This window comes from Kitasatospora sp. NPDC101235 (assembly GCF_044767505.1).
Lineage (GTDB): Bacteria > Actinomycetota > Actinomycetes > Streptomycetales > Streptomycetaceae > Kitasatospora.
The window spans coordinates 331,781-387,376 of the sequence record NZ_JBIWNZ010000004.1 but is presented as its reverse complement, the minus strand read 5'-3'; the positions used below and the strand labels follow the sequence as shown (position 1 = coordinate 387,376).

At 73.3% G+C, this 55,596-nt stretch carries 49 protein-coding genes, 3 pseudogenes and 1 riboswitch (2 of these 53 only partly in view); of the genes and pseudogenes, 25 read left to right on the top strand and 27 right to left on the bottom strand.

Features of this window, described 5'->3' with window-relative positions; all coding sequences use genetic code 11:
* The 3 genes in view from ACIRRH_RS10530 to ACIRRH_RS10520 are tightly spaced (each overlapping or abutting the next) and all read left to right on the top strand, a layout consistent with a single transcriptional unit that may run on beyond the window.
* Positions 1 to 526, top strand: the 3' end of a protein-coding gene (locus tag ACIRRH_RS10530) for a dipeptide/oligopeptide/nickel ABC transporter permease/ATP-binding protein (RefSeq protein WP_403064737.1). 1,325 nt of this gene lie to the left of the window's left edge; 526 of the gene's 1,851 nt are visible here — the last part of the coding sequence; its start codon lies beyond the left edge, outside the window; it ends in the stop codon at positions 524 to 526.
* Entirely contained in the window at positions 523 to 1,314 is a 792-nt protein-coding gene (locus tag ACIRRH_RS10525) for an ABC transporter ATP-binding protein (protein WP_403064656.1), read from the top strand. The genes ACIRRH_RS10530 and ACIRRH_RS10525 overlap by 4 nt, the downstream gene beginning before the upstream one ends.
* A complete protein-coding gene (locus tag ACIRRH_RS10520; protein WP_403064653.1) occupies positions 1,311 to 2,615 on the top strand; it encodes an NAD(P)/FAD-dependent oxidoreductase in 1,305 nt (434 codons plus the stop codon). The genes ACIRRH_RS10525 and ACIRRH_RS10520 overlap by 4 nt, the downstream gene beginning before the upstream one ends.
* Here the strand turns inward: ACIRRH_RS10520 and ACIRRH_RS10515 are convergent.
* Positions 2,605 to 3,669: an alpha/beta fold hydrolase gene (locus ACIRRH_RS10515; protein WP_403064651.1), complete on the bottom strand. Its 1,065-nt coding sequence runs from the start codon at positions 3,667 to 3,669 to the stop codon at positions 2,605 to 2,607. The genes ACIRRH_RS10520 and ACIRRH_RS10515 overlap by 11 nt on opposite strands.
* A gap of 265 nt (positions 3,670 to 3,934) precedes the next feature.
* On the opposite strand from ACIRRH_RS10515, the gene ACIRRH_RS10510 reads away from it, so the two are divergent.
* The gene (locus ACIRRH_RS10510; protein WP_403064648.1) at positions 3,935 to 5,275 is read left to right on the top strand and encodes a glutamine synthetase; all 1,341 of its coding nucleotides are present in this window, start codon (positions 3,935 to 3,937) and stop codon (positions 5,273 to 5,275) included.
* A 230-nt stretch (positions 5,276 to 5,505) separates the two neighbouring features.
* Here ACIRRH_RS10510 and ACIRRH_RS10505 read toward each other — a convergent pair whose 3' ends face one another.
* The gene (locus ACIRRH_RS10505) at positions 5,506 to 6,063 is read right to left on the bottom strand and encodes a GNAT family N-acetyltransferase (protein WP_403064645.1); all 558 of its coding nucleotides are present in this window, start codon (positions 6,061 to 6,063) and stop codon (positions 5,506 to 5,508) included.
* Positions 6,060 to 7,340 carry a type III PLP-dependent enzyme gene (locus ACIRRH_RS10500; protein ID WP_403064642.1) on the bottom strand — a complete coding sequence of 427 codons (1,281 nt, stop codon included), beginning with the start codon at positions 7,338 to 7,340 and terminating at the stop codon, positions 6,060 to 6,062. Before ACIRRH_RS10500 ends, ACIRRH_RS10505 begins: the two co-directional genes overlap by 4 nt.
* A gap of 656 nt (positions 7,341 to 7,996) precedes the next feature.
* On the opposite strand from ACIRRH_RS10500, the gene ACIRRH_RS10495 reads away from it, so the two are divergent.
* Positions 7,997 to 9,280, top strand: a complete 1,284-nt coding sequence (locus ACIRRH_RS10495) for an amidohydrolase family protein (RefSeq protein ID WP_403064639.1) — start codon at positions 7,997 to 7,999, stop codon at positions 9,278 to 9,280.
* Positions 9,281 to 9,413: 133 nt separating this feature from the next.
* Here ACIRRH_RS10495 and metE read toward each other — a convergent pair.
* Positions 9,414 to 10,448 (bottom strand): annotated as a pseudogene (metE, locus tag ACIRRH_RS10490) (5-methyltetrahydropteroyltriglutamate--homocysteine S-methyltransferase); the annotation flags it as partial.
* Entirely contained in the window at positions 10,343 to 10,630 is a 288-nt protein-coding gene (locus ACIRRH_RS10485) for a hypothetical protein (RefSeq protein ID WP_403064734.1), read from the bottom strand. The pseudogene metE and the gene ACIRRH_RS10485, both read right to left, overlap by 106 nt.
* 223 nt (positions 10,631 to 10,853) lie before the next feature.
* A riboswitch (cobalamin riboswitch) is annotated at positions 10,854 to 11,012 on the bottom strand.
* Between the two features lie 455 nt (positions 11,013 to 11,467).
* Here ACIRRH_RS10485 and ACIRRH_RS10480 point away from each other — a divergent pair.
* Both ACIRRH_RS10480 and ACIRRH_RS10475 read left to right on the top strand, forming a co-directional pair.
* On the top strand, positions 11,468 to 12,145 hold the full coding sequence (locus ACIRRH_RS10480) for a GAP family protein (RefSeq protein ID WP_403064636.1): 678 nt from the start codon (positions 11,468 to 11,470) through the stop codon (positions 12,143 to 12,145).
* 291 nt (positions 12,146 to 12,436) lie between these two features.
* The gene (locus ACIRRH_RS10475; protein ID WP_403064633.1) at positions 12,437 to 13,561 is read left to right on the top strand and encodes a site-2 protease family protein; all 1,125 of its coding nucleotides are present in this window, start codon (positions 12,437 to 12,439) and stop codon (positions 13,559 to 13,561) included.
* Positions 13,562 to 13,613: 52 nt separating this feature from the next.
* Here the strand turns inward: ACIRRH_RS10475 and ACIRRH_RS10470 are convergent, their stop codons facing one another.
* Positions 13,614 to 14,597, bottom strand: coding sequence for a CapA family protein (locus tag ACIRRH_RS10470; RefSeq protein ID WP_403064630.1), 984 nt, complete (start codon positions 14,595 to 14,597; stop codon positions 13,614 to 13,616).
* Positions 14,598 to 14,870: 273 nt separating this feature from the next.
* Here ACIRRH_RS10470 and ACIRRH_RS10465 point away from each other — a divergent pair, with 273 nt between their 5' ends.
* Positions 14,871 to 15,365 carry a universal stress protein gene (locus tag ACIRRH_RS10465; protein WP_403064627.1) on the top strand — a complete coding sequence of 165 codons (495 nt, stop codon included), beginning with the start codon at positions 14,871 to 14,873 and terminating at the stop codon, positions 15,363 to 15,365.
* A 156-nt stretch (positions 15,366 to 15,521) separates the two neighbouring features.
* Here ACIRRH_RS10465 and ACIRRH_RS10460 read toward each other — a convergent pair whose 3' ends face one another.
* On the bottom strand, positions 15,522 to 17,702 hold the full coding sequence (locus tag ACIRRH_RS10460) for a collagenase (protein ID WP_403064624.1): 2,181 nt from the start codon (positions 17,700 to 17,702) through the stop codon (positions 15,522 to 15,524).
* Between ACIRRH_RS10460 and ACIRRH_RS10455 the strand changes: the two genes are divergently transcribed.
* Positions 17,689 to 17,976 carry a hypothetical protein gene (locus tag ACIRRH_RS10455; protein ID WP_403064621.1) on the top strand — a complete coding sequence of 96 codons (288 nt, stop codon included), beginning with the start codon at positions 17,689 to 17,691 and terminating at the stop codon, positions 17,974 to 17,976. The two genes, ACIRRH_RS10460 and ACIRRH_RS10455, sit on opposite strands and share 14 nt — an antisense overlap.
* 408 nt (positions 17,977 to 18,384) lie before the next feature.
* Here the strand turns inward: ACIRRH_RS10455 and ACIRRH_RS10450 are convergent, their stop codons facing one another.
* The 4 genes from ACIRRH_RS10450 to ACIRRH_RS10435 form a co-directional block, all read right to left on the bottom strand.
* A complete protein-coding gene (locus ACIRRH_RS10450; protein WP_403064618.1) occupies positions 18,385 to 22,203 on the bottom strand; it encodes a hypothetical protein in 3,819 nt (1,272 codons plus the stop codon).
* Positions 22,204 to 22,649: 446 nt separating this feature from the next.
* Complete coding sequence (locus ACIRRH_RS10445) at positions 22,650 to 23,687, bottom strand: cation diffusion facilitator family transporter (RefSeq protein ID WP_403064615.1); 1,038 nt, start codon at positions 23,685 to 23,687, stop codon at positions 22,650 to 22,652.
* Positions 23,688 to 23,774: 87 nt separating this feature from the next.
* On the bottom strand, positions 23,775 to 25,040 hold the full coding sequence (locus tag ACIRRH_RS10440; protein ID WP_403064612.1) for an MFS transporter: 1,266 nt from the start codon (positions 25,038 to 25,040) through the stop codon (positions 23,775 to 23,777).
* A 126-nt stretch (positions 25,041 to 25,166) separates the two neighbouring features.
* A complete protein-coding gene (locus tag ACIRRH_RS10435) occupies positions 25,167 to 25,523 on the bottom strand; it encodes an ArsR/SmtB family transcription factor (protein ID WP_403064609.1) in 357 nt (118 codons plus the stop codon).
* A gap of 236 nt (positions 25,524 to 25,759) precedes the next feature.
* On the opposite strand from ACIRRH_RS10435, the gene hcp reads away from it, so the two are divergent.
* Complete coding sequence (gene hcp / locus ACIRRH_RS10430) at positions 25,760 to 27,430, top strand: hydroxylamine reductase (protein ID WP_403064606.1); 1,671 nt, start codon at positions 25,760 to 25,762, stop codon at positions 27,428 to 27,430.
* Positions 27,427 to 28,476, top strand: a complete 1,050-nt coding sequence (locus ACIRRH_RS10425; protein WP_403064603.1) for a 2Fe-2S iron-sulfur cluster-binding protein — start codon at positions 27,427 to 27,429, stop codon at positions 28,474 to 28,476. Before hcp ends, ACIRRH_RS10425 begins: the two co-directional genes overlap by 4 nt.
* A gap of 52 nt (positions 28,477 to 28,528) precedes the next feature.
* Here the strand turns inward: ACIRRH_RS10425 and ACIRRH_RS10420 are convergent, their stop codons facing one another.
* A complete protein-coding gene (locus ACIRRH_RS10420; protein ID WP_403064600.1) occupies positions 28,529 to 30,031 on the bottom strand; it encodes a PTS transporter subunit EIIC in 1,503 nt (500 codons plus the stop codon).
* Between the two features lie 31 nt (positions 30,032 to 30,062).
* Positions 30,063 to 30,653 (bottom strand): MarR family winged helix-turn-helix transcriptional regulator, encoded by a 591-nt coding sequence (locus ACIRRH_RS10415; protein ID WP_403064597.1) that lies wholly within the window; start codon positions 30,651 to 30,653, stop codon positions 30,063 to 30,065.
* 186 nt (positions 30,654 to 30,839) lie between these two features.
* On the opposite strand from ACIRRH_RS10415, the gene ACIRRH_RS10410 reads away from it, so the two are divergent.
* From ACIRRH_RS10410 to ACIRRH_RS10400, 3 genes are all read left to right on the top strand, one after another.
* Positions 30,840 to 32,039, top strand: coding sequence for a cytochrome P450 (locus tag ACIRRH_RS10410; protein WP_403064594.1), 1,200 nt, complete (start codon positions 30,840 to 30,842; stop codon positions 32,037 to 32,039).
* Positions 32,040 to 32,133: 94 nt separating this feature from the next.
* The gene (locus ACIRRH_RS10405) at positions 32,134 to 32,331 is read left to right on the top strand and encodes a ferredoxin (protein WP_403064591.1); all 198 of its coding nucleotides are present in this window, start codon (positions 32,134 to 32,136) and stop codon (positions 32,329 to 32,331) included.
* Positions 32,328 to 33,527: an NAD(P)/FAD-dependent oxidoreductase gene (locus ACIRRH_RS10400; RefSeq protein ID WP_403064588.1), complete on the top strand. Its 1,200-nt coding sequence runs from the start codon at positions 32,328 to 32,330 to the stop codon at positions 33,525 to 33,527. The genes ACIRRH_RS10405 and ACIRRH_RS10400 overlap by 4 nt, the downstream gene beginning before the upstream one ends.
* Before the next feature lie 162 nt (positions 33,528 to 33,689).
* Here the strand turns inward: ACIRRH_RS10400 and ACIRRH_RS10395 are convergent, their stop codons facing one another.
* The 3 genes from ACIRRH_RS10395 to ACIRRH_RS10385 all read right to left on the bottom strand — a co-directional run bounded on the left by ACIRRH_RS10395 (position 33,690) and on the right by ACIRRH_RS10385 (position 36,304).
* A complete protein-coding gene (locus ACIRRH_RS10395) occupies positions 33,690 to 34,889 on the bottom strand; it encodes an enoyl-[acyl-carrier-protein] reductase FabV (protein WP_403064585.1) in 1,200 nt (399 codons plus the stop codon).
* 169 nt (positions 34,890 to 35,058) lie between these two features.
* Complete coding sequence (locus ACIRRH_RS10390; RefSeq protein WP_403064582.1) at positions 35,059 to 35,625, bottom strand: GNAT family N-acetyltransferase; 567 nt, start codon at positions 35,623 to 35,625, stop codon at positions 35,059 to 35,061.
* Between the two features lie 94 nt (positions 35,626 to 35,719).
* A complete protein-coding gene (locus ACIRRH_RS10385) occupies positions 35,720 to 36,304 on the bottom strand; it encodes a hypothetical protein (protein ID WP_403064579.1) in 585 nt (194 codons plus the stop codon).
* A 254-nt stretch (positions 36,305 to 36,558) separates the two neighbouring features.
* Here ACIRRH_RS10385 and ACIRRH_RS10380 point away from each other — a divergent pair, with 254 nt between their 5' ends.
* Both ACIRRH_RS10380 and ACIRRH_RS10375 read left to right on the top strand, forming a co-directional pair.
* A complete protein-coding gene (locus ACIRRH_RS10380; RefSeq protein ID WP_403064577.1) occupies positions 36,559 to 36,981 on the top strand; it encodes an SsgA family sporulation/cell division regulator in 423 nt (140 codons plus the stop codon).
* Positions 36,982 to 37,107: 126 nt separating this feature from the next.
* Entirely contained in the window at positions 37,108 to 38,817 is a 1,710-nt protein-coding gene (locus ACIRRH_RS10375; protein WP_403064574.1) for a cytochrome bc complex cytochrome b subunit, read from the top strand.
* Here the strand turns inward: ACIRRH_RS10375 and ACIRRH_RS10370 are convergent.
* The 3 genes from ACIRRH_RS10370 to ACIRRH_RS10360 form a co-directional block, all read right to left on the bottom strand.
* Positions 38,783 to 39,178, bottom strand: a complete 396-nt coding sequence (locus tag ACIRRH_RS10370; RefSeq protein WP_403064571.1) for a cytochrome c oxidase subunit 4 — start codon at positions 39,176 to 39,178, stop codon at positions 38,783 to 38,785. The genes ACIRRH_RS10375 and ACIRRH_RS10370 overlap by 35 nt on opposite strands.
* Positions 39,175 to 40,887, bottom strand: coding sequence for a cytochrome c oxidase subunit I (gene ctaD / locus ACIRRH_RS10365; protein ID WP_403064568.1), 1,713 nt, complete (start codon positions 40,885 to 40,887; stop codon positions 39,175 to 39,177). The genes ACIRRH_RS10370 and ctaD overlap by 4 nt, the downstream gene beginning before the upstream one ends.
* A gap of 175 nt (positions 40,888 to 41,062) precedes the next feature.
* Positions 41,063 to 41,704 (bottom strand): L-threonylcarbamoyladenylate synthase, encoded by a 642-nt coding sequence (locus ACIRRH_RS10360; protein WP_363383679.1) that lies wholly within the window; start codon positions 41,702 to 41,704, stop codon positions 41,063 to 41,065.
* A gap of 242 nt (positions 41,705 to 41,946) precedes the next feature.
* Here ACIRRH_RS10360 and ACIRRH_RS10355 point away from each other — a divergent pair, with 242 nt between their 5' ends.
* Entirely contained in the window at positions 41,947 to 42,300 is a 354-nt protein-coding gene (locus tag ACIRRH_RS10355) for a hypothetical protein (protein WP_403064565.1), read from the top strand.
* A gap of 82 nt (positions 42,301 to 42,382) precedes the next feature.
* Here the strand turns inward: ACIRRH_RS10355 and ACIRRH_RS10350 are convergent, their stop codons facing one another.
* Both ACIRRH_RS10350 and ACIRRH_RS10345 read right to left on the bottom strand, forming a co-directional pair.
* Complete coding sequence (locus tag ACIRRH_RS10350; protein WP_403064562.1) at positions 42,383 to 42,538, bottom strand: DUF6131 family protein; 156 nt, start codon at positions 42,536 to 42,538, stop codon at positions 42,383 to 42,385.
* Between the two features lie 164 nt (positions 42,539 to 42,702).
* Entirely contained in the window at positions 42,703 to 44,226 is a 1,524-nt protein-coding gene (locus tag ACIRRH_RS10345) for a threonine/serine exporter ThrE family protein (RefSeq protein WP_403064559.1), read from the bottom strand.
* A 283-nt stretch (positions 44,227 to 44,509) separates the two neighbouring features.
* Between ACIRRH_RS10345 and ACIRRH_RS10340 the strand changes: the two genes are divergently transcribed.
* Positions 44,510 to 44,833, top strand: a complete 324-nt coding sequence (locus tag ACIRRH_RS10340; RefSeq protein ID WP_403064556.1) for a plasmid stabilization protein — start codon at positions 44,510 to 44,512, stop codon at positions 44,831 to 44,833.
* 256 nt (positions 44,834 to 45,089) lie between these two features.
* On the opposite strand, the gene ACIRRH_RS10335 is transcribed toward ACIRRH_RS10340, so the two are convergent.
* A complete protein-coding gene (locus tag ACIRRH_RS10335) occupies positions 45,090 to 45,752 on the bottom strand; it encodes a TetR/AcrR family transcriptional regulator (protein WP_403064553.1) in 663 nt (220 codons plus the stop codon).
* Between the two features lie 172 nt (positions 45,753 to 45,924).
* Here ACIRRH_RS10335 and ACIRRH_RS10330 point away from each other — a divergent pair.
* Positions 45,925 to 46,545 (top strand): annotated as a pseudogene (locus ACIRRH_RS10330) (SRPBCC family protein); the annotation flags it as partial.
* 15 nt (positions 46,546 to 46,560) lie between these two features.
* Here ACIRRH_RS10330 and ACIRRH_RS10325 read toward each other — a convergent pair.
* Positions 46,561 to 47,907: pseudogene (locus ACIRRH_RS10325) on the bottom strand (FAD-dependent monooxygenase); the annotation flags it as partial.
* On the opposite strand from ACIRRH_RS10325, the gene ACIRRH_RS10320 reads away from it, so the two are divergent.
* Positions 47,906 to 48,589, top strand: coding sequence for a TetR/AcrR family transcriptional regulator C-terminal domain-containing protein (locus ACIRRH_RS10320; protein ID WP_403064550.1), 684 nt, complete (start codon positions 47,906 to 47,908; stop codon positions 48,587 to 48,589). The pseudogene ACIRRH_RS10325 and the gene ACIRRH_RS10320 sit on opposite strands and share 2 nt — an antisense overlap.
* Positions 48,590 to 48,697: 108 nt before the next feature.
* Here ACIRRH_RS10320 and ACIRRH_RS10315 read toward each other — a convergent pair whose 3' ends face one another.
* On the bottom strand, positions 48,698 to 49,276 hold the full coding sequence (locus ACIRRH_RS10315; protein WP_403064547.1) for a LamG-like jellyroll fold domain-containing protein: 579 nt from the start codon (positions 49,274 to 49,276) through the stop codon (positions 48,698 to 48,700).
* Positions 49,277 to 49,513: 237 nt separating this feature from the next.
* Between ACIRRH_RS10315 and ACIRRH_RS10310 the strand changes: the two genes are divergently transcribed.
* From ACIRRH_RS10310 to ACIRRH_RS10300, 3 genes are all read left to right on the top strand, one after another.
* Positions 49,514 to 49,966 (top strand): hypothetical protein, encoded by a 453-nt coding sequence (locus ACIRRH_RS10310; RefSeq protein WP_403064544.1) that lies wholly within the window; start codon positions 49,514 to 49,516, stop codon positions 49,964 to 49,966.
* 83 nt (positions 49,967 to 50,049) lie between these two features.
* Positions 50,050 to 50,511 (top strand): DUF6343 family protein, encoded by a 462-nt coding sequence (locus ACIRRH_RS10305; protein ID WP_403064541.1) that lies wholly within the window; start codon positions 50,050 to 50,052, stop codon positions 50,509 to 50,511.
* Between the two features lie 213 nt (positions 50,512 to 50,724).
* A complete protein-coding gene (locus ACIRRH_RS10300) occupies positions 50,725 to 50,949 on the top strand; it encodes a hypothetical protein (protein WP_403064538.1) in 225 nt (74 codons plus the stop codon).
* 77 nt (positions 50,950 to 51,026) lie between these two features.
* Here the strand turns inward: ACIRRH_RS10300 and ACIRRH_RS10295 are convergent, their stop codons facing one another.
* Positions 51,027 to 51,263: a DUF6296 family protein gene (locus tag ACIRRH_RS10295; protein ID WP_403064535.1), complete on the bottom strand. Its 237-nt coding sequence runs from the start codon at positions 51,261 to 51,263 to the stop codon at positions 51,027 to 51,029.
* A gap of 256 nt (positions 51,264 to 51,519) precedes the next feature.
* On the opposite strand from ACIRRH_RS10295, the gene ACIRRH_RS10290 reads away from it, so the two are divergent.
* Positions 51,520 to 52,779, top strand: coding sequence for an AI-2E family transporter (locus tag ACIRRH_RS10290; protein ID WP_403064532.1), 1,260 nt, complete (start codon positions 51,520 to 51,522; stop codon positions 52,777 to 52,779).
* 178 nt (positions 52,780 to 52,957) lie between these two features.
* A complete protein-coding gene (locus ACIRRH_RS10285) occupies positions 52,958 to 53,692 on the top strand; it encodes a sigma 54 modulation/S30EA ribosomal C-terminal domain-containing protein (RefSeq protein ID WP_403064529.1) in 735 nt (244 codons plus the stop codon).
* 87 nt (positions 53,693 to 53,779) lie between these two features.
* Here the strand turns inward: ACIRRH_RS10285 and lpdA are convergent, their stop codons facing one another.
* Together lpdA and ACIRRH_RS10275 are read right to left on the bottom strand one after the other, a co-directional pair.
* Positions 53,780 to 55,186 (bottom strand): dihydrolipoyl dehydrogenase, encoded by a 1,407-nt coding sequence (lpdA, locus tag ACIRRH_RS10280; protein WP_403064526.1) that lies wholly within the window; start codon positions 55,184 to 55,186, stop codon positions 53,780 to 53,782.
* Positions 55,187 to 55,453: 267 nt separating this feature from the next.
* On the bottom strand, positions 55,454 to 55,596 hold the 3' portion of the coding sequence (locus tag ACIRRH_RS10275; RefSeq protein ID WP_403064524.1) for a M28 family peptidase. It continues 1,489 nt past the right edge of the window; only the last 143 of its 1,632 coding nucleotides appear in the window; the start codon falls outside the window, past its right edge; it ends in the stop codon at positions 55,454 to 55,456.

The window sequence follows — 55,596 nt, the reverse complement described above, 5'->3', positions numbered from 1 at the left end:
CGGGGGCCAGCGCCAGCGCGTGATGATCGCCTCCGGGCTGATGCTGCGGCCGGGCCTGATCATCGCCGACGAGCCGACCACCGCGCTCGACGTCACCGTGCAGCGGCAGATCACCCGGCTGCTGTCCGACATCCGGCGGGACACCTCCGCCGCGATCCTGTTCATCAGCCACGACGTCGCGCTCGTGGGCGAGTTCTGCGAACGGGTCCTGGTGATGTACGCGGGCACCATCGTCGAGGCCCTGCCCGCCGACCGTCTCCCGGCCGGCACCCGGCACCCCTACACCCGTGCACTGGTCGAGTCGGTACCGGACCTCACCGCGGACCGCGACCGGCCGCTGCCGACCGTGCCGGGAACGCCGCCCGACCTGCTCTCTCCCGCCCCGGGCTGTCCGTTCGCGCCCCGCTGCCCGCGCCGCCAGGACCGCTGCGCCGAGGAGGCTCCGCCGCTGGAGGACATCGACGCGGCCCACCGGGTGGCCTGCTGGCATCCGGTACCGGCGGCGGCGGAGGTGGTCACGCGGTGACCACCCTTCAGGTCTCCGACCTCACTGTCCGCCACCACGGCCCGCACGGCCCCGTCGCCGCCGTCGACGGGGTGTCGCTGGAGGTCCCGTCCGGCACCACGCTCGGGCTCGTGGGCGAGTCCGGCTCCGGCAAGTCGAGCCTGGCCCGCGCGGTCGTCGGCCTCACTCCCGTGCACGGTGGCCGGGTCCTGCTCGACGGCCGGGAGGTCCGCACCCGCACCGTCCGCGACCGGCGTCGGCTCGGCCGCCTGGTCCAGGTCGTCCTCCAGGACCCGGACACCGCACTGGACCCCCGGATGACGGTCAGTCAGACGCTCGTCGAAGCGGCCACCGTCTTCCACCGGCTCGACCGGCCCGGCCGCGCCGAGCGCGTCACCGAGCTGCTCGGCCTCGTCGGCCTGGATCCCCGGCTCGCCGACCGCCTGCCGCGTCAACTGTCCGGCGGGCAGCGCCAGCGAGTCGCCATCGCCCGCTCTCTGGCCGTCGAACCCGGCCTGCTGATCGCCGACGAGATCACCTCGGCGCTCGACGTCTCGGTGCAGGCCGCCGTCCTCAACACGATCCGCGAACTCCAGCGACGGCTCGGGCTGTCCATGCTCTTCATCGGCCACAACCTGCCGGCGGTCTGCCACGTCTCCGACACGGTGGCGGTCATGCGGCACGGCCGGATCGTCGAGACCGCCCCCACCGAGGCCGTCCTGCGCACCCCGCAGCACCCGTACACCCGGACGCTGCTCGCCTCCGTGCCGTCCCTGCGCACGCCCCCACCCGAGGAGAGGCCGTCATGACCGTCACGCACCCGGACGCGGTGGTCGTCGGAGCCGGGGTGATCGGCACCGCCGTCGCCCTCGAACTCGCGCGCACCGGACGGCAGGTGGTCGCCGTGGACAAGGCGGGTGCCGTCGGCCACGGCTCCACCAGCGCATCCAGCGCGATCATCCGGTTCAACTTCTCCACCTTCGACGGCGTCGCCACGGCCTGGGAGGCCCAGCACCTCTGGACGTCCTGGCCGGACCACCTGCGGCTCGCCGGCCGCCGCCCGCTCGCCGCCTTCCACCGCACCGGCGCCGTGCTGCTCGACTCCCCCGCAGTCGTACCGTCCGAGGTCACCGCCCTGTTCGACCGCGCCGGCGTCCCGTACGAGCGCTGGGACACCCCGACGCTGCGCCGCAGCCTTCCCGGGATCGATCCCGGGCGGTACTGGCCTCCGAAGCCGGTAGACGACGACGCCTTCTTCGCCGGCCCGGCCGGTGAGCTCGGCGCCCTGTTCACCCCGGACGCCGGGTACGTCGACGACCCGCAGCTCGCCGCCCAGAACCTCGCGGACGCGGCGAGCGAGCTGGGCGCCCGCTTCCTCCTCCATCACACCGTGGTGGCCGTCGACCGGCACGCGGACCGGGTGACGGGCATCGGCCTGGCCGACGGGACGCGGATCACCGCCGCGGTCGTGGTCAACGCCGCAGGACCGTGGTCGGGGGGCCTCAACCGGCTGGCGGGGGTCGGGGGCGACTTCACGATCGGCGTGTGCCCGCTACGCGAGGAGGTCCACCAGGTCGCCGCACCGGCCGGCCACGCGGCGGGCCCCGGCCCCGTGGTCGCCGACCTCGACCTCGGCACCTACCTCAGACCCGCCCCCGGCGGGCACCTCCTGGTCGGAGGGACCGAGCCGGACTGCGACCCGCACGAGTGGATCGACGATCCGGACGAGGCCGACCCCCGCCCCACCGCCCACCGCTTCCGCACCCAGGTGACCCGGGCAGCCCGCCGCTTCCCGGCGATCGGCGTCCCCGGCCGGCCGCTCGGGGTCGCGGGGGTGTACGACGTCGCCGACGACTGGACCCCGATCTACGACCGAACCGCCCTCGACGGCTACTACGTCGCCATGGGCACCAGCGGCAACCAGTTCAAGAACGCCCCGCTGGTGGGCCGCTTCCTCACGGCCCTGATCGACTCGGTCGAAGCCGGCCACGACCACGACGGCGACCCGGTCCGCTACCGCTGCGAACACACCGGCAACGTCGTGGACCTGGGCGCCTTCTCCCGTCGACGCCCGCTCCGGGCAGGCCCGGCACGGACGGTCATGGGCTGATCACACGCAGCTCCCGCACCAGGTCCCCGACCACGCCGACCACGAACTCGGGCGCCTCGTGCGGGAAGTCGTGGCCCGTCCCCGCCGGCGTGTACACCAACCGTGACGCCGTCGACGCCGCCAGGTACCGGACCCTGCTCCGGAGGTAGAAGCGGCTCATCCGCTCGGCCTCGGCCGTGCTCCGGGCACCGGCCAGCACCGTCTCGCCGCCGGTGAGGTCCCGGGGTATCACCAGCACCAGCGGCAGGTCGCCGAGATCCCCGTCGTACACCACGGTCTCCCAGCCCACCCTCGCCAACCCGGACGGCGACAGCTCGGCGAAGATCGACGCGGCGGCACAGGCCTGTCCGACCCGGCCGGCTGGGCCGCGGTGCGCGCCGAACAGGTGCCGCACCGCCGTCAGCAGGAAGCCGCGGCGCATCGCCGCGAGCTGCCGGTTGGGCGGTGCGAAGGCGATGACCTCCAGGGGCGTCGGATCCAGCAGCACGAGCCCCGCCACGAGATCCGGCCGGCGCCTGGCCACGTTCGCGACCAGCAACCCGCCGAAGGAATGGCCGACGAACACGAAAGGGGCCCGCTCCCCCGCCCGCTCCAGCGCTGCCGGCAGCTCCTCCGCCTCGGCCGCCGTCGTCCGGGGGAAGGGCCCGACGTCGCTCCAGCCCGTCCCGGGGCGGTCGACCAGCACCGACCGGCCCCGGGCCGACAGCATCGTGTGCAGCTCCCGGAACTCCTCACCAGGGGCGTGCCCGCCGGGCATCCAGACCACCGTCGGCCCGCCCCCGGCCTCCCCCTCGGCGAGGACGTGCATCCGGTGACCACCCACATCGACCAGGCGCCCCGGCGGCGGATTCTCCCGCCCCTCGCGGGCCACCAGCACCAGATGACGAACGGCTCCCGCCGCCAGCAGCACACCGACAGCCATCGCCAGGCCACCGAGCGCCACCGCCCAGGCCGCCCCCACCCCGACAAGGCCGCCGCCCGCCCCCGCCACCACCAGCGCGACCGGCACCCCCAGCCAGTCCCGGCTCAGCAGCGCGAGCAGGGAGTTCGCCATCCGTCCGTCCCGTCGCACCGGTCCTCCGCAACGGCAGTCGAAAACCGATCCCTGCCAGGGTCCTTCCCGTATCCGCCCGCCCCGACGCCAGGCCATCCCCCCACAATCGCCCGAGAACGCACCGCACACGATCAGAGGCCGAGCGTCACCCGAAGCTTCACGCGCCCCTGTCCCGTGTCACGTCACAGCTCCGACCGTTCACGGACGAGTGAACTCCCGGCTGATCTCTCGCCCACCGACTGCTGCGAACGCCAGCATGAGCGGCATGACCACCACGTACCCCCGAGCCGAGCGGGCCGCCCAGGCCCGGGCGGCCGAAGCCCAGCTCGCCGCCGACGGAATCGACGGGGTGGTGTTCGGCTGGGTCGACAACGCCGGACTCACCCGGGTGAAGTCCGTCCCGCTCGCCCAGCTCGAACACGCCGCCGAGTACGGTGTCGGCGCCGTGCCCTGCTTCGACGTCTCCTTGGTGGACGACTCCTTCACCACTGCGCCTTCGAGTACCGGCCCGGTGGGCGACCTGCGGCTCGTCCCCGACCTCGACCGGCTCACCCCGCTCGCCGCCCAGCCCGGCTGGGCCTGGGCCCCGGCCGACCGCTACACCCAGGACGGCACCCCGCATCCCGGCTGCCAGCGCCAGTTCGCCCACCGGGCCACCGAGGCCGTGGAGCGGCGCGGGTTCTCGGTACAGGCCGGGATCGAGATCGAGTGGGTGGTGGCCGACGCCACCGGGGCCCCCGCGACGACCGGGCCCGCGTACGGGATGACCCGCTTCATCGAGCGGTCCGACTACCTGCGGGAGGTGCTGCGCACCCTCACCGCCCAGGGCGTGGCCGTACTCCAGGTCCACCCCGAGTACGGCGCCGGGCAGTTCGAGGTCTCGGTCGCCGCCGAGGGGCCGGTCGAGGCGGCCGACACCACGATGCTGGTGCGCCACACCATCCGGGCCGTCTCCGCCCGGCACGGCCTGCGGGTCTCGTACGCGCCCCTCTTCACCGAGGGCGTCATCGGCAACGGCGGCCACCTGCACCTCAGCCTCTGGCGGCAGGGCCGGAACCTCGGGCACGGCGGCCCCGGCCGCCACGGGCTGCATCCCGACGCCGAGCAGTTCCTCGCGGGCGTCCTGGCCGAGCTTCCCGCCCTGCTCGCCCTCGGCGCGCCCAGCGTCGCCTCCTACCTGCGACTGGTTCCCTCCCACTTTGCCGGGGCCTACCGCTGCTGGGGCCTGGAGAACCGTGAGGCGGCGCTGCGCCTGATCACCGGCTCCGCCGCCGGGCAGGCCAACGCCGAGCTCAAGTGCTTCGACGCCGCCGCCAACCCGTACCTGGAGATCGGCGGCGTGCTGGCCGCCGGGCTCGCCGGCCTGGACGCCGGCCTGCCTCTCCCGCCCGAGACCACCAGCGACCCGGCGGCCCTCGGCGCCGTCGAGCGCCTCCCGGCGAGCCTGCCGGAGGCGATCGACGCGTACGAGAAGTCGACACTGCTCCGGCAGGCGCTCGGCCCCGAGCTGTACGAGACCGTGCTGGCCGTCCGGCGGGCGGAGGCGGAGCTGTTCGCGATGCACACGGATGCGGAGGTCATCGAGGCCGTCCGCTGGCGCTACTGACCGGCATCGTTCTGCTTCTCCGGCTCCCGGGCGATGAGCCGGTCGAGGACCTGCTGGTCGCCGTCAGGCTTCACGGAGCTCAGCAGGATGCGGCGCCGGAAGGTGAGGAGCAGGTGCGGGAAGCGGGCCCCGCCGTCGCCGTCGAGCGTGAGGCGCCGGCAGCGGCCCGCCGACGGCCGGTATGGCCGGTTGGGAGCGACGGAACCCGTCGGGTAGGAAGGCCATCTGCATCAGCCCACTTCGGCTCCGGGTGAGAGCCCGAGAGTCGGATCGGTAACAGCGGGTTCCAGCGCCTTCGCCATGTAGACCGCCTCGGCACCGTAGCTCGCGGGCAGCCCGATCTCGGGCCGGGCGCGGTAGCCCAGCGGGGTCCACAGCACCTGCGAGCCGCGCACGGCGACCAGGGAGAGGGTCCGGTAGCGGGCCACCCGCCCAATCTCCTCCAGATGCCGCAGCATCCGGAGGGCCAGGCCCCGGCTGCGCGCCCGCTCGGCGATCACCAGGTCGTGGGCGTGCAGGTTGCTCCCCAGGTTGCTCTCCTGTACCGCGCCTTCCTCGGCCAGGCTCAGGTCCGGGCAGCGGAACAGCGGGTACGGCAGTGCGAGCAGGTAGCCGCCGAAGCCACCCGCGTGCTCCAGCACGAAGCAGGTCGAGGGCGAGGCGCGGTGCCGGGAACGCAGCGCCTCCCGCCCCTCGGACAGGCCGCTGGCGGCATAGGCGCGTTCCTCCAGCGCGACCACCTCGTCCCAGTCCTCCTCCCGGAGCAGCCGAATCCGGGTGTCGGTCATGCGTCTCCTCCGTCCGGAGCCGGGCCACCGATGCAGGTGTGCGGCAGCGGTGCGAAGCCGTTGAACCCGCGGGTGGCGTAGGCGGTGGCGTACGCGCCGCAGGAGTGGACCCACACCGGGTCGCCGGAGGCGACCGCGAGCGGGACGCGGACCAGGCCGTCCTCCTGCGCGTACGCGTCGTCGCTGTCACAGGTCGGGCCGGCCACCACGGCGTTGACGAACTGCCCGCCGGGGTGGGTCGGGAACTCCAGCCGGTACTGCAACTGGTCCATCTCGTACAGGCCGTTGAACTTGCCGCAGCTCAGGTAGAGCCAGTCCTCCCGAGTGCCGTCGAGGCGACGGCGGGAGGTGAGCCGGGAGACGTGCGCACGGATCGCGCCGTGGTCGGCGACCAGGTGGCGCCCGGGCTCCAGCAGGAACTCCAGCGGCGCGGCGCTGGCGGCGCGCAGCCGTTCCATGCCCTCGCGGATCACTGCGAACATCTTGTCCAGCGGCGGTTCGAGCGGCCGGCCGCGCCGGTCGAGGACGCCGAGGGCGGGCAGGCCGCCGCCGAGGTTGATCCGGGTCGGGGTGATGCCGCGCCAGTTGAGCGCCTCCAGCACGGCGGCCAGCGAGTCGATCGCCGTCCCCCATGCCTCGGCGGTCATCTGCTGCGAGCCGACGTGCACCGACAGGCCGGACGGCACGAGTCCGGCGGCGCGGGCGGCGCCGAGCACCCGCAGCGCGTCCTCGGGCGAGCAGCCGAACTTGTGGCTCAGGCCCCACAGGGCGCCCTCGCCGGTGGTCGCGATCCGGCAGAACACCCGTGCGCCAGGCGCGTGTTCGGCGATCGCCGCGACGTCCTCCAGGCTGTCGGTGGCGAAGTCCCGCACGCCCAGCCGGTGGGCCTCGGCGATGTTGCGGTCGGACTTGATGGTGTTGCCGTAGTGGATCAGCTCGGGCGGCACACCGGTGCGCAGGGCCTGGGCGATCTCCTGCGGGCCGGCCGCGTCGAAGCCGGAACCGAGCGCGGCGAGGTGGTCCAGCACCTCATCGACCGGACAGGCCTTCATCGCGAACCGAACGGCCACGCCCGGCAGTTCGGCGCACAGCGCGGCGTACTGGCGACCGATGCCGTCCAGGTCGTAGACGATGGCGTCCTCGACTGCGCCGGCAAGCGCGGCACGCAGGGCGGTGCGGTCGTACTGGTCGGGGAGGGGCGCAGTGGATGCGTGCACGGTGGCCGGCGCGGTCGGGGCGCAGTGGCCGGTTCTGCCGCGGTAGGCGGTCTGGCGCATGTCGGTGGTCTGAGGCCTCACGTGTGAACTTCCGGTCCGACTGGATGATTGATGCCAAGGGCTTGCTGGCGCGCATGAGATGAAGCGAGGGAGTCCAAAGATCGGTTGTGACACCTGACCCGGACTCCCTCTCCGCCGCACTTTACGTAGCTTCTGGGGCCTGCGCCTGCACCTGCTGTGCACCCCGCACGGCCTGACCGGCGCGAAGGCCGACGAGCACGAGACCCTGCTCGGCATGCTCCGCGCCGAACCCCACCTCTCCACGCCCCGCCCCGGGCCATCGCTCGACCTACAGAACCACCCGAACGGCGTCGGTGTGAGCCTTCACAGCCTTGACGATCAGGTCCCACCGACGCTGTCGAGGAACTTCCGGATGCGGAGACCACGCACGGCGGCGCCCAGGGAGCGGGAAAGCCGGGCGAGGCAGTGGTGGGCGACCTGGTGTCCGCGGTCACCGCGGCGGCAGCCGGCGCCACGGCTCCGAGCGCCACCGCCCGCTCCCCGCCCCCACCTGGACAAACTCCCCCACAGCCCACCAGCCCCGGTCCAGGGACGTACCCGAGGCTGGGCCGGTCGGCTGACGACCGGGCACGGTCGGACCGGCAGATCGGTCCGTCGCTCTGGTCCCGGCTCCGTGACCAGCCGAAGATGGCGGCATGGGTGTCGACGACCCGGGTGCCGGGCTGCTGGTGACGAACGTGCGCGTCTTCGACGGGATCGGAGAGGAATCGGTACCGGGGCACGTCCGGGTCGAACGGGACAGAATCGCGGAGGTGGTGCTGGGCCGCCCCCTCCCGCGCAGTGCACCCCACGGGGCGACGGTGCTCGACGGCGGAGGCCGCACGCTCATCCCGGGCCTCACCGACGCGCACGTCCACCTGTTCGTGATCGGCGGCACCATGGCGGAGCTGAAGCTCGCACCGACCGGCACCGTCTACTACCAGGCCCTGGCCGCGGCCCGCGACATGCTGATGCGCGGCTTCACCACGGTGCGGGACATGGCCGGCGACACCGAGCCGCTGCGGCGGGCACTGGACCGCGGGCTGTTCCCGGGCCCACGGATCTACCCGAGCCAGGCCGCCATTTCCCAGACCGCCGGCCACGGCGACTTCGGGACGGTCTACGACGCCCCGACCGCCCTGGGCGGGCCGCAGGCCCGAACCGAACAGATCGGGTTCACGCGGGTGGCCGACGGTCCGGAGCGGGTCCTCGCGGCGGTGCGCGAGCAGCTGAAGAAGGGCGCCACGCAGATCAAGCTGATGGCCGGCGGCGGCGTCATCTCCGAGTTCGACCCGCTCGACGTGCTGCAGTTCACCACGGCGGAACTGGAGGCCGCCGTCGACGCGGCCTCCGACTGGGGCACCTACGTGACGGTGCACGTCTACACCTCCGAAGGCATCCGCCGCGCGGTGGAGGCCGGGGTGCGCTGCATCGAGCACGGGCACCTCGCCGACGAGGACACCATCCGCTACCTCGCGGAGAAGGACGTGTGGCTCAGCACCCAGCCGTTCGAGGTCGACGACCACCACTACGCATCCGCGGACAGCGGCCGCAAGAACGGCGAGGTCTGCGAAGGCGTCGCCCGCACCATCGGCTGGGCGGTGAACCACGGCGTGCGGCTCGCCTTCGGCACTGACCTGGTACTCGCCCCGGGGAAGGCCCACCGGCAGAACGAGATGCTCGTCCGCCTCGCCACCTACCTCAGCCCGGTCGAGGCCCTGAAGGCGGCCACCTCCGGCAACGCCGAACTCTTCCGCCTGTCCGGCCGTCGCGACCCCTACCGTGCGGCGCCGCTCGGGGTCATCGCGCCGGGAGCATGGGCCGACCTCCTCGTCGTCGACGGCGACCCGACCACCGACCTGTCCGTCCTCGCCGATCCCGAACGCAATCTGCGCCTCATCGTCAAGGACGGCGTCGTCCACAAGAACGAGCTCGGCTGACCCGAGCCGGCCTCCTGCTCGTCTGCGACCCCCTCTGTCACGACGGCGGCCGATCTCCACGGCGAGATCCTCGACGAGGGGCGGGCACGGTGCGTACCACCGTGCCCGCCGGTCGTCCGTCCCGACGGGTGCGTCAGCCGGCGAGTTCCTCGCGCAGGCGGCGGGCGGCGGCGACCAGGCTGTCCAGGGAGGCACGGGTCTCGGTCCAGCCGCGGGTCTTCAGGCCGCAGTCGGGGTTGACCCACAGCCGCTCGGCCGGGATGGCCGCGAGGCCGGCGCGCAGCAGTTCCACGGCCTCCTCGGTGCTCGGCACGCGCGGGGAGTGGATGTCCCAGACGCCCGGGCCGACCTCGCGCGGGTAGCCGGCCTCGGCCAGTTCGCCGGCGACCTCCATGTGGGAGCGGGTGGCCTCCAGGGAGATGACGTCCGCGTCCAGGTCGTCGATCGCCGTCATGATCGCGCCGAACTCGGCGTAGCACATGTGGGTGTGGATCTGGGTGTCCACGCGGACGCCGGAGGTGGCCAGGCGGAAGGACTCGGTGGCCCAGCCCAGGTAGGCCGGGCGCTCGGCGGCCCGCAGTGGCAGGGTCTCGCGCAGGGCCGGCTCGTCGACCTGGACGACGGCCGCACCCGCGGCCTCCAGGTCGGTGACCTCGTCGCGCAGGGCGAGGGCGACCTGGCGGGCGGTGTCGGCGAGCGGCTGGTCGTCGCGGACGAAGGACCAGGCGAGCATGGTGACCGGGCCGGTGAGCATGCCCTTGACCGGACGGCCGGTCAGGCCCTGGGCGTAGCGGAACCAGTCGACGGTCATCGGGTGCGGGCGGGAGATGTCCCCGGCGAGGACCGGCGGGCGCACGTAGCGGGTGCCGTAGGACTGCACCCAGCCGTGCCGGGTGGCCAGGTAGCCGGTGAGCTGCTCGGCGAAGTACTGGACCATGTCGTTGCGCTCGGGCTCGCCGTGCACCAGGACGTCCAGTCCGGCCTTCTCCTGGTACGCGATGACCTCGCGGACCTCGGCCTCCATCCGCTCCCGGTACGCGGCGTCGTCGATGCGGCCCGCGGTCAGGTCGGCGCGGGCGACGCGCAGTTCGGTGGTCTGCGGGAAGGAGCGTCCCGGTGGCGGGCCGGGATCGCACCGACGGCGACGGTGGTGTCCAGCACGTGGTCGTAGAGCGAGAAGTCACCGGTCGGGACCTCCTCAATGCCGGAGTCGGCGAGCTGCTGCCAGTTCCCGCGGCGCAGGTCTGCGGCCGTGGCCAGCAGCACCTCAGCGGTGACGGCGCCCTTCCAGTACCCCTCGATCGCCTTCTTGAGCTCCCGGCCCCGGCCCTGGCGGGGGTAGCCGTGCACGGTGGCGACGCTTGCCGCGGCTGCGGACTTCGTGGTCAAGGGACTCTCCTTCGCGAGTCTGTCTCCTCAAGTACCCGGGGACGGGACGAGAGCGCGAAAGGGATGACGAACCGGACGGCGGCCGCCGTGGACACGCGTGCCTGATCCGCCTGGTGTGGTCGCCGACCCGCCCTCGAGGTCACCGGATATCCGCGCGCGGATGGTCCGCGGGCGGGCAACGGGCAGGTCTTCGGACTCGCGGGCACACCCACCCCGGCCGAAACCAGGACGGACACCTACTGGCCGTCGCTTCCCGGACCCGACCCGGGTCCAGTGCGTATGACGGCGGTCGTTCCCACTCACCGCTGCGGGGCAGTCCCGGATTCCCACCGGGTTCCCTCTTGCGACGCCCTGTCTGGCGGACAGGGCGAACCAGCTGCCCGGCCAGCCTAGAGGCACACCACCGGGTCTGGCGCGGGAATCACGGAACGCGTCCGCATGATGAGACGGCGGCAACTTCATCGGCTGCCCCGGCGAGAAGCACTCACCACTGCGGGTGACCACGAAGCCGGGCAGGTTCTACAGGCGGCGCCGTGTCCATCCGATCACTTCACGTTGCCTCCGCCAGGGGCGATGACGTTCCGAGAAGCTCCCGAGGACAGATCCGGCCAGGCGCAGGACGATGGAAGCGGTGGGACGTGCCGAGTGTGCCGCCGTCGCCATTCCGGGCGGCCGCTTCCGCACAGCCGTGAGGACAACGGCGCAGCCGATCACAGAACAACCCGTTGCATCGCACGGACGGTCGGATCACCCGCTTCCCCTGAGCCCGTTCCACCGGATCGCCATCCGGAGGCAACCATGGGCGCAGTTCTCGGTGACGTGCTGGGTTTCGCGGCGGCCGTCGCCATCAGTCCGCTCCCGGTCATCGCCGTCATCCTCATACTCGCCACGCCCCGAGGACGTCTCAACGGTGTCCTCTTCACCGTCGGCTGGATCCTCGGACTCGCGGCACTGGGCGCGGTGATGCTGGCGATCGCTTCCCCGGCAGGCGCCTCCGCCCACGAGCACCCGGCTACCTGGGTGGGAGCGCTCAAGCTCGCTCTGGGCGTGTTCCTCGTCCTCTTCGGTGCCCGGCAGTGGCGCCGACGCCCGAGGGATCCCTCGCAGGCCCAGCTGCCGAAGTGGATGGGCGCGATCGACCGCCTCGCGCCGGTCAAGGTTTTCGCACTCGGACTGGCCTTCTCCGCGCTCAACGCCAAGAACGCACCGCTGACCATCGCCGCGGGCGCCACGATCGGCTCAGCAGGACTGCCGGTCGGGCAGCAGATCGCATCGTTGGCGATCTTCGTCGTGATCGCCACCCTCGGCCTGCTGGCCCCGCTGGCGGTCTTTCTCCTCGGCGGGGAGCGGGCCAAGACCGTGCTCGGCGGCTGGAAGGAGTGGGCAGCCCAGCACAACGTCGCCGTGATGGCCGTCCTGTTCTTCGTTCTCGGGCTGAAGCTGCTCGGAGACGGCATCGCCGTCCTCGTCTCCTGACAGGCCGTGCGCTCCGAGCCGGTGGAACGGACCGGCCTCGTCCACCCGACCGGGAGCCGACGGGGCCCGAACGACCGGCCCATCGGCAAAGGTTTCATCGCCGGCGCGGAGTGGGCCCATCGGACCATGACGGACGGTCCCCCTGAGCGCACGATGGAAGCAGCGACCGGCACCTCGATGACGACGAGGACCGCGGAGCCCCCGTCGCCACACCCGGGACGAGGCGGCTCCGGCCCGGCCGCGCGGGCAGAGCACGGGACCGGCCGGCAGCGACCCGGAGGAGGTGTCGGGATGCGCGGGTCCGCATCGCTGGGGAGGATCCTCGGCATACCGCTGCGGATCCACTGGAGCGCCCCCGTCCTGGTCCTCTTCTTCGGCATCAGTCTCGCCGGGCAGACCCTCCCCGCGTTGGTTCCCGGCCGCTCCGGCACCACCTACGGCCTCGCCGGCCTGGTCGGGGCGCTGCTGCTCACCGTGAGCCTGCTCCTGCACGAGACGGCCCACGCCGTCACCGCGCGGCGGGCCGGGATCCGGGTGGACGACATGACGGTCTTCGCGTTGGGCGGCGTCACCCGGATGGGCCGGGCTCCGAGCCCCGGCCGCCAGTTCGCCGTCGCCGGGATCGGGCCGCTCACCAGCCTGGTCCTCGGCGGCGTCTTCCTGGGCGCCGGACTCGGCGCCGAACGCGCCCTCCACTGGGAGCTGCCGGCCGCGGTGCTGCTGTGGACCGCCTGGGCCAACCTGCTGCTCGGGGTGTTCAACCTGCTGCCCGCCGCTCCCCTGGACGGCGGACGGCTCCTGCAATCGGTGGTCTGGTGGCGCCGGGGCGACCAGGAACAGGCCGAACGCGTCGCCGGACGGGCCGGCCAGGCGGGCGGCCTGCTGCTCTGTGCCGTCGGCTGGTTCGAGTTCCTCCGGGGCAGCGGATCCGGGATCTGGCTCCTGCTCGTCGGGTTCTTCATCTGGTCGTCCGCCCAGGCAGAGGTCCGCCGCGCCGTGCTGGTGGCGGCCCTGCGCGGCACCCGGATCGGCCAGGTCATGACGTCGCCGGTCACCACCGGGCCCGACTGGTTCACCCTGGACCGCTTCCTCGCCGAACCCGCCGCCCATGCCGGGCTCCCGGTGGTCCCCCTGGTCGATGTCGCCGGTCGTCCGAGCGGCCTGCTCGACCTGCGCCGGCTCGCGGCCCTCCCGCCCGCGCGCCGGGCCCAGCTGCGGGCCCGCGACCTGGCCACCCCGCTGTCGGCGTGCCTGGTCGCCGCGCCCGGGGACGACCTCGTCGAGGTTCTGGACCGCGCGAGCGCCCCGCCGCCGATCCTCGTCCTGGACGACGGCCGGGTCGTCGGCGTGGTCACCACGGAGGATCTCGACCGGATCGCCCGCGCCCGGCAGCCGAGGGCCACGCGCGGACGCTGAGCCCGACCACGCCGTCCGGCCGGCCGGCCGAGCGTGACCGCCACCGCCGCCCTCAGCTCCAGTCGACCGTCAGCCGCCCGTCCCGTTCGCCCACCTCGGTGCCGAACTCGGCGCAAGCGGTGGCGAACCGCTCGCGGATCCACTCCCACTCCTCGCCACGAGCGAAGCGGGTGTGGCAGAACTCCAGGGCCAGCGGCAGTGCCTCCAGTCGGACCGGCGCCAGGTTCGCACCGTCCGGCCCGTCCAGCGTCACCAGGAAGAGCAGCCCGAGGTCGTTGCGCAGCACCGGGTCGACCGCGTAGTCGTCGATGAAGTCGCCCAGGTCGTACAGGACGCGGTCGGCGACGCCGTGGAAGACGTGGGCGGAGTGTCCGGCGACCAGCGTCGCCCCGGCGGCCAGCAGCCGTGGGGCCGCCGCGCGCACGTGCGACGGCGGCCCGGGCGTCATGTTGGGGCCCCAGTGCGGGGTGACCAGCACGGCGTCGGCCTCCCGCGCGGCCCGGGCCACCAGGGCGGTCAGCCAGCCGGGCACACCCGTCCACAGGTCGGCCCAGGCCACTCCGGGACGCCCCGGCCCGGCCGCGTATTCCTTCGGATGGTCGGTGACCCCGACCACCGCCAGCCGCGCCCCGCAGGCCTCCAGCACGGCGAAGTCCCGCGCCGCCGACACGTCCCGCCCCGCGCCGACCGCGCGGACGCCGGCTTGCTCCAGCAGGTCGCAGGAATCGGCGAGGGCCTCGAAGCCGTAGTCCAGGGCGTGGTTGTTGGCCAGTGTCACGCAGTCCACCCCCAGTTCCGCGAGGACGGCGGCGGCCGACGGCGGGGCGCGGAAGAAGAACGGCTTGTCCGGGTCCGGCCACCGCTCCCCGCGGCCGGAGACGCAGCACTCCAGGTTGAGCACGACGAGGTCGGCCGCCGCCAGTGCCTTCCGCACCTCCGGGGAGAACAGCGTCCCCGGTGTCGGCGAGCGCCGCAGTTCCTCGGCGACCCCACGCCCGAGCATCGTGTCGCCGGCCAGCGCCACCGTGAGCGTCATCGTCCGCGGCCTCCTCGATTCGTGAGTCCCGGAGCGCGGAACGCGCCTCGCCCCTCCAGACTCGGCCCGTACTCCGTCGCGGGCAACCTCCTTCCCGGGACGCAACCGTGTGCGGCGGTTCACGGGGCGAGGACGGACATGCCGCCGCGCCGTTGCCGGAGGATCATGAATGCAGCGGACGCACCGGTGTCCGCGCCTCCCCGGGTCCGCGGAATCCACCGGATCCGCTGAGCCCGGCAGCCCGCTGCCGGGCCTCACCTCCTGGAGGTCCCCGTGAACCACTCTCCCGCGTCAGGTCCCGCCGGTCCGATCGTCGTCGGTACGGACGGCTCGGAGCCCGCCCGCAGGGCTGTGCTCTTCGCTCTTCGCGAGGCACAGCTGCGAGGGGTCGGCGTGCGGGCCGTCTGTGCCTTCGGCGGCCGACACGCCGATCCGCCGGACAGGGCCATGACGGGCTGGAACCGCCCGAGCGGCGGGCCTGCGCCGCACCTGCACGACGCCGTCGCCCGCGAGGTGACGGACTTGGTCGAGGAACTGCGACAGCAGGTGGGCGAGCCGTACGTGGAGGTCGAGGTGCGCTGTGAGCACGGCCGACCCGCCCGGGTCCTCCTGGAAGAGAGCGAGGACGCCTGCCTGCTCGTGGTGGGCACCCGCGGCGCCGGCCGCTGGGGCCGACTCGCACTCGGCTCGACCAGCACCGAGCTCGTCCACCACGCCCACCTCCCCGTCGTCGTCGTACCGCCCGAGCCCGGGGCCGCAACCGGGTGAACCCCCGTGCGCTCGTGAACCGGCGGATCTCCCGGAGGAGGGCAGACCGTGCAGACCCGAACCGTCCAGGACGGGATGGCTCACGAGGTACACGGTGCGTGCTTCCGGCCAGGACACGGGTCACTCCGGCCAGGGCATCGACGGACGCGGCGCCGGTCAGTACCGGGTCGTGATGGTGACGCCGCTGAAGGCGGTCTTGCCGTAGAGGCTGATGAAGCGGTAGCCGGCCGTCGTGTTGGTGACGGTGAGGCTCTGGGTCGTGCCGTTGGTGGTGGAGGAGGCGGTGTAGGAAGTGTTGGAGGCCCAGCTGTCGGGGTTGTAGTAGAGGTAGGCGGTGCCGGTGCCGCCGGTGGTGGAGACGGTCAGGGTGGTGGTTCCGGCCGGCATGTAGATGTACATCAGGTCCGAGCTTCCGGCGGCGGCGGAGCGGTCGGTGCGGTAGCAGTTGTAGTCCATCGCCCGGGTGTCGGCGTTGGTGCAGGCCGCGGGCGCGGCGGCGGCGGTGACGGTGACGGGCTTGGTCGCGGTGGCGGTCTTGCCGTAGCTGTCGGTGACGGTCAGCGTGACGGTGTAGGTGCCGGGAGTGCGGTAGGACTTCGACGGGGAGGCCGCGGTGCCGGTGGTGCCGTCGCCGAAGTTCCAGGCCCAGGCGGTGATGCTGCCCTTGCCGTCGGTCTCGGTGGAACGGTCCGTCAGCTGGACGTTCAGGTCACGCACCGTGGTGTCGAAGGCCGCCTTCGGGGTGCCCGCGGCCAGGCAGGTGTCGGTGGCGCACGTGTCGAGCCAGCTGGTGAAGTTGGCGTCGTAGCTGGTGCCGATGGAGTTGTAGTAGGCGTAGCCGCGGGCGTAGTCGCCGGTGCGGAAGTAGTAGAGCATGGTCTGGACGACGCCCGGGAAGCGCTCGATCATGTAGCGGGCGCCCAGGTAGCCCCAGTGGTAGGTGCGGACGACGTCGCTGTTGAGGTAGGTGCTCTGGAACAGGGTGCTGAGCGTGTAGGTGTGCTTGGGCGCCTGGGCGACCGCATTGAGGTCGGTGGCGCCGCGGTAGGTGTAGGAGACGTACTCGGCGAAGCCCTCGATCCACCACAGGTCGGGGACGCTGGTCTGCTGGTAGAAGTCGCCCTTCATGTCGTAGCGGGCGTCCAGGACGTGGGCGTACTCGTGGTTGAGGTTCCAGATCCGGGCGGTGAAGCCGTTGTCGTTCGGGTGCCGGTACATGATCGAGACGGGCTGGTTGGCCGGGTCGGTCGGGGTCCCGGTCAGGGTGATGCCGCCGTTGTTGGTGTTCGCACCGTAGATCGCGCCGGCGTAGGTCTGGTAGTCGGCCTGGCTGGCGAAGACCACGACCTGCACGGAGGACTCGTACTGGCCGGGGATGGGGCCGTTGTCACGGACGAGGTTGTGGAAGTACGCGTCCTCGCCCTTGAGGTTGGCGCAGACGGCGGCGAGTTCGGCCGCGGTGAGGTCCTGGGCCAGGATGGTGAGGGTGGCGTTGCAGGTCTGCCTCATCGGCAGCACGGCCTTGGTCAGCCGCTGCTTCAGGTCGCAGACGCCGTAGTAGGAGCACTGCCCCTGGTCGAAGTAGTCGGCCACGTTGGCGACGCCGACCCACAGCCGGGCGGTCGGGCCGGTCATCGACGAGGCGTCGAGCAGCCCCTTGGTCAGCGGGCGGACCTTGCCCTGGAGGGCCGGGTACTCGATGTGGCGGGACAGCTCGATACCGGCGTTGGCCTCCAGGTACCCGCGGTCGGTGCCCATCAGGTCGAGGTGGTTGCGGGTGAAGGCGTCGAGGGTGTCGAGGATGCTCGGGTCCGCGACGACGGCCGCGCCGTATGCGGGGTTCTGGTGGCCCCGGTCCAGCACGTTGAAGACGCTGTTGACCAGGTTGAGCAGGTTCTTGGAGGCGTCGTACGAGCTGTTGTAACCGTTCAGCACCTGCTGGTACGCCTTCAGGTAACGGCCCTGCAGGTTGGCGCTGTCGGAGAGGAGGATGACGTCGGCCGTGACCGGAGCGCTGGCGTCCGTGGCATCCGCGAAGTGCAGGCCGGCCACGAAGGCGTCGATGCCGCGCGTCACGGCGTCGGTGAGCGAGGCGCCGAACGGAGGCACGTGTGTGGGGTCGTTGGACTGCACGTAGTAACCGGCACGCAGGAACAGGACCAACTGCCAGACACCGGTGGAGTTGTCACCCGGGTACGTGGCAGCGGCGTTCCGGAAGGCGTCGGCCACGGTGGCCATCTGGCTCTGCCGGAACACCGCGGTGGCGTCCGCGCTGCCGCCGGCATAGAAGAGTCTGCCGATGCACTCGGGCGCCGAGGCCGTGATGAAGGAGACCAATGCCGCCCCGGTCCGGCCACTGAAGTCGGCAGGCAAGCAGGACGCGGTGGCGGCCGGGGCCGCCGTCAGGGTGCGGGGCGCCGCCATGGGCGAGGCCGCACCGGTGGAATCCGGCTGGCTGGGCGGGCTGAACGGCGGCAGTTCGGCGGCCGTGAGCCGACGGGCCTGGGGCGCGCCGGGGTTCTCGGAGTCCGTGGTGGTACTGCCGGTCACCGACAGCGGACCGCCGGACGGCTGGTGCGGGCTCGAAGCGGCCGGCGCGGGGACGGCCTGAGCGGGGGCTGGGGCTGGGGCTGCCTGGCTCGGTCCGGCGGATATGCCGAGCAGGACGGTGCCTGCCGCGGCGACTGCGGCCAGCAGTCTGGGCATGCGTGAGAGCGGACGCATCGTCTATTCCTTTGTGGGGGAAGCGCACATGAACGCACCACGGATGTGGGGAAGACGTGGAGGCATCCGGAGTGCGTGACGCACCGTCTCATACGGCCGGCACAGCCATCAATAGGGTGTGACATGTCACGCGTCTCGAATTCGTCTTCCCGAGATCCGGCAGCCCGCCCCGCACCATCGTCACCACCACAGCGGTGCGCCCGGCGCCGCGAACAGTGGGCGGCCCGGGAACGAAGCCGTTCCCGGGCCGCCCACTGTTCACTTCCCTTCACTGTCCGAACCCGTCAGAGCGTGCTCACTCGCTCATCCGGTGGATCCTGCGCCGGCGCACCCTGACGAACAGGGTCAGCAGAGCACCGAGCGCCGCCAGGGCACCACCGACCAGGGAGTACGGCAGCACGGTCGATCCGGTGTCCGGCAGCCCGCCACCACTGTGATCGGGGTGCCGGCCGGGCTGCTGGTGCCCGTCACCGCTGTTGTTGCCGTTGCCAGGCCCGCTGCCGTTGCCGTGCCCGTGGCCGTTGCTGCTATCGGAGCTATGCCCGTTGCCGTTGCCGTTGCCAGGCCCGTTGCCGTGCCCGTGGCCGCTACCGCTATCGGAGCTGTTCCCGTGGCCGTGGCCGTTGCCGTTGCCAGGCCCGTTGCCATTGCCATGCCCGTGGCCGTTACCGCCACCGTTACCGGCGCCATGCCCATTGCCGTTGCCGTTCTCGTGGCCACCGTCGTGGCCGGGCTTGTGCTCGTGGCACTTGTCCTTCTCGCACGGCGGCGTGCACCGGGCGACCGCGGACGACGGCGGCGTGGTGATCGGCTTTCCGTCCGGGCCGGGGAAGGACGCGGTCACCGTGTTGGTGGTGTCCTTACTGATCAGGCTTGAGCAGTAGAACGTCTTGGTCTGCCCAGCCGCCAGCTTGAAGGTCCCGGCTGCCGCCACGCAGGCGGCCTCCTGCGGATCGTCCAGCGTGATCCCGCTGATGTCCGTCGTGCCGGTGTTGGTCACCGTGATCCGCCAGAACGCCTGGCACTTGTCGGGGTCGCAGGGCTCCTCGGAGGCGCCGCCCTTGTGCAGCGTCACCTCCTTGCCCCATGGACCGGAACCGCCCTGACCGCAGTTGCCGGACTTGTCGGACTGGCAGACCTCCTTGTTGATGTCCAGCGAGGGAACACCGGGCCGATTGACCACAACGGTGGCCTCGGACGGGGGCGTTGTGATCGGCCGGCCACCCGGCACCGGGAAGGACGCCGTCACCGAGTTCACCGTGCGCTGGGTGACGTTCGCCAGGTTGCAGAACACCTGACGCGAAGCACCCACCGCGAGGTCGAACGTCCCCGCAGCCGTCACGCACGACGGCGACACACTGTCCGCCAACGCGATCCCCGTGACCGGAACCGTGCCCGTGTTGGTCACCGTGATCCGCCAGTACGCCGTGCTGCCCGACGTCACCGTGGCGCTCTTCGCCCACGGACCCGGACCACCGTCAGCGCAGTCGGCAGCGTTGGCAGAGGTACAGACCTCCTTGTTGATGCTCAGCGAGGGAACGACCGGCGGAGTCACATCCACCGTCGCCTCCGACGGAGGCGTGGTGATCGGCTGCCCGCCCGGACCGGGGAACGACGCCGTCACCGAGTTCACCGTGTGCCGCGTGACGTTCGCCAGATCACAGAACACCTGATGCGAGGCACCCGCCGCGAGGTCGAACGTCCCCGCAGCCGTCACACACGACGGCGACACACTGTCCGCCAACGTGATCCCCGTGACCGGAACCGTGCCCGTGTTGGTCACCGTGATCCGCCAGTACGCTGTGGCACCGGGCGCGAGCGTCGCATTCTTCGCCCACGGACCCGGACCGCCATCAGCGCAGTCGGCAGCGTTGCCAGAGGTGCAGACCTCCTTGTTGATCGTCAGCTTCGGCGTGCACCCCGGGCCCGGGGTCACCCGGAAGGTGACGGTGTTGGAGGTGACGGGAGCGCCGCCGTTGGTGACGGCGGAGGCCTGGTCGGAGACGGAGGTGACGGAGCAGTCCGTGGCCACCGTGGTCTCGAAGCAGATCTGCGGGGCGTCGCCGACGAAGGTGACCTGCATCAGCGGCTGGTTCTCCGGGGTGAACGACGACCCGTTGACGAGGTCGATGTTGCCGATCACCTGGATGGGTGCGTCACCGACCGGGACCGAGGAGATGTCCGCCGTCCCGGTGGCCGGGTTGAACGGGAAGGTGCCGATGGTGGTGCCGTCGGCCGCCAGCACGGTCACCGTGGACTGGGCGAAGTTGACGGTCGTCGGGTCGATGTCGAAGAGGCTGACGGTTCCGTAGGACTTCACGTGTCCGGTCGCCCCGTCGCAGTAGTACGCCACCGGATTGATGGTGCTCTGGGCCCTGGCCTTGAGGCAGGGCGAGGCGCCGGTGATCGGGTCGAGGGAGAACAGGAACCCGATGTCGCCGAGGCTGTACTTGCACTGGCCGTCGTAGGCGAAGCCGTACGGGCTGGTGTAGCCGCCGTTCACGTTGGGCGGGCCGTTGACGACGCCGTTGGTGCCGTACTGGGTGCACGGGCCCTGGATGGTCCAGTCGTAGCAGAACTCGGAGCTGCTCAGGGTCGGCGTGGTGCCCTGGTAGAGCCAGAACGGGAACTCGGTCTCCAGGTGCCCGTTGGGCGCGGTGATGGTCAGCGGGTTGTGGTAGTTGGCCTCGCCGGGGCCGACGTTGGTGCTGACCAGGGCCTGGAGCCCGGGAGGCGCCGCGATCGGGTTGCCCGCGAAGTCGAAGCAGACGGGGGTGCCCATCGCCGGGTTGACCTGCTGGTAGACGCCGCCGACCACGGTGCAGACGCCGGTGGCCGCGCCCGAGGAGTCGTGCATCGCGAAGACGTTGTCGACCCGGGCGGGCCCGCTGCTCGTGGGGGTGACCACGACCTTGGGGGTGGACCAGCCGGTGCAGGCGGCGTTGGTCGACGGGTCGAAGCAGGACATCACCGAGGGTTTGGGGGCCTGCTGGTTGTCGGTGACGTAGACCTTGCCGTTGATGACCGTCATCGTGCCGGCGTAGTCACCGGGGAAGCCGCCCTGGCCCTCGTTGACGGGCAGACCGATGTTGAAGGTGCCGCAGGACGCGTTGGTGGTGCGGTCGTAGCAGAGGATCTCCCCGGTGCCGGAGACCGCGTAGATCAGCCCGCTGGGCGCCTCGACCACACCGCCGATGACCGTGCCGTCGCCCTCCTGGAGGGGGGTGAAACCGCAGCTGGCCTGGGCCTGGAGGTCGATGCAGCCGACGCCGATGAGCCGGGGGACGGTCCGGCTGACGGCCGCGTAGTACAGCTTGGAGCCGGACTGCACGTAGGTCGGGGTACGGGTGCTGCCGAGGTCCCCGATGGTCCCGTCGGGAATCGATGAGTTCAGCGGCTGCGGCCAGGTGGCGGGCGCGCCGGTCGGGGTCGGACAGGGGCCGTTGGTCAACAGGTCGGTACAGACCACACTGGCCGGGCTCGCCGCCCCGTGGTGGTAGATGTTCCAGGCCTCGGGCGTGGAGACGCCGTTGATCGTGGCGGTGTAGAGGATGGGGATGAAGCCGTCACCGCCGGTGGCGGTGTTGACCGGGGTGAGCGGCGGCGGGATCTGGACCAACTGGCCGGTCGCGGGCGCGGAGAGCTTCGGGTTGCTCGCCTGGACGACATTGGTGGCCGCGCCCGGGTCGGTGGTGGAGAAGGTGGCACCCCCGTCGGTGGACCACTGCTTGCTGAAGCCCGGCGGCACCTGGAGCGAGCCGGGCACGTAGGCCTGGGTCTGGGGGGTGCTGCCCGGGCCGCCCTGGATCGCGTCGGTGATGGTGGTGGAGACCGGTGTGCTGTCCGGGTTGGTGGCGGAGACCACCCAGCGGATGGTGTCGCCCTGCGCGGCGGTGGTCGTGCTGCCGGTGGCGAGGTCGGTGCCGGTCTTCTCCAGCGTCACCGGCTGCTGCCGGACCTGGCGTCCGCCCTTCCCGCCGCTCTGCCCGGCTCCCTTCCCGGCGCCCTGACGGTCCGCCGGGTGTGCCGCGGCGGACCGGTCGGCGAGCGCGGTGGTGTGGGCGGCGGCCTGGGCCGGAAGGGCGAGCGACGCGACGGCCGCGGCGAAGGCCACCGCCAGGCTGACGGCCCGGCCCGGTGGTCGTCGGGCGGAACACCCGTCATGACTCGGACCCCGGGAGGGAGGTGTGGGCGGACAGCGCTTCATCAGACGTCCTTTCGGTCCTGCGCCCACGTGCCGAGGGGATGGCGGGGAAAGGGAATGCCGGGCGAGCGCAGTGCGCTCTGATGATGTTCTGACTATCCGTCCGATTTGTCCTGCATAGCTCAGATTCACTCCCCGGCACCTCAGGAGCACTCCGGCGGACCCGGCGATTGACGCACCCGCCCGAGATCTGCTGCGGACATCGCGAGCCCCCGAAAGCGCTGCTGGGCGGCGCCGACGGTCCCGAGGACCTCGCCGAGATGATCGCATTCCGCTGGGGAGCTGCCGGGGTTCGAGCAGGACCGGACGTGCGCGGCGCCCGGCGGGCGCGCGGCGGCCCGGGAACGCCGGGGCGGTCAGCGGGCCGCGCGCCGGTGGTGGGCGAGGTCGGCGTGCGGGTCGTCGGCGCCCGGGGCGGTGCTGTGGTCGGTGTGCACGGTGGCGGCGGTGAGCCTGGGGACGGCGTGGATCAGGCTGTGCTCGGCTGCGACGGCGATGGCGTGGGCCTGGACGACGGTGAGCCGCGGGTCGACGACGATGTCGGCCTCGGCCCGCAGGCTGTGACCGATCCAGCGCATCCGGACGTCCCCGACGCCGCGCACGCCCTCGACGTGGCGCAGCGCGTGTTCGGCGGCGTCGATCTGGGCGGGGTCGACGGCGTCCATGAGCCGCCGGTAGACCTCGCGGGCGGCATCCTTGAGCACGAGCAGGATCGCGGCGGTGATGAACAGGCCGACGACCGGGTCGGCGGCCTGCCAGCCGAGGGCCACGCCGCCGGCGCCGAGCAGGACGGCGAGCGAGGTGAAGCCGTCGGTGCGGGCGTGCAGGCCGTCGGCGACCAGTGCCGCCGAGCCGATCCGCCGGCCGGTGACGATCCGCAGGCGGGCCACCCACTCGTTGCCGGCGAAGCCCGCGAGGGCGGCCAGGGCGACGGCCCACAGGTGGCCGATTCCGCGGGGGTTCACCAGGCGGTCGACGGCCTCGTAGGCGGTGAGCACGGAGGAGGCGGCGATGGTGAGGACGATGGCGATGCCGGCGAGGTCCTCGGCGCGCCCGTAGCCGTAGGTGTAGCGGCGGTTGGCAGGGCGTCGGCCGAGTAGGAGGGCGAGGCCGAGCGGAACGGCGGTGAGCGCGTCGGCGGCGTTGTGGATGGTGTCGCCGAGCAGGGCGACCGATCCGGACAGGACCACGATCACGGCCTGGACGGCGGTGGTGACGCCGAGGACGGCGAGGGACTGCCCCAGGGTGCGCATGCCCGCGCGGGAGGCCTCCATCGCGCTGTCGACCTTGTCCATGGCCCCGTGGCCGTGCGGGATGAAGAGGTGGGCGAGGTCGTGCCGCAACCGGGACCGGCGGGGGCCGCGTCCCTCGTGCGCGTGGTGGTGCTCGTCCACGGTGCGTTCGCCCCTTCTCGGGGTCGGCCGGTGTTCCGTCTTCCAGTGTGTGCGCGGGCCCGCACCCGCGCACCGGTGCCCGCCCGGTCAGCCGGGAACGGCGGCGCCCCGCCCCCGGCTCGCCACCGGTGCCGGCTCGGCGGGCACCCGGCGCCAGGCGCGGGCGGCCAGCACACCGGCGGCCGACGTGACGACGCCGAGCGCGGCGGAGGCCTCGGTGAGGCCCAGGGTTGCGCCGAGCCAGCCGGCCAGGGGGTAGGTGAGCAGCCAGCAGCCGTGGGAGAGGGAGAACTGGGCGGCGAAGACGGCGGGGAGGTCCTCCTCGGCCACCGAGTCGCGCAGGACGCGGCCGGTGGGGGTGAGGATCAGCGAGCCGACCGCGCCGAAGGCGGCCCAGACGGTGAGCAGGACGGGCCAGCGCCATGCGCCCGTCCCGGCGGCCGTGACCGCGGCGAGCAGGGCGAAGAGTCCGACGATGCCGAACGCCGCCGGGAGCATGACGCTCCGGTCCGGTGTCCGGTCCAGCACCCGGGGCAGCAGCAGCGCCACGGCCATCGACCCGGCCCCGTAGGCGCCGAGTGCGACCGGCACGTCCGCGGCGGGGCGACCGAGCTGGTCGCGGACGTAGACGACGGTGTTGACGATCACCATGGCACCGGCGGCGGCCGCCGCGAGGTCCAGGGCGAGCATCGCGCGCAGCCGGGGCACGGCGAGGAACAGCCGGGCGCCGCGGACGGACCTGGCGAGGACGCCGCCGTCAGCCTCCGCCCGCTCCCTCCGGATCGGTTTGGGAAGGACGGCGGAGACCACCAGGGCGGCGGAGGCGAGGAACCCGGCGGCGGTGCCCCAGAACAGCCAGTGGTAGCTGATCAGAGCCAGCAGCGCCGCCGCGAGCACCGGACTGACCAGGCTCTCGGTGTCGTAGGCGAGCCGGGACAGCGACAGGGCGCGGGTGTAGGCGCGCTCCTCGGGCAGCACCTCGGGGATCACCGACTGGAAGGCCGGGGTGAAGGCCGCCGAGGCGGACTGCAGGACGAAGATCAGGACGTATACCTGCCACACCTCGGTGACGAAGGGCAGGGTGAGGGCAACGGCGGCCCGGGTGAGGTCGGAGGCGGCCATCAGGCGTCGCCGCGGGATGCGGTGGGCCAGCGCGGTGACCACCGGGGCGATGCCGACGTACGCGAGCATCTTGATCGCCAGCGCGGTGCCGAGCACCGATCCGGCGTCCGCCCCGGCGAGGTCGTACGCGAGGAGGCCGAGCGCCACCGTGGCGAGGCCGGTGCCCACCAGAGCGACGATCTGGGCGGCGAACAGGTGCAGACAGGTGCGGTTGCGCAGCACGGACAGCATGGAGGACCCCGCTCGACTGGGCGCGGCAGGACGGCACGGCCAGGATAGGTCAACACGTGCACATGCGTGCACATGTTGACGAGAAAGCGGCTCGCACCCCGGAGGGCACGGGCCGCAGGAGTCGGGTCAGTCGTGCGGCGCGAGCCCGCCGATCTGGTGGTCGGCGACGCTCAGCGCCTCGTCGACCAGCCGGCGCAGGTGCCCGTGGCGCAGCGCGTACACCACGCGCCGGCCGTCCTTGCGGGTCGTGACCAGGCCGGCCAGCCGGAGCTTGCCGAGGTGCTGGCTGACCGACGTCCGGGGCGCTCCGGCCGCCTCGGTGAGCGTGGTCACGTCGGCCTCACCGGCGCTCAGGCGCTGGAGCAGGGCGAGCCGGGTGCGGTCCGCGAGCAGCGCCAGGATGCCGGCCGCGGCCTCCAGCCGCTCGTCGTCCCGGTGCTCCTGCGCATGGTGCGCACCTGATACCTGAAGGCTCCCGCTCATGGCGACATCGTAGGGCCCCGGGCGGTCCGGAGCGTTGTCGGGCGGGGCCGGGGCCGATGGCGTACGGGCCTCGGCAGCGGCACCGGGCACAACGGACGCGGGCCGGCTGGGTCTCCCGGCCCCGGATTGGGGCCCTCCGGCCCTGATGCGCCATCAGCGGCGGTCCCATCCTGGACTCGTCGAGGCCCGTCCCGCCGCCTCGCCCGAACGACACCACGAGTCCCCGGAGGCCCCGCATGTTCTGCTTCCAGTGCGAACAGACCGACCGCACCGGCGCCACCCCCGGCTGCGCCGGTCCGATCGGCAACTGCGGCAAGGATTCCCCCACTTCGGACCTCCAGGACGTGCTGATCCACGCGGTCAAGGGCATCTCCCAGTACGCCGCGAAGGCGCGCGCGCTCGGCGACCCGGACGACGAGGCGGCGGCCTTCGTCCTGTACGCGGTCTTCACCACGCTCACCAACGTCAACTTCAACCCCACCCGCTTCGCCGCGCTGATCCAGCTGGCCGTGGGCGTCCGCAACCGCGCCCGGGACCGGTACGAGCGGGCCGCGCGCGCCGCCGGGCAGGAGCCGGAGACGCTCACCGGGCCGGCCGCCTGGGCCCCCGCGGCGGACCCGGCCACGCTGGTGGGCCAGGCGTCCGGCGTGCGGGTGGACGCCGGGCTCGCCCTGGTGGGGCCGGAGGTGGTCGGGCTCCGCTCGCTCCACCTCTACGCGCTCAAGGGCATCTGCGCCTACGCCCACCACGCCGACGTGCTCGGCCGCCGCAGCCCCGAAGTCCTCGGTGGCGTCGAGGAGGCCTTCGCCTACCTGGCCGGCGAGCCGACCGACGCCGCCGAGCTGCTGGAGCGCGCCGTCGGTCTCGGCCGGCTGAACCTCGCGGCGATCGAACTGCTCGACGCCGCCAACACCGGCACCTACGGACCCCAGCAGCCCACCTCCGTACGCACCACCCCCGTCGCCGGAAAGGCGATCCTGGTCAGCGGCCACGACCTGCGGGACCTGGAAGCCGTACTGGTGCAGACCAGGGACCTGGGCATCAACGTCTACACCCACGGCGAGATGCTCCCCGCCCACGCCTACCCGCTGCTCAAGGCCCACCCGCACCTGGTCGGCAACTACGGCGGTGCCTGGCAGGACCAGCAGCAGGAGTTCGCGGCCTTCCCCGGCCCGATCCTGATGACCTCCAACTGCATCATCGAGCCGCACGTCAGCTACCGCCGCCGGATCTTCACCGCCGGACCGGTCGGCTGGCCCGGCGTCCGGCACCTCGCCGACCACGACTTCCGCCCGCTGATCCAGGCCGCCCAGGCCCTGCCGGGGTTCCCGGAGACCGCGGCCGAGGAGGAGGCCGTCACCGTCGGCTTCGGCCGGGACGCCGTGCTCGCGGTCGCCGACCAGGTGGTCCACGCGGTGCGGCAGGGCGCCATCCGCCACTTCTTCCTGATCGGCGGCTGCGACGGCCCCACCCCCGGACGCGACTACTACACCGACTTCGCCCTCGGCGCGCCCCGGGACAGCGTGGTGCTCACCCTCGGCTGTGCCAAGTACCGCTTCAACCGGCACGACTTCGGCGAGATCGCGGGCCTCCCCCGACTGCTGGACCTCGGCCAGTGCAACGACACCTACTCCGCCATCCGGATCGCCACCGCGCTGGCCGACGCCTTCGAGTGCGAGGTCAACGACCTGCCGCTCACCCTGGCGCTGTCCTGGACCGAGCAGAAGGCCGTCGCGGTGCTGCTCACCCTGCTCGCGCTGGGCATCCGCAACATCCACCTCGGCCCCTCGCTGCCCGGCTTCCTGACCCCCGCCCTGGTCGACGAGCTCGTGAAGCGGTTCGACCTGCGGGTGACCGGCGACCCGACGGCCGACCTGGCCGCCGCGCTCGAACAGACGGCGTCGTGAGCACGGACAACCTGGTGGACGCGGCCGGATCGCACCCGGTCGCCCTCACCACCAGCGACGGCGGCCGACTGGAGTTCGCCTGCGCCCCCGGCCGCAGCGTCCTGGAGGCCGCGGCGGAGGCCGGCGCCGCCCTGCCGGCCTCCTGCCGCCAGGGCACCTGCGGCTCCTGCCACGTCTCGGTCACCGACGGACCGTACGAACTCGGCCCGCACAGCGAGCAGGCGCTCCCACCGGGCGAGCGCGAGCGCGGCGAGGTGCTGCTCTGCCGCACCTTCCCCTGCGGGCCGCTGACGGCCGCACTGCCGTACGAGCAGTCACGCATCCTGTACGGCGGCATCCCGGTGCGCGAGGGCACCGTCACCGCGGTGGACCCGGTGACGCCGGACACCGTGCGGCTGGAGCTGCGCCTCGACGACCCGGACTGCCAGTTCGACCCGGGCCAGTTCATGGAGCTCCAAGCTCCCGGCGGCGAGCTCAAGCGCGCGTACTCCCTCGCCAACACCGGCAACTGGGAGGGCCGGCTGGAGTTCTACGTCCGGCTGCGGGAGGGCGGGCACTTCTCCTCCTACCTCGCCGGCCGGGCCCGCCCGGGCGACCGGCTCACCGTGCACGGCCCGCAGGGCGCCTTCGGCCTGCACGAGACCGGCCTGCGCCCGCGCTGGTTCGTGGCCGGCGGCACCGGCCTGGCCCCGTTGCTGGCGATGGTCCGCCGGATGGCCGAGTGGCAGGATCCGCAGCCCGCCCGGCTGTTCCTCGGCGTCAACGAGCCGAGGGACGTCTTCGGGCTGGACGAACTCGCCGCCTTGGCCGCCGAGTTGCCGGGCTTCCGGTACGAGGTCTGCGTCTGGAAGCCCGGCCCCGGCTGGTCCGGGCCGACCGGCACCCCGGCGGACCTGCTGGCCGCCGCCCTGCCCGACCTCGGCGACGCCGCACCGGACCTGTACGTCTGCGGGCCGCCGCCCATGGTCGACGCCGTTCTGCACACCGCCGCGCTGGGCGGGGTGCCGCCCGAGCAGGTGCACCGGGAACGCTTCCTGGCGACCTGACCGGCCCGGACCGCGGGCCGCCGCCGAGCACGTCGTCGGCGGCGGCCCGCGGCTACCCCGGGCTCCCGGCCGGGGCGGCGGGGGCGTTGTACTCGGCGAGGGTCTCGCGGGTGAAGCCGAAGAAGTAGGTGGCCAGGAAGCCCGCGAGGTAGCCGGTCAGCAGCCCGCCACCGTAGACGGCTGCGCTCGCGAGGAGTCCCTGCGGGCCGGCCAGGAGCGGGAAGAGGGCCCAGCCGGAGGGGCCGATGGCGGTGGAGCCCACGGCGCTGCCGAGCTGGCCGGCCACCCCGACGAAAGCACCGCCGGCGGCGCCGCCGATGCAGGCGGTGACGAAGGGGCGCCCCAGTGGCAGGGTGACGCCGTAGACCAGCGGCTCGCCGACACCGAGCAGGCCGGCCGGGAGCGCGGACCTGATGGTGGCCCGGATGGAGGCGTTGTGGCGCAGCCTCAGGTAGACGGCCACGGCGCAGCCGACCTGCCCGGCGCCGGCCATCGCGAGGATCGGCAGCAGCACGGTGGAACCCTGCTGCTGGATCAGGGTGGTGTGGATCGGGATGAGCGCCTGGTGCAGGCCGAGCGTCACCAGCGGCAGGAAGAGCCCGCCGAGTACGAGTCCGGCGAACAGGCCGCCATGGGCGAGCAGCCAGGTGGCGGCGTGACCGATGGCGGTGGAGATCTCCCCGGCGACGAACATCAGGCCGAACAGCGCGGCCAGCCCGCCGAGCAGGACGGTGACCGTGGGGGTGACCAGGACGTCCAGGGCGGCGGGCAGCAGCCGACGGGTCCAGCGCTCCAGGTGGACCGCCAGCAGGGCGGCGAGGAGCGCGCCGACCACACCGCCCTGTCCAGGGGTGAGGTGGTGGCCGAACGCCTCCACCTTGGCGACCCCCGCGTAGACGATCACACTGGCCACGGCCCCGCCGAGCACGGGTGTGCCGCCGAACTCCTTCGCCGTGTTGTAGCCGACGAAGACGGCGATCAGGGACATGAACCCGGAGGAGACCGGGCCCAGGGCGGTGACCAGGGCCGGCGCCCAGCCGAGGTTGGCGAGCGCCCCGGAGAGGCCGGCGACGATGCCGCACCCGATCAGCGCGGGGATCAGCGGGACGAAGATGTCGGCGATCCGGCGCAGTGCGAGTTTCACCGGGGTCGCGTTGCGTGCCCGGGCCTGCGCCCGGATGCGATCGCCGCGCCCGGCGAGGTCCCCGGCGGTGGGGGCGGCCTGCGGTTCGGCCCGACCGCCCGTCCCTTCCCGTCCGTCCGCCCCGTCCTCCCCCGCCGCTGCGGCCGGTGCGCCGGGGGATTCCAGGAGGCGGCGCAGCTGCGCGGTGACCCCGGCGACGGCAGCGGGCCCGAGCACGATCTGGTAGGTGTCGTCCTCGACCGTGCCCAGGACCGCCGGCAGCGCCCGGAGCGCCTCGGTGTCGACCAGGGAGCGGTCCGCCAGGCCCAGCCGCAGCCGGGTCATGCAGTGGGCGACCGAGCGGATGTTGGCGGCGCCACCGACCAGCGGGAGGATCGCCTCGGCCACGGCGTGGTTCTTCTCGTCCGACATGCCGGGGGACGTACCCGGGTGCTCCCGGGGCTCAACCGCCGTCGTGTACGGCAGTGTTGAGGCGGGCCTTCGCGCTCGCGGCACCGTCGGCACCGTCCGCCCGGTGCGGGAGCGGGTCGTCCTCGGACAGCATGGTGGTGCGTACCCGGTGCACGTACCGGTCGATCAGGTGGCGCAGCACACTGACGGTGGCGGTGACGTCCGGCTCGGGGACGCCGTCCAGCGCACTCGCGAGTCCGGCGATGTTGGCCTGTTTCAGGCGGTCGAGCAGCTCCCGCCCGTCGGCGGTGATGGCCACCTGACGGGCCCGCCGGTCCAGCGCGTCCTGGCTGCGTTCCACCAGCTGCTGGCCCTGGAGGCGGTCGATCTGCCGGGTGACGTGGGAGGGCTTGACCATCAGGCGGTCGGCCAGGTCGCTCACCCGGCTGGCCCCCGCGCCCTCGGCGAGTGCGCGCAGGAGGTAGACGTCCGAGCGGGCGGCGGTGACACCGGCCCGGGCGGTGCGGCGTTCGTGCTCCTGTGAGCGCGTCAGCAGGTAGGCCAGCGTGGCCAGTACGGCCTCCAGGCCGTCCAGCTCGCAGGCGGTGGTCCGATCGTCTTCGGCGTCTTCGTCGTCCGACATGGGGGAACTGTAGCGATCCGGTACGGACGGCGGCCGGGGTGGGTGGCCGTACCGGATTTCGGACAGATTCGACTGTCACCCGATCCGCCCCTTTTGCCGCCACGGAACGCGAGCTAGCGTGACGGTCAGTTAGTTGCTTTGGGCACGTAAATAGGCCTGGTTCAACTCCGAGAAGGGGATTCACTGATGGCCGCCGCCGAGAAGACCCCGCGCTTCACCCACCCTGCCGCCCGCGGCACCTGCCCGTTCGCCCCGCCGCCCGCCTACGGGCAGGCCCGGCAGGAGGAGCCGGTCAGCCGCGTCTCCCTGTGGGACGGCTCCACCAGCTGGCTGGTCACCCGGCACGAGGACATCAAGGCGGTCCTCTCCGACGCCCGCTTCAGCTCCGACTCCACCCGGCCCGGCTTCCCGTTCATCAGCGCGGGCGCCCGGCAGCTGAACGCCGGTCAGCCCACCTTCATCCGGATGGACGATCCGGAGCACGCCCACTTCCGCCGGATGCTCACCGGCGAGTTCATGATCAGGAAGGTCGAGGCGCTGCGCCCCGAGATCCAGCGGATCGCCGACGACCTGCTGGACCGGATGACCGTCGGACGCTCCAGCGCCGACCTGGTCCGCGAGTTCGCCCTGCCGCTGCCGTCGGTGGTCATCTGCCTGCTGCTCGGCGTCCCCTACCAGGACCACGGATTCTTCCAGGAGTGCAGCCGCGTCCTGCTGCGCCGCTCCTCCACCGCCGAGGAGGTCGACGCCGCCCAGGCCAAGCTGGTCGACTACCTGGTCGGGCTCACCGAGGCCAAGCGCATCCGCCCCGACGACGACATCCTCAGCCGCCTGGTGGCGCGCGGCGAGCTGAGCACCGAGGAGATCGGGGCGATGGGCCGGCTGCTGCTGGTGGCCGGACACGAGACCACGGCGAACATGACCGCGCTCTCCGTGCTCGCGCTGCTGCGCAACCCCGACCAGCTCGACCACCTGCGCAGGCACCCCGAGTCCGTGCCCGGCGCGGTCGAGGAACTGCTGCGCTACCTGACCATCGTGCACTCCGGCCTCACCCGGGTGGCCACCGAGGACGTCGACCTGGCCGGCGTCCGCATCCGGGCGGGCGAGGGCGTCATCTGCATGGTCAACACCGCCAACCGGGACGAGCAGGAGTTCCCGGACGGCGACGAGCTCGACCTGACCCGCGACGCGCGCCGGCACCTGGCCTTCGGTTTCGGCAGCCACCAGTGCTTGGGACAGCCGCTGGCCCGGCTGGAGCTGCAGATCGCGCTGACCAGCATCCTGCGGCGGCTGCCCGAACTGCGCCTGGCCGTACCGTTCGAGGAGATCCGCTTCCGCGGCGAGATGCTCGTCTACGGCGTCCACGAGCTGCCGATCGCCTGGTGACCCGGCTCCCCCGCGAGCCGCCACGACCGTACCCACCCGCCTGCCCTGCGCCGGAGTTCACGGCCGCCAGGGCGCGTGTTCCGAAAGGAAGACCATGCTCGTCCGGATAGACCAGGAGAAGTGCTGCGGCGCCGGGCACTGTGTGCTCGCCGCCCCCGACGTGTTCGACCAGCGCGACGAGGACGGCATCGTCGTCCTGCTCGACGCCGAACCGCCCGCCGAGCTCCACCGGGCCGTCCGGGACGCCGCCGCGGTCTGCCCGGCCGCGGCGATCCGTCTGGACCAGGTGTGACCGCACTGCGGGAGGTGGCCGTGGTCGGCGCCGGCGCGGCCGGGCTGCACGCCGCCGAGGCGCTGCGCCGGGCCGGCTACGACGGCCGCCTCACCCTGATCGGGGCCGAACCGGAGCCGCCGTACGACCGGCCGCCGCTGTCCAAGCAGTTGCTCGGCGGGCAGTGGCAGGCCGACCACCTGGCCCTGCGCGGCCCCGAGGCGCTGGACGAGCTCCGGCTCGACCTGCGCCTGGGAGTCCGGGCCGGGCGGCTGGACCGCCGGGAGCGGACCGTACACCTCTCCGACGGCCGGCGGGTGCGCAGCGAGGCCGTCATCGTGGCCACCGGCGTCCGCCCGCGCCGGCTTCCCGGCGCCGAGGCGCCGCGGCCCGGGGCGCACGTGCTGCGCACCCTCGCCGACGCCCTCGCCCTGCGCGATGAACTACGCGCGGGCGTACGGCTGTTGGTGGTCGGCGGCGGGCTGCTCGGCGCCGAGGCCGCGGCCACCGCCGTCGGGCTCGGCGCCGAGGTGACCTGGCTGACCTCCACCGCCACGCCGCTGGCCGCCGTCCTGGGCACCGAAACGGCCGCGTTGCTGGCCGGCCTGCACCGCGAACACGGGGTGCGGCTCCACCGGGGCCTGGCCACGGGGCTGCTCGAACAGCGCGGCCGGGCCGCCGGCGTCCGGCTGGCCGACGGCTCCGAACTGGCGGCCGACGCCGTGCTGATGGCCGTCGGGTCCGAGCCCGCCACCGAGTGGCTGGCCGGCAGCGGCGTCCCGCTGGACGGCGGTGTGGTCTGCGACGCCTACTGCGCCGCCGGTCCTGGTGTCTGGGCGGCCGGGGACGCCGCGGCCTGGCCCGACCCGCGCACCGGCCGGCACCGGCGCCTCGAACAGCGCACCAACGCCACCGAGCAGGCCGTGCACGCCGCCCGGAACCTGCTGGCCGGGCCGGACGGCGCCCGGCAGGCCTACCGGCCGGTCCCGTACCTGTGGACCGACCAGTACGGGCTGCGGGTGCAGGTGTTCGGCCGGCCCGGCGGCGCGGAGCGGTTCGACGTGGTCGACGGCAGCCTGGAGGAGCACCGCTTCGCCGCCGTCTGCGTCCGGGACGGCCTGGTCGCCGGTGCGGTGGGGATCGCCTCCGCCCGGGCGCTTCGCGGGCTGCGAGCCCAGGTCGCCGCGCACGGCCCGTGGCCGCCCGAGCCGGCCTGAGACCCCCTCGTACGGTTCGCCCGCCGCTGCCGCCCGCCGACCGGGCGAGGCGGTGGGCGGACCGGCGAGGTGCGCGGACCTGCCGGCCGCGCTCGTCGTCCGGCTGCCGGACCGGACCCGCCCGCTGACGGCGTGCCGCGCCCCGGGCCCCGGACGCTCGGGCTACCGCCGCCCGGGCCAGGGCATCGAGGTCTCGACCCCCGTGGTGTAGTCGACGCCGGGGACGTCCCAGCCGTACAACTGCCGGAACTGGTTGTAGAACCAGGCGGAGCCGGCCGGGTCGGCGGCCAGCGCGGCCGCCGGGTCGGCCCACAGTTCCCGCACCCGGTCCTGCACGGCGGGGTCGAGCTCCCAGCCGTCCAGGCGGATGCGGCCCCGCCCGTCCAGGGTGAGCTCCTTCGCGCCGGTCAGCTGCTCCCACAGGTCCACGGCCTGGTCGTCGGTCGTGCGCCAGCCGTCCTCGCCGAGGACGTTGCGCAGCAGCGAGGTGTAGAGGGCGATGGAGGGGATGGCGGTGGACGCCTGGGTGACGGCCGCGCCGGCGACGACGGTGAACGCCCGGCCGCGGTCGGCGAGCAGCCCGGTCTGCAGCTGCCGGGCGGTGGCCTCCAGGTGCTCCTTGGCGGCGCCGATCGTGCCCTGCCGGTAGACCGGCGCGGTGATCTCGGAGCCGACGTAGGACAGGGCCACGGTGGTGAAGCCGGGGCCGAGCAGGTCCTCGTCGGCCAGCGCCCGCACCCACAGCCGCCAGTCCTCGCCGCCCATCACCTTGACGGTCGCCGTCCGCTCGGCCTCGTCGGCCGGGGTGAGGTCGACGGTGCCGATCTGCGGGGCGCCGTCCTCGAAGAGCAGGGACGGCGAGGTGTACGGGGAGCCGAGCGGCTTGATCACCGAGTGGTGGACCTCACCGGTGGCCGGGTCGGTGCGCCGCGGTGAGGCGAGCGAGTAGACGAGGTAGTCGACCGGGCCGTAGCGCTCGGTGAGGAGCTTGAGCACCTCGGCGCGGGTGGCGTCCGCGTAGGCGTCGGCGTTGACGAAGGTGAAGTCGCCTCCGCCCTGCTCGACCAGGGCGGAGGTCGCGGCGGTGCGGTACCAGCCGGCGGTGGCGGTGCGCCGCTCCGTGGCGGCGGTCTCGTAGGCGACGCCGATGCCGCGGATGCCCTGGCGGCGCAGCCCGGCGAGCAGGAGCGCCTGGCCGTATCCGGCGCTGGCGCCGAGGACCAGCGCGACCGGGGCCCGACCGGCCGGCGCGGTGGGCTCGATGCGCCGCCACTGGCGGTCGACGGTGGCCCCGCTCCCGGCCGGGTGGGAGTTGACGATCAGGTAGCCCCGCTGCTTGGGGGTGATCTGCTGGATGCTCACGCGGTGGCGCCCTCTCCGATCCGGAGATCGTGATCAAGGTGTCGGTCGTCCGGAGCCTATCCGCGCCGTCGGGCACCGCCTCTGCCATGCCGTCACGGAAGATGCGGCCCGTACTTGTCGGAGGTCGTCATTGCGGCGGGTGTTCTGCTTCGGCTAACCGGAAGGCCGGTCACCGTGCGGACGGGTCGGCGGCACGCTCGGGGCGGTCCAGGCGCCAGACCACCGCGATCCCGCTGCCGGCCGGGGCGACCGGCGGTGCGGCCGGCTCCCGCCGGAGTTCGGTGAAGCCCAGACGGCGCGGGACGGCGGCGCTCGCGGTGTTGGCCCGGTCGTGCACGATCTCCAGGTACGCCACCTCCGGCAGGGTGAACGTCTCCTCGGCCAGCGCCGCCACCGCCCGGGTGGCGAGGCCCCGGCCGGTGGCGGCGGGGTGCAGCCAGTAGCCGACGCGGCGGCCGCCGGGCTCGGCCGCGCGGGCGGTCTGGCACATGCCGACCGGGGCGCCGTCCTCGACGATCGCGTAGTTGTACACCTCGCCGCTCGCCCACCAGGTGTCGCACCTGCCGAGCAGGGCGCGGGTGTGCTCCTCGTCGTGCCGGGCCACCCACGGCTCCCAGGGCCGCAGGTGGTCCAGCGACTCCTCGATCAGCGTGAAGGCCGCCGCGAAGTCCTCCTGCCCCCGCCAGCGTCGCAGCACGAGGTCTCCGCGCTCGATGACGTTCCTCGGTCGCACCATGACGGCCGTGCTCCATTCCCTCGGCGCCCGCCCCAGCGACCCGCGGTGGACCACCCCGCGGGTGAACTGCCCCACGCCGTCCACCCGGTGAGGGTCAGTGGCCGCCGCGGGGGACATCGCAGCCGTTGTGGTCCGGGTAGCCCGAGAAGGCCTCCGCCCTGGTGGAGTCGGGGATCATCGTCCCGGTCAGGCACATCCCGGTGGCCTGGACGATGAACCCGACGGTCGTCCGCCCGTTCTCGTACACCTGCACCTTCTCCGCCGGGTAGCCGAGGCCGGTGAGCCGGGCGCGGGTGCTGTCCGGGGTGTAGTCGTTGCCCATGCGCAGCGGTTCGAGCGCCTCCTTGATCCGCTGCACGGCGGCCAGTCCGTCGCAGCGGCTCTGGCCGTGCAGTGGGATGGGCACCTTGAAGCCGTTGTTCTCGGCGTAGTGGTCGAGCGGCAGCGCGGGCGGGGCCGTAGGGCTCGCCGTACGGGTGGGGATCGGGGTCGGGGTCTCGCCCGGACAGGGGAAGTCGACCGGCTTTCCCTGGGTCGTGGTCGCGGCCTTCGTCGGTGTGCCGGTGCCCGCGCCCTGGGCGGTGTCCACGTGCTTCGTCCCGCACCCCGCCGCCAGCACGGCGAGCGCCGCCAGTGCCGGAATGCCGAGGCGCCCCCGCCGGGTCCTGATCGTCGTCATCCCGCGATGATGCCCCGGCCGAGGGGGCCGCGTCACCTCCCCGCCGCGGCCCGGCAGGCCCATCGGGACCCGATGGGCGCAGGCCGTCCCGGCCCGGGGCTGCCCATCTCCCTTCTCCGGACGAACGCCCCGGCCCCAACCGCTAGTTGTGGAGATTGGGTGCCCGTCGACTGCGCCGCCGCGCACCGGGTAGGGGCCGGACAGGGGCGCCGGCCCACCCGGGACCGGCGCCACGGCCACAGGAGGGTCGTTCGATGCAGATGCCCGCCCACCCGATGCCCGTCACCTTCCCCGACAGCCCGCTGCCCGACGTCCCGGTCGTCGCGGAGCTGCGGTTCGACCCGAGCCTGCCCTACGCGGCCTGCCTGGCGTTCCCGCTGACGCCCTGCGCGTGCGTACCGGCCGAGGCCCAGGTGTGCTGGTACTTCAGCCGCGAGCTGCTGACCGAGGGCCGGAACGCCCCGGTCGGCAGCGGCGACGTCCGGGTGAGCCCGGGGCACGAGGGCGAGGTCCTGATCACCCTGCGGGGGCCCGACGGCGAGCAGGCCGTCCTCAGCGCCCCGGAGGAGGAGGTCACCGCGTTCCTCTCGGACTCCTTCCGGCTGGTGCCGGCCGGCGCGGAGTCCGAGCACCTCGACGTGGACACCGCGCTCGCCCGGCTGCTCGCGGAGGACTGAGCACCCGGGCGAGCGGCGCACGGATGACCGCGCCCGTTGCGCCATTGGAGTGCTCTGGCACCGCCCACCGCGGCAACCGAGGTCCTCGACCGCCCCGCGCGCCGGGAGGCCCACTAGGTTCCTGCCGTGGACGAAACCAGGGCTTCGAACGGGCGCGAGCCGTCCGCCGGCGAGCGCGTCGCGACCCACCTGGACGGGCGGCTGCCGGTCATGGAGGCAGGCCGGGAACTGCTCCGCAAGGTCTTCCCGGACCACTGGTCCTTCCTGCTCGGCGAACTCGCGCTGTACAGCTTCGTGGTGCTGCTGCTGACCGGCGTGTACCTGACGCTCTTCTTCGATCCGAGCATGAACGAGGTCGTCTACCAGGGCGCCTACCTGCCGCTCAGCGGCGTGCGGGTGTCCGAGGCGTACGCGTCGACGCTGCGGATCAGCTTCGAGGTGCGGGGCGGACTGATGATCCGCCAGATCCATCACTGGTCGGCGCTGCTGTTCGCCTCCGCGATCGGCGTGCACCTGCTGCGGGTGTTCTTCACCGGGGCGTTCCGCCGCCCGCGCGAGCTCAACTGGATGATCGGGGTGACGCTGTTCAACCTCGCGCTGCTGGAGGGGTTCTCCGGCTACTCGTTGCCCGACGACACCCTCTCCGGCACCGGCCTGCGGATCGCCGAGGGCGTGCTGCTCTCGGTGCCGCTGGTCGGCTCCTACCTCACCCTGTTCGCCTTCGGCGGCGAGTTCCCCGGGCACGACATCATCCCCCGGCTGTTCACCCTGCACGTCCTCCTGGTCCCTGGCCTGCTGCTGGCCCTGGTCGGGGCGCACCTGACGCTGGTGGTGGCGCTGAAGCACACCCACTGGGCCGCCCCCGGCCGCACCAACCGCAACGTCGTGGGGATGCCCTTCTTCCCCCAGTTCCTGACCCGTACGGTGGGCCTGCTGTTCACGGTGGGCGGCGTGATGGCGCTGTCGGCCTTCCTCGCCGAGATCAACCCGATCTGGCGGTACGGCTCCTACCGCCCCGACGTCGTCGGGACGGGCGCGCAGCCGGACTGGTACATCGGCTTCATCGAGGGGGCGCTGCGGCTGATGCCGGCCGCGGAGACCAGGGTGCTCGGGCACACCGTGTCGTGGAACGTGCTCCTGCCCGCCCTGGTGGTGCCCGGCCTGCTGTTCGCGGTGCTGTACGCCTACCCCTTCGTCGAACGGTGGCTCGACCCCGGCACCGGCGAACACCATCTGTGCGACCGCCCGCGCAACAAGCCCACCCGCACCGCACTGGGCACCGCCGGGATCACCGTCTACGCCGTGCTGCTGATCGCCGGCGGCAACGACGTGATCGCGTACACCTTCGAGCTCTCCGTCAACGCGCTCACCGTGGCGCTGCGGACGGCGCTGATCGTGCTGCCGCCGGTGGTCTTCATGCTCACCCGGCGCCTCTGCCTGGCCCTGCAGGCGCGGGACCGCGCCCGGCTGCTGGACGGCGACGAGACCGGCCGGATCGACCAGTCCCACGACGGCGGCTTCTCCGGTCACCACCGCCCGGTGCCCGCGGCCGAGCGGTACGTGCTGCTGGCGCGCGCCGCGGCGGAGCCGGTGACCGCCCCGGAGGGAGCACCGCGGCACGAGCGGGTGCGCGCCGCGGCGAGCTCCTGGTACCACCGCGACCGGGTCGAACTCCCGGCCACCGAGGGGGAGTCGGAGCGCGTCGCGGCCGTCCTCACCGCCCCGGCCCACCCCGCTCCCCCGGCCGTCCGGGCGCCCGGGCCGTCCCGGGGCGGCCCGCTCCGGCGGCTGCTGCGCCGCCTCAGCCCGCGTCGTGGTCGCGGTACTGGAAGATGAAGCCGGCGACGGCGAACGCGAGCACCAGCGCGCCGAGGACGATCAGCCACCGGGCGAAGACCAACCCCAGGGCGAAGACCGTCACGCCGACCGCCGCGAGGACCGGGTAGCCGCTGCGGGCCGGGAAGAACCCCACCGGCCCGGCCTCCTCCGCGATCTCGGCCTCCTTGCGGTCCTGCGCCCGGCCGCCGCCCAGCCGCTGGTGCTGGACGAACCAGAACAGTGCGACCAGGCCGGACATCAGGAACGCCACCGTCAGGATCGCCTTGCCGGCCGGCTCCCGGGCCCAGAAGCCGTAGATCAGCCCGGTCACCGCGAAGAACACCGTCATGACGGCGAACAGCCACCCCTCCGCCTTCACCGCCCGCTCCCCCGCTCGCCGGTACGGCCGGACGGCCGCCCGGAGGTGCCGTTCGACGGCTCGTCCGTGGGCACCTCCGGATGGTGCAGGTCGAAGGCCGGGGACTCGGAGCGGATCCTGGGCAGCGCGTGGAAGTTGTGCTGCGGCGGGGGGCTGGAGGTGGCCCACTCCAGTGACCGGCCCCAGCCCCACGGGTCGTCCTCGGTGACCCGGGTGCCGTGCCGGGTGGTGGTCCAGACGTTGTAGAAGAACGGCAGGTTGGAGACCCCGAGCAGGAACGAGCCGATCGAGGCGCACACGTTCAGCGCCGTGAAGTCGTCCACGGCCAGGTAGCTCGCGTAGCGGCGCGGCATCCCCTGGGCGCCCAGCCAGTGCATCACCAGGAAGGTGGTCTGGAACCCCACGAACAGGATCCAGAAGTGCACCTTCCCCAGCTTCTCGTCGAGCATCTTCCCGGTGAGCTTCGGCCACCAGAAGTAGAAGCCCCCGAAGGTGGCGAAGACGACCGTCCCGAACAGCACGTAGTGCAGGTGGGCCACCACGAAGTAGCTGTCGGTGACGTGGAAGTCGATCGGCGGCGCGGCCAGCAGCACCCCGCTCAGCCCGCCGAACAGGAAGGTCACCAGGAAGCCGATCGACCAGAGCATCGGGGTCTCGAAGGACAGCGAGCCGTTCCACATCGTCCCGACCCAGTTGAAGAACTTCACCCCGGTGGGCACCGCGATCAGGAAGGACATCATCGAGAAGAACGGCAGCAGCACCTGGCCGGTGGCGAACATGTGGTGCGCCCACACCGACATGGACAGCGCGGTGATGGCGATGGTCGCACCGATCATCCCGTAGTAGCCGAACAGCGGCTTGCGGCTGAACACCGGGATGATCTCGCTGACGATGCCGAAGAACGGAACCGCGACGATGTAGACCTCGGGGTGGCCGAAGAACCAGAACAGGTGCTGCCACAGCAGCGCCCCGCCGTTGGCCGCGTCGAAGGCGTGCGCGCCGAACTTGCGGTCCGCCTCCAGGCAGAGCAGCGCGGCGGTCAGCACCGGGAAGGCCAGCAGCACCATGACGGAGGTGAACAGCACGTTCCAGGTGAAGATCGGCATCCGGAACAGCGTCATGCCCGGTGCCCGCAGGCAGGTGATGGTGGTGATGAAGTTGACCGACCCCAGGATGGTGCCCAGGCCGGCCACCACCAGCCCGAACGCCCAGAGGTCCCCGCCCGCCCCGGGCGAGAACAGCGGACCGTTCAGCGGCGCGTACGCGAACCAGCCGAACGAGGGCGCGCCCTGGGTGGTGAGGAAGCCGCTCAGCACCATCAGCCCGCCCAGCAGGAAGGCCCAGTAGGTGAAGGCGTTCAGCCGGGGGAAGGCCACGTCCGGCGAGCCGATCTGCAGGGGCATGATCGCGTTGGCGAACCCGGCGAAGGTCGGGGTGGCGAACAGCAGCAGCATGATCGTGCCGTGCATGGTGAACAGCTGGTTGTACCGCTCGTTGGACAGCAGCCCGGTGTCCGGCCCCACCAGCTGGGCCCGCATCAGCAGCGCGAGCACGCCCCCGACCAGGAAGAAGCCGAAGGCCGTCGCCAGGTAGAGGTTCCCGATGACCTTGTGGTCCGTGGTGAACAGCCAGCGCAGCAGCGTGCTGCCCTGCCGGACCCGCGACCGGGTGCGATCCTGCGCCCGCGGCGCGGTGGACGAAGCGCTCATGGAACCTCCGCAGCGGAGCCGGTGACGCCCCCGGTCGCGGCGCCGACTCCCTCCCCGGCCCGGCGGAGGGCCCGCCCTCGCACGCCTTCGCCGACCCTAGCGGCGGCGGCCCGGGCCGCCGGGGCGCCACGCGGTACGGCCCGTCGACCGGGTGTGGCGCCGCGCCGCGGCCGGCTCAGCGCTCCCGCAGGCCGGGGACCACCTCGCGCAGGCGCTCGGCGCCGATCGCACCCGCCCGCAGCAGGACCGGCACCTCGCCGGTGATGTCCACGATCGAGGAGGGCACGGCGGCCGCGGTCGGGCCCCCGTCGAGGTAGACGGCCACCGAGTCGCCGAGCATGCCCTGGGCGGCGTCGCAGTCCTGCGGCGACTCGTGCCCGGTCAGGTTCGCACTGGAGACGGCCAACGGTCCGGTGGCGTTGAGCAGTTCGATGGCGACCGGGTGCGCGGGCATCCGCACCGCGACCGTCCCGCCGGTCTCGCCGAGGTCCAGCTCGACCGACTCCAGGTGGCGGGCCACCACGGTCAGCCCGCCCGGCCAGAACTCCTTGACCAGGTCCCGCGCGCGCTCCGTCACCTCGACCAGCCCGTCCAGCGCCTCCGGGGAGCCGACCAGCACCGGCGAGGGCATGTTCCGCCCCCGGCCCTTGGCCCGCAGCAGGCGGTCGACCGCCTGCGCCGCGAAGGCGTCCGCGCCCACGCCGTACACGGTGTCCGTGGGCAGCACGACGAGCTCACCGCGGCGCACCGCGGCCACGGCCTCGCGCAGCCCGGCTGCGCGCTCCGACGGGTCCGAGCAGTCAAAACGACGAGTCATCAGGGGTCTCCACCGGCGGGCCGCCGGCCCGCACCGTTCCTCCGGCCCGGCCACCTCTCCGACCGGACACGACCTGGTCAGCCTACCCGTCCCGCTCCCGCTGCCCGGCCGCACCCTGGCCGGGCAGCGGGAGGGGCGGAATCGTCGGCGGCCTCGGCCGCTCGGGTGGCACGGCACCGCGGCGCCGTACCGGGCCGCCCTCCCCGGGGGCGGGCGGTGCCGGGCGGACGTAGGTTGCGGACATGACCAGTGACGAGACGGTCCCGGCCGTGGGAGTGCGCCCGCTGGACGAGGTGTTCGCCGCGATCGACAGGGTCAACCGGCGCCCCCGGCCCTGGACCGGCTTCGAGCACGGCGTGCTCGGCGCCTACCGATGGGCCGCCGGCGCCCAGATCGCGACCCCGGTCACCGCAGCCGCCACGGCTGCCGCCACGTCCGGCGCCACCGGCCCGGGCCACGCGCAGCTGTTGGCCGAGTGCCAGGCCGCCGCCGTCCACCTCCACCGGGTCCGTGCCCAGGGGGCGGACCACAGCTATGTGCTCGGCGTCCACCGGGCACTGGCTTGGCTCTGCGGACTGCACGAGGACCGCCCATGAACCGGGCGGCCCGGACGTGTCAGGTGTATCGGGATGTATCAGGTGTGTCGGGCGTTCGGCGCTGAGCAGGGGTCAGGCCGTGTCAGTAGTAGTGGCGGCGGCCGCCGACGGCGTGCCCGAGCGCTCCGGCGACCCACAGGACCAGGCCGATGAGGGCCAGCACGATGCCGATGGTCCAGAGGATCGAGATGCCGGTGACGAAGCCGATGATGAGCAGGATGACGCCGAGGAGTATCACGAGGGTCTCCGGGGTTGAGGGATGGCCGTCGACGGGGGCGGCTTCGTCGGCTCGAGCCGGCCGGGGCCGTCCCCGGGAAGCCGGGCCGGTGCTGTCCGACCCGTCTCCACACCCCACGCGTGTACCGCGGTACCGCCCGGGCAAACCGGTCCGCCGCTCCCCCGTCAGCGCCGGTGGCGTCCGCCCCGGCGGCGGGGCGGTGCGGCCACCCGGGGCGCGGGCAGGAAGAGCCGGGCCAGCTCGCGCCCCAGATTGACACCGATGGCCAGGGCCATCGCCATCGCGCCGGCCCGCCCGATGCCGCTCAGCCCGACCTCGGGCTCGCCCCGGACGAAGGCGAGCATCCCGAAGTACAGCACCGAGCCGGGCAGCAGCGGCCCCAGCGCGGCGGTGATGTGCGGCAGCGCCGAACTGCCCCGGCAGCGCGCCATGAGCTGGCCGGACAGCCCCACCAGCCCGGCCGCCAGGCCGGTGGCCAGGATCGGCTCGCCGCCCGCGTTCACCAGCACCCCGTACGTGGACCAGCCGGCCGCGCTGTTCACCAGGACCGCCGGCAGCGTGGACGGCTCGGTGTTCAGCAGCACCGCGAACGCCAGGGTGAGCAGCACCGCGGCGGCGAGCTGCAGCGGCGGGTTCACCGCCCCGGGCGGGACGTCCTGGGCGGCGAGGTCGGCGCCGTTGTTGACGCCGACGTAGAGCACCGTCATCACCCCGATCACCACGCCGGCCATCAGGTACAGCGCTTCGAGCAGCCGGGCGGCGGCGGTGAGGTAGAAGCCCGCCAGCCCGTCCTGGGCCGCCGCCACCATGGGCCACCCCGGCAGCACCGCGTACAGCCCTCCGGTGATCACCACCGATCCGCGCAGGTGCAGCCCGTTGAACGACAGCAGGATGCCGATCACGGCGGCGGGCACCGCCGCCACCACGAACTGGTAGAACGCCGGGAGGTCGTGGCGCGCCACGAGGGCCGAGAACCGCTCGCCCAGCAGCGCGGCGACGAGGGCGCTGGCGAACACCAGCCAGGCCCTGGCGTCGGCCCGGCCGCCGATCAGCAGCGTGGCGGCCCCGGCCATCCCCCCGCAGGAGAGCACGAACAGCCGGCCGGAGTAGGGGCGGCTGCGCCGGCGAGCCGCCACCAGGCGGCCGTGCGCCTCGGGGACGGCCATCCCACCCACGGTGATCTCGGTGACCAGCCGGAACACGGCGGCCAGCCGTGCGTAGTCGACGGTCGGGCGGCGGACCGAGCACTCGGCCGTCAGAGAGGGCTCCGACGGGCCCGGCTGGTACGAGATCGCCACCCGGGTGAAGGTGACCTGTGGGTCGCAGGGGTGGACCCGGTAGGCGCGCGCGACGGCGAGCATGGCGGCCTCGACGTCCTCGGCCGCCTCACCGCTGGCCAGCAGTAGCTCGCCGACCAGCAGCGCGAGGTCCAGCACCTGCGCCGGCTCGACACCCTCCGACTGATCTGCGCCTGCCCCCTCCGGCGCGGGCTTCCGGTCGGCCGTCGGGGTGCGCAGCAGCGACAGCATCGCGTCGGGCCAGGGGGCCGCGGTGGCCTCGCCGTTCGTTCCGGGCCGGGCGCCCGTCCGTCGCCTTCCGGGCGCGGGGGCCTGGGGCGGCACCCGTTCGGGCCTGGTGGGGCGTTCTTCCGGGCCGGCCTGCGCGCCGAGCTGCTCGTGTTCCGTCATCGCGACTCCCTGACCCCACCCCCTCCGTCACCAGTGTGCAGCCGGTCAATTACCCGGAGTGATGCTGCGGCGAACGCGTCACACCGGGCACACCCGTCCGAACCGGAGCACGACCGGCAGTACACGCCCCATCGCCCCGCGCGTGCCGACCTCGGGGCGAATGGACGGCCGGCCGCCGGACCCACGGGCCGGCCGCACGAGGGCCCGACCGCCGGATTCGCGGTGGCGCCTGCGGGTAGACGCGCCTACGCAACGACCCCGCACAGGAAGGGAGGCGTCGGTCATGCCCCGCGGATCAAGCCCCAAGCGGGAGCGCCAGTACGAGCACATCAAGGAGAGCGCGCTCGAACGGGGCGAGAGCGAGAAGCGGGCCGAGGAGATCGCAGCCCGGACGGTGAACAAGGAGCGCGCCCGGCACGGCGAGTCGAGGACCGCCAGTCGGAGCTCGACCCACGACATGTCCTCCGGTCGGCGCGGCGGTCGGCACTCGCACCAGGGCTCCCAGGGCCCGACCTACGACCAGTTGTACAACGAGGCCAAGCAGCGCGGCATCAAGGGCCGTTCGAAGATGAACAAGCGCCGGCTGGCCAGCGCGCTCGGCTACTGAGCGGCGCGCTCCGCCCGAGGAGGTGCCTCGATGACCGTCCCGATACCCCCGGACCCGGACACCCGGCCGACCCCCCACCCCGATCCCGGGCCACCGCCGGGCGAGCCCGATCCGGCGCCCTCGCCGATCCCGCCGTTCCCGCCGCCGGAACCGATCCCGGACCCCGGTCCGGCGCCGCTCCCGCAGCCGCACCCCGGGCAGGGCTGAGGCCGCCGCCCGGTGCCGCCGAGCGGCCGGGCCGGCAGCTCAGCACCGGTCAGAACCGCGGCGCGAGCAGGCTGTCCAGCTCGGCTTCGAAGAGCAGCTCGGGCCGGAAGCCCATGCCGGTGAAGTGCCCGGCGAGCTCCAGTGACAGCACGCCGTGCAGGCGGGTCCAGAAGACCAGGAAGCGGTGGAGCACCTCGGGCGGGGCCGGCTGCTCGCCGGCCCAGTCCCGGTGGCCCACCAGGTGGGTGGCGAACGGCGCCTCCTCGGCGTCCGGTCCGGCCGGAGCGAGCGCCGCGCAGGCGTCGACCAGCGTCCGCATGACCTCGTCGGCGATGGCCGTGGTGCCCTCGGGCGCGTGGTAGCCGGGCACGGGGGTGCCGTAGATCAGGAAGTACCGCTGGGGGTCGGCCAGGGCCCAGCCGCGCAGGGCGTGGGCGAGCCCGGGCAGGTCGGCGCCCTCGGCGGCGGCCGCGCCAAGGGTGTCGGCGAGGCTGCGGTACGCGTCCCGGACGAGTGCGGTGATCAGCTCGTCGCGGCCGGCGAAGTAGCGGTAGAGCGCGGGGCCGCTCATGCCCATCCGCTTGGCGATCGCGTTGACGGAGAGCGCCGAGGCGCCGGCCGTGGCGATCTGCTCCCAGGCGTGCGCCTTGATCTCCTCGCGCACCTGGGACCGGTAGCGCTCGCGCGGGGTGCCCGCGTCCGTCCTCGCCATGACCTGCCCGCTCTCCGAGTCATCCGACTACACACTCACGCTTCCGTTAGAAGTTATCACGGAACCCGTTGACCTCTCAGCTCTTGGAGAGTTACAACTTCTCACGAAGGCGTGAGCATCTAGCTCGCGGCGTCCGTGCCGTCCCGACGGCCGACCAGTGATGGGGAGTCCCATGTCCGCCACCCGCAGCACCGGCATCCGCACCGCCCTCCTGACCGTCCCGCTCACCCTCGGCCTGCTCGGCGCCACCGCGGCGCCCGCCGGGGCCGCCACCGCCCACCGCTCCGGCTCCTCGCTCACCTGCCACGGGGCGGGCGTCGACCCCGACGCCCGCGTCCGCTACCGGACCGAGACCGTGATCCACGCACCACTGCGCACCGTCTGGCGGCTCCAGAGCGACGTGGAGCGCTGGCCCGACTGGCAGGCCCCGGTGCAGAGCGCCGAGCGCCTCGACAGCGGCCCGCTGCACCGGGGCTCGGCGTTCCGCTGGACCACCCCTCTGCCCCCGAACCCCTCGTCCGCCGACCCCAGCCTGGAGATCACCTCCACCGTCCGGCAGCTGCGGCCCGGCTCCTGCATCCGCTGGACCGGCCCGGCGGTCGCGACCAGGCTGCGGATCGACGGCGTCCACGTGTGGAACTTCACCGAGGTGCCCGGCGGCGTCCTGGTGCGCACCGAGGAGACCCACACCGGCCCCCAGGTCGACGCGAACGCCTCGGCCGCCACCGCCATCCTCCGCCAAGGCCTCGAAGGCTGGCTGCACGACCTGAAGACCACCGCCGAGGCCCGTGCACAGGAGGACCGCCCCGCCGGACCGGCCGAGGTAGCCGTCCGGCCGGACCAGGAACACCCCGGCGCCGTACGCCTCGTAGGCCGGGATGCGGACCACCGGAGCGGTGAGGGCGGGCAGCGGGGTGTCCGTGCCGACGGTGAGCAGCGTCCAGTGCGGGCCGCGGAAGGCGTCGAACAGCCGGGTGCCGGCCCGGCGGCCGTCCGGGGCGCGGTCGCCGGCCCGCAGGGCGTCCGCCGGGAGGTCCGGGCGGGTCTCCACCGAGAGCGTGGACTCCCGGTAGCCGAGGCCGAGTTGCCGGGTCGCCCAGCCGCGGCGCTCCTCGCCGCGGTGGACTCGGGTGGACAGCTCCAGCATCGCCGCCGCGTTGGCCCGGCGCTCCTGCTCGTAGCTGTCGAGCAGCGCCTCGTCCGCCCGCCCGGCCAGCACCGCGGCCAGCTTCCAGCCCAGGTTGTAGGCGTCCTGGACGCTGGTGTTCAGGCCCTGCCCGCCGGCCGGCGAGTGGACGTGCGCGGCGTCGCCCGCGAGGAACACCCGGCCGGCGCGGAAGCGGTCCGCGAGCGCCGCGCGCGGGCGGAACTCGGAGATCCAGCGCAGTTCGGTGACCTGCTCGGCGGCCAGGTGGGAGCGGGCCGCGACCACCCTGCGCAGGCCCTCGACGGTGAGGTCGACGGCCGTCCCCTGCGGGAACTGGGCGACCAGCTGGAAGTCCTCGGTACCGCCGAGCGGGCAGATCGCCAGCAGTCCCTCCTCGGACCGGAACACGTGCCAGTGCTCGCGGTCCAGCCCGTCGACCCGGACGTCCGCGACCAGCATCGGGTCCGGGTCGACGGTCTCCCCGGTCATCCCGATGCCGAGCAGGCGCCGCACCGTCGAGCGCCCGCCGTCCGCCGCGACGACGTAGCGCGCCCGGACCGGGCCGCCGGTGGCGAACTCGGCGGTCACGCCCTCCTCGTCCTGCGTCAGACCGACCAGCTCCCGCCCGAACGCGACCTCGCCGCCCAGCTCGCGCAGCCGCCCGTACAGCACCTGCTGGGTGCGCCACTGGGGCAGCATCAGCACCTCGGTGTACGGCTCGGCCTCGGAGGGCTCAGTCGGGTCGTACATCCGGTGCTCGCCCTGCGGTTCGCCGTCCCGCCAGATCAGGTTGGGCGGATAGTGCCCCGCCACCGCGCGGACCCGGTCGAGCACGCCGAAGTCGTGGAACACCTCCAGCGTGCGCGGCTGGAGACCCTTGCCGCGCGAGCCGGGGAAGAGTTCCGCGCCGCGCTCGACCACCAGCGCGGCGGCGCCGTGCCGGGCGAGGTCCAGCGCCAGGGCGAGTCCGGTGGGCCCGGCGCCGATGATCAGGACGTCCGTGTGCATGCCGCGAGAAGCCACGACAACCTCCTTAACGTTGTTAAGTAGCGGCCAGGTCGTCGACGCCGCGCTGGACCTGCTGAACGAAGTCGGCCTCGACGGCCTGACGCTGCGCGCCATCGCCGCCCGGCTCGACGTCAAGGCACCCGCGCTGTACTGGCACTTCAAGGACAAGCAGGCGCTGCTGGACGAGATGGCGACCGAGATGATGCGCCGCATGACGGCCCGGGCGGCGGGCGCGGCCGCCGAGGCCGACGGCGACCCGGCCCCGGGCGACTGGCGGGAGGCCTACCTGAGGACCATGCGCACCCTGCGCGCCGAGCTGCTGCGCTACCGCGACGGCGCGAAGGTCTACAGCGGCACCCGGTTCACCGACACCGGCTACGCGGCCGGTCTGGACGCCTCGCTGCGCCTGCTGGTCGATTCCGGCTTCACCCCGGCGGCCGCCGCCCGGGCCTGGCTGACCGCGTACAGCTACACCATCGGTTACGTCATCGAGGAGCAGGCCATGGGCCCCAGTCCCTTCGACGGCACCGGGGGCTACGACGTGGAGGCCCGCGCCGAGCGCCTGGCCGCCCACCCGCTGGCCGCCGAGTCGGGCCGGGTGATGTTCCAGGACTTCGACGAGGGCTTCGAACAGGGCCTGGCGGCGGTGCTCGCCGGGGTCGAGGCCACCCTGCTCGGCTGACGGCTCCGGCGCGGGCGCCACGCCCGGCGCCCGCTCGCCGTTCCGCCCGACGGCACCGCCGGGCCCGCACCGGGGCCCGACGGTGTCCGTGCTTCGGAGGAGGTGCGGTCAGGCGGTCATGAACTCACCCGCCCGCAGCGCCCGCTTCACGATCCGGACGTCCCCGATGTACCCGTGGAAGACCTTGTCCAGCACCCCCGCGTACGAGTAGCCGCCCAGCATCCACGGCCGCCCCAGCGTGGTCAGCCCGACCGCGGGCGTCGCCGGGTTGCGCACCACCTCGCAGCCCTCGACGTACATCCGGCTGAGCTTCCCGTCGTTGACCACCGCGACGTGCCACCACCGGTCCAGCGGCAGCTGGTGGCCCCAACAGGTGGACGCCCCGGTCTGGTTGAGCGGGTAGACGCACCACTGGAGGGCCGGCCCGTCGGAGACGCTGAGCGTCACGACCGGCTCCTCCGCGTCCGTCCCGGGCCCGCTCCTGCCCGCCTCGGCGCTCATCCCCCACCGGCTGAGCAGGGCGGACCAGCGGCTCTGCGCGGAGTCCCAGTCGGCGGGCAGCTTGAAGAAGGCCTCGACGGTGAACCCGCGCTCGAAGGTCTGCCGGTTCACGGGCGCGGTGGGCACGGTCTGGAGGTAGCCGCCGCGGACCGGCGAGCGGGTGCCCCTGAACTGGATGTCGCGCATGTTCGCTCCCGGTAGTGGTGTGTGCCCTGACGGTAGGTACCGGGATTGGTCGGAGATCATCGGCCGGGCCACGCCCCGCTGAACAGCGGCCGAATCCGACGGACGTCGGCACCCGAGCGGTGCGGGACCCTGCCGGCCGCGTGCGCCCGGGGTGCGTCCCCGCGCGGACCGGCCGTAGAACGGAAGGGGAGGACGCCGGTCGGCGGGTGCGTCGCCGAGGCTGAGGAGGTGGCCGCGATGGGTCTGCCCCTGGCGGCCGGGCACGTGCTGGTGCGGCTCGGCGCGGGCCCGCAGGAGTCGGCGGAAGCGGTGCTCGACGCGCTGGAGGCCGCCTTCCCGACCCACACCGGGCGCGGCCGGACCCGGATCGGCAACGTCTGGGAGGATCCCGCCACCGTGACCTCGGAGGGCGTCCGGGTGGTGGCCGTGCCCGAGCCCGAGGGCGCCGCCGCCGGCCCCGCACCGAGCCCGTCGGTGCGCCTCTCCCAGTCCTTCGACGCCCACGCGGCGGGCTCGCCGGGGCCGCCGGCGGCCCTGGCCGGCGGACTCGCCGCGGACCTGCTGGGCGGCCCCGAGGACGTCGAGCGGGTGCTGAGCGCCCTGGCCGGGTTCTGCCGGACGCACGAGGAGGGCCGCGAGAAACAGGGGCCCCTGCTGGCGGTACGGCTTCGGCTCGACCAGCACGGCTGAGCGCCCCGCGGGCGTGTGCCGGCGCAGGACCCGGGTAGGCGTGCCGGCGGAACACCGCCGACTGACTCCGTTCGGGGGCCGTCATGGCCGTACCACGCAAACCAGGAACGCAGCACGGGGGCAGGGCCCGTCGCCGGGGCGGCGAGCGCCACGACTTCCCGGGCACCCCGCAGGGCCCCGGCCGGACGACACCGCAGCTCCGGCCCCAGGAGACGGTGCGCCGGGGCACCGAGCCGGTGACCGCCCGTTCGGACCTGGAGCTGAGACGGCTGCTGTCCCGGGTCTTCCTGGTCCTGTTCGTCGTCGGGACGGTGGCCTTCGCCGTACTGGCCGCAACGGTCGGCCCGGGCCCCGCGCCCAACCAGGGGACCTACGCCTTCTTCGCCGCCCTGTGCGCCGGGTTCGCCGGCGTCGCCGGGCTCGACCTGATGGTGATCCGGCGCCGCCTGGCGGCCGGCCAGGGCCGCGACCGGGCCGACGCCCCGGGGACCACCGGCTCAGAAAGCAGGGCTCCGGGGCAGCCGGGCGCCGACCGGCGGGACTGAGCGGGCACCCTCATCGGGTCGCGATCGGCACCAGCCCGCACACCCGGTCATCGTCGCCCGCCACCGTCCGCCGGCCTCGGGGAAACCGGGGCGGCCTCGTGCTCGACCTGTCACCGAGCGACAACCATCCCACCGGGTCTGGCCCGGTGGCTGTTCGGCAGACCCCGGGTTTGCATGGAGGCACCGAGCCCCCAACGATCCGGAGGTAGCGCCGTGTACGAGATGTGGGCCGAGCACGACCCGGCGGTGTCCCCGCCCGCCGTGGTGTGGCACGTGGTGGCGAAGGACGACGCGACGTCCTCACTGTGCGGGCGGTTCCTGGAGCCCTCCCAGCGCGTCGTCCCAGCGGCGGACGGTACCGGTGCGGCCGGACCGGACCGGTACTGCGACCCCTGCCTGGTCACCGTGCGCAAGGCCTTGGCCGCCAGCGCGCAGTGACCGTCCGTCGCGACGTCCGCCCTCGTCGCCTTCTCTCCTTCACCGCCTTCGTTCCGGCATGCGCCATGTCCGCGTGGTCATGGCAGCGGCACCGCCGTCAGGCACGGGTGCCGACTGCAGGTCGCGGGAGCCGCCAGGACGGTGGCCACCCCGCGGGTGATCTCCACCCGCAGGCCACCGTCCGAACTCTCCCAGACCAGGCCGCCATCGGGCCCCACGGTCTGCGTCTCGTGCACGACGACCACGGACGGTGGAGCGTGCCCGCCGATCTGGCCGGGGAGCGTCACCGCGTAACGGCGGGTGAGGCTTCTCATCTCGGCCTCCTTCTCTCCCCACCCTGCGCCATCGATTCTCCTCCCCCGGCCGACCGCTTGTACACGGAGGACCGACGTCCCTACGGGAGGAAGATCGGTGTCGCTGCGCGTTTGCCCCGTCCCGGCGCTCCTACACACCGGGGAGCCGAAAATCTCGGTGCCCGGGCGACCGGATCCGGCGGCGCCGCAGGGCGAACCGTCGCGGCCCGGGTCATCGAGACGTGAGGACACCCCGCCGAGCCCGAGGAGGCCGCCCGTGGGAGTGAACGGCGCCGGACCGGACCGGCGGCCCGTTCCGCTGGGCAGCCGCCGCCCCCGGGTGTCGGCACGCCGGACCCCGGCGGGGGCACCGGGCCCGGGCCGGGCTCAGTCCGGGGAACACGTCTCCTCCGGGCTGCGGACGGCGGCCGGGTACACCTGGCGGCTGGTGCTGCTCGGGCTCGCCGCCTATCTGGTCGTCGACGTCCTCGCCCGGCTCGTACTGCCGGTCATCGCGCTGTTCGTGGCCCTGGTCATCACCTCCGTACTGCGCCCGCCGGTCGACCTGCTGGCCCGGGCGACGCCGCGCCCGCTCGCCGTCCTGCTCGCCTTCCTCTGCACCTTCGTGCTCGTCGGCGGGGTGCTGGCGCTGGCCGGCTCGACCGTCGCCGACGAGTGGAGCCGGCTGGGCAGCGAGCTGCGCGGCGGCCTCTCCCGGATCGACCGCTGGCTCAGCGGCGCCCCCTTCCACTTACGGCCGGGCACCGTCACCGATCTGCGGGCCAAGATCGGCGAGTTCGTCTCGGCCCACCGCTCCGCCCTGCTCAGCTCCGCACTCAGCGGTGCCGGCCGGGTCGTCGAGCTGGTCACCGGGCTGGCGCTCGCAGTGTTCTGCTCGGTGTTCTTCCTGCACTCCGGCGACCGGATGTGGTCCTGGGCGCAGCAGCAGCTGCCGGTCCGCAGCCGCTCCGCCTGGGACCGCGCCGGCCGCGCCGCCTGGCAGACCTTCGCTGGCTACACCCGCGGCGTGCTGATCGTGGCGGCGTCCAACGCCGTGCTGGTGGGCATCGCGCTGGCGATCCTGCAGGTGCCACTGGTCATGCCTCTGATGGTGCTGGAGTTCGTGGCGACGCTCGTCCCGCTGGTCGGCTCCCCGATCGCCCTGGCGATCGCCGCCATGGTCGCGCTCGCCGCCCGCGGCCCGGTGGTCGCGCTGCTGGTGCTCGCGCTGATCGTGGTCATCGGCCAGATCGAGGGCCACCTGCTGCATCCGCTGGTGCTCAGCTGGTCCGTCCGCATCCACCCGGTGGTCATCGCCCTGTCCGTGGCCGGCGGCGCGGTGCTGGCGGGGGCCCTGGGCGCGGTGGTGGCGGTGCCGGTGGTGTCGGTGGCCTGGGCGGTGCTCAGCGAGCTGCGCGGCGGTGGCACGCCCGGCCGCTCGAGGACGGGACCCCCTACGGTGGGCGACCAGTCCGGTCGCCGAAAGGACGAAGGCCGGTGCCCGGACCGGGGCGGAGGCGGCCGGCACCGCGGGTGAGCGCGCAGTGGCACCGACCAGCAGCGGACCGGCCGAGAGCGACGGCAGCAGAGCCCTGGTGAGACCGCCGCTGGTCCGCCCGGCCCCCGAGGTGGGGCCGTTGGGCCCTGGCCGCGCGGCCGGGGGGCCGGGATCCTGGTCGCCGGTATGCGCCGGCTGGGAGTGGAAGGGCCTGGGGATGGGCGAGTTGGTCACGGTGAGGGCGTTCGAGGGGCTGACCGGCGAGGTCCTGGCCGAGGCGCGGGCCCGGGTGGCCGCCGCGGCGGAGGCTCCGGGGGTGGGGGTCCTGGTGGAGGGCCTGCGGGTCCGGCTCGCGGCCGTGGCCGGGGGCGTGCTGGCGCAGGTGAACGCCGAGGTGGACGGCCGGCGGATCCGCGTCCAGGAGGCCGCGGCCGGGCTGGGTGACTCGCTCGACCGGGTGAGCGACGCGCTGCGCACCAGGATCAGGGCCGTCACCGGGGCCTGGGCGCCGCGCCCCTGGCCGGGCCACCGTACGGCGGCCCCCACCGGGCCGGGTGGCGAAGCCGTCCGCGAGCTGCGGGTGGCCCGGCGCAAGGAGCCCTCGCTGGTGTGGTGTTCGCCGGAGGCCGCCGCCCGGACCATGGACGCGATGGACTACGACATCCACCTGTTCACCGATCCGGCGACCGGGACCGACGCCGTGGTCTACCGGGTCGGGCCGACCGGCTACCGCCTCGCCCGTACCGTCCCCGCCGGCCCGGCCGGCCGACGGACCTCGCCGATCACCCTCAGCCCCTACGGCGCGCCCCGGCTGACGGAGGCACAGGCCGTCGACCGGCTGGCGGGCGCGGAGCTGCCGTTCCTGTTCTTCGCGCACCCGGCCGACGGCCGCGGCCGGGTGCTCTACCGCCGCTTCGACGGCCGCCTCGGCCTGATCGCCGGGCACGCCTGACGGCCCGCCGGAACCCCTCGCCGGAACCCGCCGCGCCCCCGTCGAGCGGTCGCTCGACGAGGGCGCGGCGCGCTCGGGGCCGGTGCGTCACATGTTGATCATGTGCCCGGCGAGGCCGTGGATGGCCTCCTTGACCGCCTCGCCCAGGGTCGGGTGGGCGTGCACGTTGCGAGCGACCTCGTGGACGGTCAGGTCCCACTGCTGGGCCAGCGTCAGCTCCGGCAGCAGCTCGGTGACCTCGGGGCCGATCAGGTGGGCGCCGAGCAGCTCACCGTGCGTGTTGTCGCTGATGACCTTGACGAAACCGATCGGGTGGCCGAGGCCGTGCGCCTTGCCGTTGGCGGCGAACGGGAACTTGGCGACCTTGACGTCGTGACCGAGCTCGCGGGCCTGCTCCTCGGTGTAGCCGAAGGAGGCGATCTGCGGCTGGCAGTAGGTGGCGCGCGGGATCATGACGAAGTCGACCTCCATGGTCTCCGCCCCGCCGATGGTCTCGGCGGCGATCACGGCCATCGTCTCCGCGGCGTGCGCGAGCATCAGCTTGGCGGTCACGTCGCCGATCGCGAAGATGTGCTCGACGCTGGTGCGGCCGCGGCCGTCCACCGCGATGGCGTTGCGGTCGGTGAGCTTGACCCCGGTGTTCTCCAGGCCGTAGCCGTTGACCCGCGGCGCGAAGCCGATCGCCTGGAGCACCTTGTCGGCCTCCAGCACCTGCTGCTGCCCGTCCTTGGTGACGGTGACCCGGACCTTGGCGTTCGGGTCGCTGTCGTCGATCGACTCGACCCGGGTGGAGGTCATCACCTCGATGCCCAGCTTGCGGTACTGCTTGGCGAGTTCGGTGGAGACCTCGACGTCCTCCAGCGGCACCACGCGGTCCAGGAACTCGACGATGGTGACCTTCACGCCGTAGTTGTGCAGCACGTAGGCGAACTCGACGCCGATCGCGCCGGCGCCCGCGATGATGATGCTCTCCGGCAGCTGCTCGGTGAGGATCTGCTCCTCGTAGGTGACCACGCGGTCGCTCAGGCTGGTGCCGGGCAGCAGTCGGGTGGTGGCACCGGCGGCGATGATGCAGTGGCCGAAGGTGACGACCTCGAAGCCGCCGCCGCTCAGCGCGACCTGCAGGGTGTGGTCGTCGACGAAGGTGCCCCAGCCGTCGTACTCGGTGATGCCGTTCTTCTTCATCAGGTAGTGGACGCCCTTGACCCGGCCGTCGGCCACCGACCGGCTGCGCCGGAAGGCCTCGCCGAAGTCGAAGGTCACCTGGCCCTCGACCTTGATGCCGAAGGTCTTGGCCTCCTTGGTGAAGATGTGGGCGAGCTCGGCGTTGCGCAGCAGGGCCTTGGAGGGGATGCAGCCGACGTTGAGGCAGACGCCGCCCCAGTACTTGGCCTCGATGACCGCGACCTTCAGACCCAGCTGGGCCGAGCGGACGGCAGCGGTGTAGCCGCCGGGGCCCGCGCCGAGGACGACGACGTCGTAGTGCGTGCTCATGTTGCTGACTCCTCCGAGGGTGTCACGGTGTCGTGATCTCGGTCCCATGGTGTCAGGACCGGACCCGGCGCACCCACCGGGTCTCGGCGGATGCGCTCCGCGCGGCACCGTACCGGCCCGGGGCCGGATTTGTCAGTGGTCTTCCGCCACGGTGACCGCACCCGCAGCCACCAGGGGCGATGACGGAGGGAGGGCCCGGATGAAGCAGTCGCACGCGGTGGTCGGGTGGGCCCACCGACCGGGAGCGGCGGCGGGCCCACCCGGGCGTCAGGCCGTCACCCCGTGGGAGCGGTCGCCGCCCGTGCCGCCGGTACCCGTCACGCCGGCCGCGGGCGCCGCCTTCGCGGCCGGGCGCTGGGCCGGGACGGGCTTGTGCAGCGAGGACAGGTCCCAGGCGTAGGTGCCGACGG

Bases quoted from the DNA above. Each gene is read 5' to 3' on its own strand.
- ACIRRH_RS10515 (WP_403064651.1), bottom strand. From the start codon at position 3,669: ATGGCGAACTCCCTGCTCGCGCTGCTGAGCCGGGACTGGCTGGGGGTG.
- ACIRRH_RS10380 (WP_403064577.1), top strand. From the start codon at position 36,559: ATGCAGATGCCCGCCCACCCGATGCCCGTCACCTTCCCCGACAGCCCG.
- ACIRRH_RS10410 (WP_403064594.1), top strand. From the start codon at position 30,840: ATGGCCGCCGCCGAGAAGACCCCGCGCTTCACCCACCCTGCCGCCCGC.
- ACIRRH_RS10510 (WP_403064648.1), top strand. From the start codon at position 3,935: ATGACCACCACGTACCCCCGAGCCGAGCGGGCCGCCCAGGCCCGGGCG.
- ACIRRH_RS10295 (WP_403064535.1), bottom strand. From the start codon at position 51,263: ATGAGAAGCCTCACCCGCCGTTACGCGGTGACGCTCCCCGGCCAGATC.
- ACIRRH_RS10335 (WP_403064553.1), bottom strand. From the start codon at position 45,752: ATGGCGAGGACGGACGCGGGCACCCCGCGCGAGCGCTACCGGTCCCAG.
- ACIRRH_RS10390 (WP_403064582.1), bottom strand. From the start codon at position 35,625: ATGGTGCGACCGAGGAACGTCATCGAGCGCGGAGACCTCGTGCTGCGA.
- ACIRRH_RS10405 (WP_403064591.1), top strand. From the start codon at position 32,134: ATGCTCGTCCGGATAGACCAGGAGAAGTGCTGCGGCGCCGGGCACTGT.
- ACIRRH_RS10495 (WP_403064639.1), top strand. From the start codon at position 7,997: ATGGGTGTCGACGACCCGGGTGCCGGGCTGCTGGTGACGAACGTGCGC.
- ACIRRH_RS10355 (WP_403064565.1), top strand. From the start codon at position 41,947: ATGACCAGTGACGAGACGGTCCCGGCCGTGGGAGTGCGCCCGCTGGAC.
- ACIRRH_RS10455 (WP_403064621.1), top strand. From the start codon at position 17,689: ATGAAGGAGACCAATGCCGCCCCGGTCCGGCCACTGAAGTCGGCAGGC.
- ACIRRH_RS10505 (WP_403064645.1), bottom strand. From the start codon at position 6,063: ATGACCGACACCCGGATTCGGCTGCTCCGGGAGGAGGACTGGGACGAG.
- ACIRRH_RS10360 (WP_363383679.1), bottom strand. From the start codon at position 41,704: ATGACTCGTCGTTTTGACTGCTCGGACCCGTCGGAGCGCGCAGCCGGG.
- hcp (WP_403064606.1), top strand. From the start codon at position 25,760: ATGTTCTGCTTCCAGTGCGAACAGACCGACCGCACCGGCGCCACCCCC.
- ACIRRH_RS10420 (WP_403064600.1), bottom strand. From the start codon at position 30,031: ATGTCGGACGAGAAGAACCACGCCGTGGCCGAGGCGATCCTCCCGCTG.
- ACIRRH_RS10285 (WP_403064529.1), top strand. From the start codon at position 52,958: ATGGGCGAGTTGGTCACGGTGAGGGCGTTCGAGGGGCTGACCGGCGAG.
- ACIRRH_RS10310 (WP_403064544.1), top strand. From the start codon at position 49,514: ATGGGTCTGCCCCTGGCGGCCGGGCACGTGCTGGTGCGGCTCGGCGCG.
- ACIRRH_RS10500 (WP_403064642.1), bottom strand. From the start codon at position 7,340: ATGCGCCAGACCGCCTACCGCGGCAGAACCGGCCACTGCGCCCCGACC.
- ctaD (WP_403064568.1), bottom strand. From the start codon at position 40,887: ATGAGCGCTTCGTCCACCGCGCCGCGGGCGCAGGATCGCACCCGGTCG.
- ACIRRH_RS10435 (WP_403064609.1), bottom strand. From the start codon at position 25,523: ATGAGCGGGAGCCTTCAGGTATCAGGTGCGCACCATGCGCAGGAGCAC.
- ACIRRH_RS10385 (WP_403064579.1), bottom strand. From the start codon at position 36,304: ATGACGACGATCAGGACCCGGCGGGGGCGCCTCGGCATTCCGGCACTG.
- ACIRRH_RS10440 (WP_403064612.1), bottom strand. From the start codon at position 25,040: ATGCTGTCCGTGCTGCGCAACCGCACCTGTCTGCACCTGTTCGCCGCC.
- ACIRRH_RS10470 (WP_403064630.1), bottom strand. From the start codon at position 14,597: ATGACGCTCACGGTGGCGCTGGCCGGCGACACGATGCTCGGGCGTGGG.
- ACIRRH_RS10520 (WP_403064653.1), top strand. From the start codon at position 1,311: ATGACCGTCACGCACCCGGACGCGGTGGTCGTCGGAGCCGGGGTGATC.
- ACIRRH_RS10415 (WP_403064597.1), bottom strand. From the start codon at position 30,653: ATGTCGGACGACGAAGACGCCGAAGACGATCGGACCACCGCCTGCGAG.
- ACIRRH_RS10305 (WP_403064541.1), top strand. From the start codon at position 50,050: ATGGCCGTACCACGCAAACCAGGAACGCAGCACGGGGGCAGGGCCCGT.
- ACIRRH_RS10475 (WP_403064633.1), top strand. From the start codon at position 12,437: ATGCGCGGGTCCGCATCGCTGGGGAGGATCCTCGGCATACCGCTGCGG.
- lpdA (WP_403064526.1), bottom strand. From the start codon at position 55,186: ATGAGCACGCACTACGACGTCGTCGTCCTCGGCGCGGGCCCCGGCGGC.
- ACIRRH_RS10345 (WP_403064559.1), bottom strand. From the start codon at position 44,226: ATGACGGAACACGAGCAGCTCGGCGCGCAGGCCGGCCCGGAAGAACGC.
- ACIRRH_RS10315 (WP_403064547.1), bottom strand. From the start codon at position 49,276: ATGCGCGACATCCAGTTCAGGGGCACCCGCTCGCCGGTCCGCGGCGGC.
- ACIRRH_RS10480 (WP_403064636.1), top strand. From the start codon at position 11,468: ATGGGCGCAGTTCTCGGTGACGTGCTGGGTTTCGCGGCGGCCGTCGCC.
- ACIRRH_RS10320 (WP_403064550.1), top strand. From the start codon at position 47,906: ATGCCGCGAGAAGCCACGACAACCTCCTTAACGTTGTTAAGTAGCGGC.
- ACIRRH_RS10340 (WP_403064556.1), top strand. From the start codon at position 44,510: ATGCCCCGCGGATCAAGCCCCAAGCGGGAGCGCCAGTACGAGCACATC.